56 protein-coding genes, 1 tRNA gene, 1 other RNA gene and 3 pseudogenes (2 of these 61 running past the window's edge) are annotated in these 54,754 nt (G+C 59.0%); 27 read left to right on the forward strand and 34 right to left on the reverse strand.

Features of this window, described 5'->3' with window-relative positions:
• The 3 genes from CGZ77_RS06940 to CGZ77_RS06950 all read right to left on the reverse strand — a co-directional run.
• Positions 1–850: the 5' portion of a Slam-dependent surface lipoprotein gene (locus CGZ77_RS06940; protein ID WP_094031063.1), read on the reverse strand. 32 nt of this gene lie to the left of the window's left edge; the window shows 850 of its 882 coding nt (coding positions 1–850); its start codon is at positions 848–850; its stop codon lies off the left edge, out of view.
• A gap of 198 nt (positions 851–1,048) precedes the next feature.
• On the reverse strand, positions 1,049–3,859 hold the full coding sequence (locus CGZ77_RS06945) for a TonB-dependent receptor domain-containing protein (protein ID WP_232504828.1): 2,811 nt from the start codon (positions 3,857–3,859) through the stop codon (positions 1,049–1,051).
• The gene (locus CGZ77_RS06950; RefSeq protein WP_157697523.1) at positions 3,856–4,083 is read right to left on the reverse strand and encodes a hypothetical protein; all 228 of its coding nucleotides are present in this window, start codon (positions 4,081–4,083) and stop codon (positions 3,856–3,858) included. Before CGZ77_RS06950 ends, CGZ77_RS06945 begins: the two co-directional genes overlap by 4 nt.
• Positions 4,084–4,162: 79 nt before the next feature.
• Between CGZ77_RS06950 and CGZ77_RS12790 the strand changes: the two are divergent.
• Positions 4,163–4,715 (forward strand): annotated as a pseudogene (locus CGZ77_RS12790) (transposase).
• 297 nt (positions 4,716–5,012) lie between these two features.
• Here the strand turns inward: CGZ77_RS12790 and mutS are convergent.
• Positions 5,013–7,691 (reverse strand): DNA mismatch repair protein MutS, encoded by a 2,679-nt coding sequence (gene mutS / locus CGZ77_RS06965; protein ID WP_009425204.1) that lies wholly within the window; start codon positions 7,689–7,691, stop codon positions 5,013–5,015.
• Positions 7,692–7,862: 171 nt separating this feature from the next.
• Between mutS and CGZ77_RS06970 the strand changes: the two are divergent.
• Positions 7,863–8,069: pseudogene (locus tag CGZ77_RS06970) on the forward strand (transposase); the annotation flags it as partial.
• 210 nt (positions 8,070–8,279) lie between these two features.
• Here the strand turns inward: CGZ77_RS06970 and CGZ77_RS06975 are convergent.
• The 4 genes from CGZ77_RS06975 to CGZ77_RS06990 form a co-directional block, all read right to left on the reverse strand.
• Positions 8,280–9,533, reverse strand: coding sequence for a hypothetical protein (locus CGZ77_RS06975; protein WP_009426241.1), 1,254 nt, complete (start codon positions 9,531–9,533; stop codon positions 8,280–8,282).
• A 282-nt stretch (positions 9,534–9,815) separates the two neighbouring features.
• A complete protein-coding gene (locus CGZ77_RS06980; protein ID WP_009426239.1) occupies positions 9,816–10,166 on the reverse strand; it encodes a DUF1801 domain-containing protein in 351 nt (116 codons plus the stop codon).
• A gap of 335 nt (positions 10,167–10,501) precedes the next feature.
• The gene (locus CGZ77_RS06985) at positions 10,502–10,846 is read right to left on the reverse strand and encodes a helix-turn-helix domain-containing protein (protein WP_009426237.1); all 345 of its coding nucleotides are present in this window, start codon (positions 10,844–10,846) and stop codon (positions 10,502–10,504) included.
• Between the two features lie 53 nt (positions 10,847–10,899).
• Positions 10,900–11,643, reverse strand: a complete 744-nt coding sequence (locus CGZ77_RS06990; protein ID WP_009426236.1) for an alpha/beta fold hydrolase — start codon at positions 11,641–11,643, stop codon at positions 10,900–10,902.
• Between the two features lie 246 nt (positions 11,644–11,889).
• On the opposite strand from CGZ77_RS06990, the gene CGZ77_RS06995 reads away from it, so the two are divergent.
• A complete protein-coding gene (locus CGZ77_RS06995) occupies positions 11,890–12,903 on the forward strand; it encodes a zinc-binding alcohol dehydrogenase family protein (RefSeq protein WP_094031065.1) in 1,014 nt (337 codons plus the stop codon).
• A gap of 205 nt (positions 12,904–13,108) precedes the next feature.
• On the opposite strand, the gene CGZ77_RS07000 is transcribed toward CGZ77_RS06995, so the two are convergent.
• The 3 genes from CGZ77_RS07000 to CGZ77_RS07010 all read right to left on the reverse strand — a co-directional run bounded on the left by CGZ77_RS07000 (position 13,109) and on the right by CGZ77_RS07010 (position 16,666).
• Positions 13,109–14,323, reverse strand: coding sequence for an esterase-like activity of phytase family protein (locus CGZ77_RS07000; protein WP_094031066.1), 1,215 nt, complete (start codon positions 14,321–14,323; stop codon positions 13,109–13,111).
• 294 nt (positions 14,324–14,617) lie between these two features.
• The gene (gene hchA, locus CGZ77_RS07005; protein ID WP_094031067.1) at positions 14,618–15,499 is read right to left on the reverse strand and encodes a glyoxalase III HchA; all 882 of its coding nucleotides are present in this window, start codon (positions 15,497–15,499) and stop codon (positions 14,618–14,620) included.
• A gap of 186 nt (positions 15,500–15,685) precedes the next feature.
• Complete coding sequence (locus CGZ77_RS07010) at positions 15,686–16,666, reverse strand: SIS domain-containing protein (protein WP_036496146.1); 981 nt, start codon at positions 16,664–16,666, stop codon at positions 15,686–15,688.
• 78 nt (positions 16,667–16,744) lie between these two features.
• Here CGZ77_RS07010 and tal point away from each other — a divergent pair, with 78 nt between their 5' ends.
• The gene (tal, locus tag CGZ77_RS07015) at positions 16,745–17,800 is read left to right on the forward strand and encodes a transaldolase (RefSeq protein ID WP_094031068.1); all 1,056 of its coding nucleotides are present in this window, start codon (positions 16,745–16,747) and stop codon (positions 17,798–17,800) included.
• A gap of 192 nt (positions 17,801–17,992) precedes the next feature.
• Here tal and rpsI read toward each other — a convergent pair whose 3' ends face one another.
• The 11 genes from rpsI to CGZ77_RS07070 form a co-directional block, all read right to left on the reverse strand.
• Complete coding sequence (gene rpsI / locus CGZ77_RS07020) at positions 17,993–18,385, reverse strand: 30S ribosomal protein S9 (RefSeq protein ID WP_009426226.1); 393 nt, start codon at positions 18,383–18,385, stop codon at positions 17,993–17,995.
• A 9-nt stretch (positions 18,386–18,394) separates the two neighbouring features.
• Positions 18,395–18,826 (reverse strand): 50S ribosomal protein L13, encoded by a 432-nt coding sequence (gene rplM / locus CGZ77_RS07025; RefSeq protein WP_009426225.1) that lies wholly within the window; start codon positions 18,824–18,826, stop codon positions 18,395–18,397.
• 143 nt (positions 18,827–18,969) lie between these two features.
• Positions 18,970–19,151, reverse strand: a non-coding RNA gene (gene ssrS, locus CGZ77_RS07030) — 6S RNA.
• Between the two features lie 15 nt (positions 19,152–19,166).
• A complete protein-coding gene (locus CGZ77_RS07035) occupies positions 19,167–19,466 on the reverse strand; it encodes a cell division protein ZapA (protein ID WP_009426224.1) in 300 nt (99 codons plus the stop codon).
• Complete coding sequence (locus CGZ77_RS07040) at positions 19,463–19,819, reverse strand: hypothetical protein (RefSeq protein ID WP_009426223.1); 357 nt, start codon at positions 19,817–19,819, stop codon at positions 19,463–19,465. The genes CGZ77_RS07035 and CGZ77_RS07040 overlap by 4 nt, the downstream gene beginning before the upstream one ends.
• Before the next feature lie 47 nt (positions 19,820–19,866).
• On the reverse strand, positions 19,867–20,856 hold the full coding sequence (locus CGZ77_RS07045) for an NAD(P)H-dependent glycerol-3-phosphate dehydrogenase (protein WP_009426222.1): 990 nt from the start codon (positions 20,854–20,856) through the stop codon (positions 19,867–19,869).
• 243 nt (positions 20,857–21,099) lie between these two features.
• On the reverse strand, positions 21,100–21,459 hold the full coding sequence (locus CGZ77_RS07050) for a hypothetical protein (RefSeq protein WP_009426221.1): 360 nt from the start codon (positions 21,457–21,459) through the stop codon (positions 21,100–21,102).
• A gap of 125 nt (positions 21,460–21,584) precedes the next feature.
• Positions 21,585–23,423: a glutamine--fructose-6-phosphate transaminase (isomerizing) gene (gene glmS / locus CGZ77_RS07055; RefSeq protein WP_009426220.1), complete on the reverse strand. Its 1,839-nt coding sequence runs from the start codon at positions 23,421–23,423 to the stop codon at positions 21,585–21,587.
• A gap of 171 nt (positions 23,424–23,594) precedes the next feature.
• A complete protein-coding gene (gene glmU, locus CGZ77_RS07060) occupies positions 23,595–24,965 on the reverse strand; it encodes a bifunctional UDP-N-acetylglucosamine diphosphorylase/glucosamine-1-phosphate N-acetyltransferase GlmU (RefSeq protein ID WP_094031069.1) in 1,371 nt (456 codons plus the stop codon).
• A 135-nt stretch (positions 24,966–25,100) separates the two neighbouring features.
• Positions 25,101–25,358: a hypothetical protein gene (locus tag CGZ77_RS07065; protein WP_036496143.1), complete on the reverse strand. Its 258-nt coding sequence runs from the start codon at positions 25,356–25,358 to the stop codon at positions 25,101–25,103.
• A 131-nt stretch (positions 25,359–25,489) separates the two neighbouring features.
• Positions 25,490–26,287 carry a peptidoglycan DD-metalloendopeptidase family protein gene (locus CGZ77_RS07070; RefSeq protein WP_094031070.1) on the reverse strand — a complete coding sequence of 266 codons (798 nt, stop codon included), beginning with the start codon at positions 26,285–26,287 and terminating at the stop codon, positions 25,490–25,492.
• Here CGZ77_RS07070 and CGZ77_RS07075 point away from each other — a divergent pair.
• From CGZ77_RS07075 to CGZ77_RS07120, 10 genes are all read left to right on the forward strand, one after another.
• Positions 26,286–26,474: a hypothetical protein gene (locus CGZ77_RS07075; protein WP_009426216.1), complete on the forward strand. Its 189-nt coding sequence runs from the start codon at positions 26,286–26,288 to the stop codon at positions 26,472–26,474. The genes CGZ77_RS07070 and CGZ77_RS07075 overlap by 2 nt on opposite strands.
• Positions 26,475–26,533: 59 nt before the next feature.
• The gene (locus CGZ77_RS07080) at positions 26,534–27,013 is read left to right on the forward strand and encodes an FxsA family protein (RefSeq protein ID WP_009426215.1); all 480 of its coding nucleotides are present in this window, start codon (positions 26,534–26,536) and stop codon (positions 27,011–27,013) included.
• Between the two features lie 140 nt (positions 27,014–27,153).
• A complete protein-coding gene (gene dnaJ / locus CGZ77_RS07085) occupies positions 27,154–28,272 on the forward strand; it encodes a molecular chaperone DnaJ (RefSeq protein WP_036496142.1) in 1,119 nt (372 codons plus the stop codon).
• A 171-nt stretch (positions 28,273–28,443) separates the two neighbouring features.
• Positions 28,444–29,187 carry a UDP-2,3-diacylglucosamine diphosphatase gene (locus tag CGZ77_RS07090; protein WP_009426213.1) on the forward strand — a complete coding sequence of 248 codons (744 nt, stop codon included), beginning with the start codon at positions 28,444–28,446 and terminating at the stop codon, positions 29,185–29,187.
• A gap of 163 nt (positions 29,188–29,350) precedes the next feature.
• A complete protein-coding gene (gene rpmB / locus CGZ77_RS07095) occupies positions 29,351–29,584 on the forward strand; it encodes a 50S ribosomal protein L28 (protein ID WP_036496141.1) in 234 nt (77 codons plus the stop codon).
• Positions 29,585–29,616: 32 nt separating this feature from the next.
• Entirely contained in the window at positions 29,617–29,772 is a 156-nt protein-coding gene (gene rpmG / locus CGZ77_RS07100; RefSeq protein ID WP_009117634.1) for a 50S ribosomal protein L33, read from the forward strand.
• Between the two features lie 241 nt (positions 29,773–30,013).
• Positions 30,014–31,381, forward strand: a complete 1,368-nt coding sequence (locus CGZ77_RS07105; protein ID WP_009426210.1) for a Na+/H+ antiporter family protein — start codon at positions 30,014–30,016, stop codon at positions 31,379–31,381.
• On the forward strand, positions 31,382–31,606 hold the full coding sequence (locus tag CGZ77_RS07110; RefSeq protein ID WP_009426209.1) for a SlyX family protein: 225 nt from the start codon (positions 31,382–31,384) through the stop codon (positions 31,604–31,606).
• 206 nt (positions 31,607–31,812) lie between these two features.
• Entirely contained in the window at positions 31,813–32,031 is a 219-nt protein-coding gene (gene rpmE / locus CGZ77_RS07115; RefSeq protein WP_036496140.1) for a 50S ribosomal protein L31, read from the forward strand.
• A 99-nt stretch (positions 32,032–32,130) separates the two neighbouring features.
• Positions 32,131–32,934 (forward strand): molybdopterin-binding protein, encoded by an 804-nt coding sequence (locus CGZ77_RS07120; RefSeq protein WP_009426206.1) that lies wholly within the window; start codon positions 32,131–32,133, stop codon positions 32,932–32,934.
• A 121-nt stretch (positions 32,935–33,055) separates the two neighbouring features.
• Here CGZ77_RS07120 and CGZ77_RS07125 read toward each other — a convergent pair whose 3' ends face one another.
• Complete coding sequence (locus tag CGZ77_RS07125; RefSeq protein WP_009426205.1) at positions 33,056–33,529, reverse strand: peptidylprolyl isomerase; 474 nt, start codon at positions 33,527–33,529, stop codon at positions 33,056–33,058.
• 495 nt (positions 33,530–34,024) lie between these two features.
• Between CGZ77_RS07125 and CGZ77_RS07130 the strand changes: the two genes are divergently transcribed.
• From CGZ77_RS07130 to CGZ77_RS07160, 7 genes are all read left to right on the forward strand, one after another.
• Entirely contained in the window at positions 34,025–34,291 is a 267-nt protein-coding gene (locus CGZ77_RS07130; protein WP_036496153.1) for a hypothetical protein, read from the forward strand.
• 193 nt (positions 34,292–34,484) lie between these two features.
• Entirely contained in the window at positions 34,485–35,855 is a 1,371-nt protein-coding gene (locus tag CGZ77_RS07135; RefSeq protein WP_094031071.1) for an FAD-binding oxidoreductase, read from the forward strand.
• A 75-nt stretch (positions 35,856–35,930) separates the two neighbouring features.
• A complete protein-coding gene (gene rnhA, locus CGZ77_RS07140; protein ID WP_009426201.1) occupies positions 35,931–36,398 on the forward strand; it encodes a ribonuclease HI in 468 nt (155 codons plus the stop codon).
• A gap of 2 nt (positions 36,399–36,400) precedes the next feature.
• Complete coding sequence (locus tag CGZ77_RS07145) at positions 36,401–36,841, forward strand: DciA family protein (protein ID WP_009426200.1); 441 nt, start codon at positions 36,401–36,403, stop codon at positions 36,839–36,841.
• A 132-nt stretch (positions 36,842–36,973) separates the two neighbouring features.
• Entirely contained in the window at positions 36,974–37,570 is a 597-nt protein-coding gene (gene azu, locus CGZ77_RS07150; protein WP_009426198.1) for an azurin, read from the forward strand.
• Positions 37,571–37,747: 177 nt separating this feature from the next.
• On the forward strand, positions 37,748–38,266 hold the full coding sequence (locus CGZ77_RS07155) for a hemerythrin domain-containing protein (RefSeq protein ID WP_009426197.1): 519 nt from the start codon (positions 37,748–37,750) through the stop codon (positions 38,264–38,266).
• 9 nt (positions 38,267–38,275) lie between these two features.
• A complete protein-coding gene (locus CGZ77_RS07160) occupies positions 38,276–39,199 on the forward strand; it encodes an SMI1/KNR4 family protein (protein WP_009426196.1) in 924 nt (307 codons plus the stop codon).
• A gap of 140 nt (positions 39,200–39,339) precedes the next feature.
• On the opposite strand, the gene CGZ77_RS07165 is transcribed toward CGZ77_RS07160, so the two are convergent.
• The 4 genes from CGZ77_RS07165 to yjgA form a co-directional block, all read right to left on the reverse strand.
• Positions 39,340–39,876 carry a MarR family transcriptional regulator gene (locus CGZ77_RS07165; RefSeq protein ID WP_009426195.1) on the reverse strand — a complete coding sequence of 179 codons (537 nt, stop codon included), beginning with the start codon at positions 39,874–39,876 and terminating at the stop codon, positions 39,340–39,342.
• Between the two features lie 186 nt (positions 39,877–40,062).
• Positions 40,063–41,310 carry a YihY family inner membrane protein gene (locus CGZ77_RS07170; protein ID WP_009426193.1) on the reverse strand — a complete coding sequence of 416 codons (1,248 nt, stop codon included), beginning with the start codon at positions 41,308–41,310 and terminating at the stop codon, positions 40,063–40,065.
• A gap of 283 nt (positions 41,311–41,593) precedes the next feature.
• The gene (locus CGZ77_RS07175) at positions 41,594–42,064 is read right to left on the reverse strand and encodes a DUF2750 domain-containing protein (protein WP_009426192.1); all 471 of its coding nucleotides are present in this window, start codon (positions 42,062–42,064) and stop codon (positions 41,594–41,596) included.
• A 38-nt stretch (positions 42,065–42,102) separates the two neighbouring features.
• Positions 42,103–42,624 (reverse strand): ribosome biogenesis factor YjgA, encoded by a 522-nt coding sequence (gene yjgA / locus CGZ77_RS07180; protein ID WP_036496150.1) that lies wholly within the window; start codon positions 42,622–42,624, stop codon positions 42,103–42,105.
• Positions 42,625–42,738: 114 nt separating this feature from the next.
• On the opposite strand from yjgA, the gene pmbA reads away from it, so the two are divergent.
• Positions 42,739–44,070, forward strand: a complete 1,332-nt coding sequence (gene pmbA, locus CGZ77_RS07185) for a metalloprotease PmbA (protein ID WP_036496138.1) — start codon at positions 42,739–42,741, stop codon at positions 44,068–44,070.
• A gap of 259 nt (positions 44,071–44,329) precedes the next feature.
• Here pmbA and CGZ77_RS07190 read toward each other — a convergent pair whose 3' ends face one another.
• The 3 genes from CGZ77_RS07190 to CGZ77_RS07200 all read right to left on the reverse strand — a co-directional run bounded on the left by CGZ77_RS07190 (position 44,330) and on the right by CGZ77_RS07200 (position 45,538).
• Complete coding sequence (locus tag CGZ77_RS07190) at positions 44,330–44,572, reverse strand: hypothetical protein (protein WP_009426189.1); 243 nt, start codon at positions 44,570–44,572, stop codon at positions 44,330–44,332.
• 129 nt (positions 44,573–44,701) lie between these two features.
• Positions 44,702–45,043, reverse strand: coding sequence for an SDR family oxidoreductase (locus CGZ77_RS07195; protein WP_009426188.1), 342 nt, complete (start codon positions 45,041–45,043; stop codon positions 44,702–44,704).
• A gap of 120 nt (positions 45,044–45,163) precedes the next feature.
• Positions 45,164–45,538, reverse strand: coding sequence for a glycine zipper domain-containing protein (locus CGZ77_RS07200; protein WP_009426187.1), 375 nt, complete (start codon positions 45,536–45,538; stop codon positions 45,164–45,166).
• A gap of 246 nt (positions 45,539–45,784) precedes the next feature.
• Here CGZ77_RS07200 and CGZ77_RS07205 point away from each other — a divergent pair.
• From CGZ77_RS07205 to CGZ77_RS07225, 5 genes and pseudogenes are all read left to right on the forward strand, one after another.
• Positions 45,785–46,024, forward strand: a pseudogene (locus CGZ77_RS07205) (IS1595 family transposase); the annotation flags it as partial.
• 58 nt (positions 46,025–46,082) lie between these two features.
• Positions 46,083–46,159 (forward strand) — tRNA-Asp (locus tag CGZ77_RS07210).
• 208 nt (positions 46,160–46,367) lie between these two features.
• Entirely contained in the window at positions 46,368–49,079 is a 2,712-nt protein-coding gene (locus tag CGZ77_RS07215) for an FG-GAP-like repeat-containing protein (protein ID WP_009426592.1), read from the forward strand.
• A 318-nt stretch (positions 49,080–49,397) separates the two neighbouring features.
• On the forward strand, positions 49,398–50,453 hold the full coding sequence (locus tag CGZ77_RS07220) for a hypothetical protein (RefSeq protein WP_051040446.1): 1,056 nt from the start codon (positions 49,398–49,400) through the stop codon (positions 50,451–50,453).
• Positions 50,454–50,595: 142 nt separating this feature from the next.
• Positions 50,596–51,351, forward strand: coding sequence for a hypothetical protein (locus tag CGZ77_RS07225; protein ID WP_009426588.1), 756 nt, complete (start codon positions 50,596–50,598; stop codon positions 51,349–51,351).
• Between the two features lie 441 nt (positions 51,352–51,792).
• On the opposite strand, the gene CGZ77_RS07230 is transcribed toward CGZ77_RS07225, so the two are convergent.
• The 4 genes from CGZ77_RS07230 to CGZ77_RS07245 form a co-directional block, all read right to left on the reverse strand.
• On the reverse strand, positions 51,793–52,221 hold the full coding sequence (locus CGZ77_RS07230; protein ID WP_094031072.1) for a type II toxin-antitoxin system VapC family toxin: 429 nt from the start codon (positions 52,219–52,221) through the stop codon (positions 51,793–51,795).
• The gene (locus CGZ77_RS07235; RefSeq protein WP_036496308.1) at positions 52,221–52,475 is read right to left on the reverse strand and encodes a type II toxin-antitoxin system prevent-host-death family antitoxin; all 255 of its coding nucleotides are present in this window, start codon (positions 52,473–52,475) and stop codon (positions 52,221–52,223) included. The genes CGZ77_RS07230 and CGZ77_RS07235 overlap by 1 nt, the downstream gene beginning before the upstream one ends.
• A gap of 164 nt (positions 52,476–52,639) precedes the next feature.
• Positions 52,640–54,205, reverse strand: coding sequence for a glutamine-hydrolyzing GMP synthase (gene guaA, locus CGZ77_RS07240; RefSeq protein ID WP_009426584.1), 1,566 nt, complete (start codon positions 54,203–54,205; stop codon positions 52,640–52,642).
• Between the two features lie 116 nt (positions 54,206–54,321).
• A protein-coding gene (locus CGZ77_RS07245; RefSeq protein ID WP_009426583.1) for an acetyl-CoA hydrolase/transferase family protein crosses the window boundary here: on the reverse strand, positions 54,322–54,754 show its 3' portion. It continues 1,091 nt past the right edge of the window; the window shows 433 of its 1,524 coding nt (coding positions 1,092–1,524); its start codon lies beyond the right edge, outside the window — the gene reads right to left on this strand; the stop codon is at positions 54,322–54,324.

Here is a 54,754-nt window from a genome sequence, read left to right on the forward strand (position 1 = left end):
TCGGATTGTTTTTACCAAAATCGGCGATACCGGCCAAGCCTGCGGCGTTGTTGCCGAAGAAGTTGCCTTTGGTTGCACCGTTTACCGAACCGTTGGCAACGGCTTTGCCGGAGAACGAAGCATCGTTAGTTACGATTTTCGCATCAATTCCCAAGGTTTTTAGATCACCGGTTGTTCTGCTCAAAGTGCCCGCCAGCGTTTTCTTGCCGAAGTCGGCTTTCAAATCACCTTTCAATACGGCAGTGCCCTGCTCGTAATGACCATTGATGCCTTTAACCGCATAAGTGGCCGTACCGCTGGTGGGCATATTGGTGGTTTTGCCCGTGCCGCTGTAGAACACGGTGTAGTTGTTGGTTTTGGTGTCTTTATTGACGTTGGCCGCACCTGACGGGGTGTTGTCCCAGTCGCCAAAATAAACATCCATATTGCCGACCTTGGCATAAGACATGCGGCCTAAGTGGGAGTGATCGGGCATTCTCGGGATCACATTCCACGGAAAGCCTTTCATCTTGAACAGATGGGCAACGGTTACACCGGTATTTTTGTCTTTGCCCAAAACGCTTTTAGCAAAGGTTTTGACAAAGAAATTGCTTGCGGTGCTATCCACTTTGGCAAAGGAAACGTCTTTGTCGTTTGCCAAGCCGTTGGAATTATCGGTTGTGGCATTAATATCATAGATATGGATTGCGGCTTGTCCGGCATAAGTACCCGTTCCCTGCAATACTTCGAGGCGTTTCACGCCTTTTGTTTGGTCAGAGACAGAAGCACCGCCGGCAAAATCGGAAGCGGCGAAAGCGGAGGAGGCGGCCAATACGGCCACGGCGGCAACAGCCAGTTTTACATTTTTCATAGGAGGACTCCTTAAAAAAATCAGGTTGGTAAAATACCGTATTACGGCCGCTTACTAAATTATTAGTAAGCATTCGCGTTACAGGCAGGTGCATTATACATATTTTGAAAAAGAATAATAGCCAAAATCAAAAAAATTTCGTACTGAATACGATTTGTTATAAATCTATTTATGCCGTTATCGTTTGATATGGCAGGGTTAAAATTTTGCCGTCAGCCCGAAACGTATTGTTCTACCCGGGGCTGGCATATAAGACGGGCTGAGAGGGTCGAGGTAGTAACGGTCAGTCAGGTTTGTTCCCACCAACTCGGCGGTGATGTTTTTGCCGATTTTGTAACGCAGATACATATCCCATGTGGCGACAGGTTGCCATTCTTGGCCTCTGATACGTCGTGATGTTGTCCGATTGTAAAACTCTCGATAGCGGTTTCGGTAGTCATTCCAAGCCTCGTCACGGCTTTTTTTGATGCGGCTGTGATAGTGGAAGCGGATGCCTGTTTCCAGTTTTTCACCGAAGAAGCGTGCGCCGAGATCGGCATCTATCGACCAGCGCGGCTGCAAAGCGGAGGCAAGGTAACCCGTGTCGCTAAGGCCGCCGTGATTGCAAGAAGGAGGAAGAAGAATGCCTTTGCCGACTTCGACCCAAGCAATCTTATGCGTATAAGGAAAAGTCGAATCGCACATTTCGTTTTTAATATTACGCAATACGCCGAGACCGCCGAAGAAGCGGCCGCTGTCGAAGCGGGCGGAGAGTTCCACGCCGGTGCGTATCTGTTTGTCGAACTGCTCGAACTCCAAGTTTTCGTCGCGGTCGATGATGTTTTTGGTTTTGTTGTGGAAGTAGTTGATACGGAAATCGGCGCGGCGCATTTTCGGCAGCAGTCCAGTCAGATCGTGGATATAGCCGACTTCCCAGTTTTTGGCGTGTTCGGGCTTCCAGCCATAGCCTGCGCGGCCGAATCCGCCCATGCTGGAAAAGCCGTAGGTGCCTTCAAAAATGCTGGGGTAGCGCAGGGTTTCGGTGTAGCGCAGGTAGGCGCGGGCGTGGTCGGTGAAGTTGACGGTGGCGGAGAAGGCGGGCGCCCAGCCGCCGCCGCTTTGGTGTTGGGCGCGGCGGCGTTCGGCGGCGGTCATATCGGCCATGTACACGCCGTTATGTACGCCCCGCCCGTTTTTCAAATCGTGGGTTGTATCCGTAGAAATGTATTTGTAAACTGTTTTCGGGCTGTTCGGGTCGTTGGGGTCGTAGGCGGGGTTTTCCACTTTTTCATACAGGATATTGCTGTTCAGCAGCGGATGGTCGGCAAGGTTCAGACGGCCGTGTTCGTCTTTCAGCCAGTAGAAGATGGGTGGGTTTTGATAAGGTGCTTTATATCGGCTTGATTGTTCACGAGCAGCTTGCTGGCTGATATGAGGGATTTTTCCATTACTGTGCCCAAAGGTAATGCTTTGCGTCTGCTGAGATAAGAGAATATATTCTTCGTCATTGGCATAGTCATTGTTTGCAAGCCTTTCTTTGGCTCGTTGGTAAATCGCATATTCTTCAGGTGTGGCAACGCGGGTAAAGGTGTAGACCTGTCCACGGTTGACCTGCAAGGGATTGCCGAGCCAGTTTACGCCTTCTTTCAGTACCCTGCCGTCGTCGTTGATGCTGAAATGCGTGTAGCGCGCGCCTGCGGTAAGACTCAGCCATTCGGCCGGCCTGAAATGGAAATTAAAGCCCAAGTTGGCTTCGTGTCTTCTGCCGCTGCGCGGATAACCGAACCTGCTGAGTTCGTAGTTGGCGCGGATGTTGTTTTTATCGATTTCCTCCTTGTATTTGTCTGTACCGTGCCAAAACAGTTCGTCGGAATAGTTGTCGCGCGAGCGCAGCTTTTCATACTGGTAGTCGCCCGTTACGGTTAGATCCAGTTTGGGATGCAGCTTCATGCGGTTGGCGAAGGTGAAGCCGTTGCGCTCGTTTTTGGCGTAATAGGCTTGGCCTTGTACGGTATTGAAGCGGCCGTTGGTGTTGGGAGTGGAAGGCTCGACTTTGGGTTTTTTGTCGGGGCTGTAACCCATATCCGCCCATTCCTTACGCTCCTCCGGAGTCATATGCGGCCATTGCTGTATCAATCCCTGCCAGATACCCATCTCTGTGTCGTATCTGCGCTGAAACTCGCGGTCTTCGTAAAGTGTGTCACCAGGCGAACCGCCTGCGGTATTGGTTTTGGATTTGGTGCGCGTTGTCCATAAGGTTGCGTCGAAGTTTATCCAGCGGCTGTTTTCGGGTTTGAAGGCGTAGTCGATATTGACGGAATTCTGTTTTACCCACGAGCGCGGCCATTCGGCGATTTTGTTGAGGTTGCTGTTGTTGGAGATGGGGCCGATGATGCGCGAGGGCATGACGTCGCCGAAGGTGGTATGGGTGCGGCGCAGGCCGAGTTTGAGGGTTTGGCGGTGCGGCAGGCGGAAGGTGGTTTTGCCTATCCATGATTTGGTTTCCAGCGAGGTGTTGGACACTTCGCCGCCGGGATGGAAGAAGAGGCCGACTCGGGCAACATTGGGAGAGCCAAGCATATTGCTGCTGCCCCAAAAATCTTCACCACGCTTGCGGGCTTCTTCTTCCAATCTTTTGATTTCTTCCAGCTTCTCCGGGGTGAGCGGGCCGATATAGCCGTAGCGTTCCGCCCCTTTTTTGCCGGAGAAATAGTTGCCCTTGCTGCGGTAGGCGTAGGCAATCATGGCATCGAAGTTGTCTTGTTTGGTGGCGGCGGCGATGCGGAAGGCTTTGTCTTTGAAGAATTTGTTACGCCCTTCAAAGCGTTGGTCGACGCGGTCGGTATCGTCGAGCAAGGCGCGCCAGATGCCGCCGGTGGCGACGGATGGTTCGGGCAGGGTGCGGTAGTCGACGGAGTCTTCGTAGACGTTTTTGCGCTGTTTGATGGAGTTGTTTGAGGTTTCGACTTTGACTTCGAGGCCGTATTTTTGGCCTTCGGGGACAATATCGTCGGCGTCGATGGTTTTCATGGCCACCGAGCCGCCGATGCCGCTTTTGATGCCCCGGTTAAACGACGGGCCTTTTTCGACATAGACGTTGTCGGGTCAATCGCGGTATGGCCGTCGTCGTATTGCTTGGCCAGGTAGCCGGCTGCGCGTTCGGCAGTAACAGCAGCGCTGCCGCCGGCAAGCGGGTCGGCGCCGTTGGCGTAGGCTAAGGCGGCGCCGAGCATAAAGTAGGCGATGGTTTGCAAGGGTCTCGCGTGGAGAATCGAGACGGTTCTAAAATATAAAGGGGCTGTACTAGATAAGCAGTCATGTTAGACTGCAAAAATGAAGATAACCCGTTGTAAACTAAAAAAGAGTATTCAAAAGAAACTGCTTCAGTTTTTTGTACTCGAAGTTACTGCCCGTTCAGCAGCTGATTTATTGGGCATCCACCCTAATTCGGCAGTGCTGTTTTACCGCAAGATTCGCGAAGTCATCAGCCATCATCTTTCACTGGAAGCCGATACGGTTTTTGACGGCTCAATTGAGTTGGACGAGAGTTATTTTGGCGGACACCGCAAAGGCAAACGCGGGCGCGGTGCGGCAGGAAAGGTGGCAGTACAGTATTGTCTATACGGATTGTTTGAGCAGCTATGATGTGTTGGATGTAAGCGGATTTACCCACCACCGTATCAACCACAGCAAGCTGTTTGCCGACAGACAAAACCACATCAACGGCATTGAAAACTTTTGGAATCAGGCAAAACGCGTACTGCGCAAATACAATGGAATCGACCGTAAATCTTTCCCGCTTTTCTTGAAAGAATGCGAGTTCCGTTTTAACTTTGGCACACCCTCCGAGCAGCTTAAAGTGCTGCGCCGGTGGTGTGAAATTTAGGGCTTATCTAGTACAGCCCCTAAAATTATACTGCACGCTGCACGCTGCACGCTGCACGCAAATTTTTGCAAAGATTGAAATTATCATGCCCCGCCCCGCATCCGGCGGGCTTTTTTGTCGCCGTGTAGGGTGTGTCGCCCCGCGACGCACGCGGTTTTGGGTTGTTGCGGGAAGTTGTGCGGAAAAATAAAAGGCCGTTTGAAACCATATCTTACTGAGCTTTCAGACGGCCTTTGGCAGGTGACGGGTGTTGTATGGAACGTGTGTGTCGCCTTGGGGCGGTACCTTACGCGGTTTTCAGACGGCCTTTTCGCTGCTGAGGGCTTTGAGGCGGTAGATAAGGTCGAGGGCTTGGCGGGGGGTGAGTTCGTCGGGGCGGATGTCGGCGAGGGTGCGGATGAGGGTTTCGCTGTTTGGGTTTGGCGGTGTGTTTTCAGACGGCCTTTTTGTGCCATCAGGGTTTTCGGTTGCGGGGCTATGGAGGCCGTCTGAAAGGCTGTTTGCCCCGTCGGACAAATCGGTTTGGCCGTGTTCTTTTTCAGACGGCCTCTCTTCGGGCAGGAGGGAGAAGATATCGAGTTGGGGGCGGGCGGCGGCGGCTTGGGTTTCGAGGTGTTCGAGGTGTTTTTGCGCGGCTTTGAGGGCGGCGGCGGGCAGGCCGGCGAGTTTGGCGACGGCGATGCCGTAGCTTTTGCCGGTGGGGCCGGGTTCGACGTGGTGGAGGAAGACGATGTCGCGTCCTTCTTCGAGGGCGGCCAGGTGCATGTTGATGGCGGCGGGATGGGCTTCGGGCAGGGCGGTGAGTTCGAAGTAGTGGGTGGCGAAGAGGCTGAAGGATTTGTTTTTGCGCAGGAGGTGTTCGGCAACGGCGTGGGCGATGGCGAGGCCGTCGAAGGTGGAGGTGCCGCGGCCGACTTCGTCCATGAGGACGAGGGATTGGGGGGTGGCGTGGTGGAGGATGTAGGCGGTTTCGCTCATTTCGACCATGAAGGTGGAGCGGTTGGAGGCGAGGTCGTCGGAGGCGCCGATGCGGGTGAAGATGCGGTCGATGGGGCCGATTTTGGCGGCGGCGGCGGGGACGTAGCTGCCGGTGTGCGCCAGGAGGACAATGAGGGCGGTTTGCCGCATGTAGGTGGATTTGCCGCCCATGTTGGGGCCGGTAAGGAGCATGAGGCGGTGTTTGTCGTCGAGGCGGGTGTGGTTGGCGGTGAAGTGGCGCACTTGTTGTTCGATAACGGGGTGGCGGCCGTCTGAAATGTCGATGGCGGGGTAGTCGGTGAATTCGGGGCGGCTGTAGTTGTGTTCGGCGGCAAGTCCGGCAAAGGCGGTGAGGACGTCGAGGGCGGCGGCGGCTTTGGCGGTTTTTTGCAGCAGGGGGAGTTGGTTTTGCAGGTCTTTGATGAGTTGGTCGTAGAGTTTTTTTTCTAGGGCGAGGGCTTGTTCTTGGGCGGTGAGGACTTTGTCTTCGAAGGTTTTGAGTTCGGGGGTGATGAAGCGTTCGGCGTTTTTAAGGGTTTGGCGGCGTTGGTAGTCGGCGGGGGCTTGTTCGGCTTGGATTTTGGACAGTTCTATATAGAAGCCGTGGACGCGGTTGTATTCGACTTTGAGGGTGGTCAGGCCGGTGCGTTCGCGCTCGCGGGCTTCGAGGGCGAGGAGGAATTCGTCGCCGTGGTTTTGGATGTGGCGCAGTTCGTCGAGTTCGGCGTTGTAGCCGTGGTTGATGACGCCGCCGTCGCGCAGCCAGACGGCGGGTTCGGGCAGGATGGCGGCGCGCAGGGCGGCGGCAATCTGTGTGCCTTCGGGGAAGATGTTTTTCAGGGTGTCCAACAGGGGGGAGGCGGGCAGTTGGGTTTGCGCGAGGGTGTCGAGGCTGTCGCGCAGTCCGGCCAGGTCGCGCGGGCGGGCGGAGCCGACGGCGATGCGGGCGGCGATGCGTTCGATGTCGGACAGGGTTTTCAGACGGCCTTTGAGGGCTTCGGTACCGTTTTCCATCAGGGCGGCGACGGCTTCCTGGCGGGCGAGGATGTGGGCGCGGTTGCGCAGGGGGTGGTGCAGCCAGAGGGCGAGCAGGCGGCTGCCCATGTGGGTGGCGCAGGTGTCGAGGACGGAAAAGAGGGTGGGGGATTTTTTGTTGCCGAGGGGGGCGGTGATTTCGAGGTTGCGCCGGGTGGCGGCGTCCATGTCTATATATTGGCTTTCGCTTTCGAGGGAGAGGCCGTCGAGGTGGCGCGGCAGGCCGGATTGGGTGAGTTTGATGTAGTTGAGCAGGGCGCCGGCCGCGCCGATGGCGGGGGCGTGTTCGTCGGGGTCGAGGCCGAAGCCGCGCAAATCCTGCGCGCCGAAGTAGCGGGTGATGAGGTCGAAACCGCTGTCGGCGGCAAACTGCCAGGCGTTGAGGCGGGTGATGTTGGCGTCTTTCAGGGTGATTTCGGGCGCGGATTTGCCGTCGGGCAGCAGGATTTCCGCCGCCTGCAGGCGGGCGAGTTCGTCGGAAAGGCGGTCGGGTGTGGTGATTTTTGTTTTGAATTCGCCGCTTTGCAGCGACGCCCAGGCCAGCCCCAGCCGTTTTTTGTCGGCGCAGACGGCAACGATGCGGTTGGTTTCTTTGTCTTCCAATAAGGCTGAGTCGGTCAGCGTGCCGGGCGTAACGATGCGCACGACTTTGCGCTCCACCGGCCCTTTGCCCGCGCCGACTTCGCCCACCTGCTCGCACACCGCCACGCTTTTGCCCATCTTCACCAGCCGCGCCAAATACTGCTCCGCCGCGTGAAACGGCACGCCCGCCATCTTAATCGGCACGCCGTCCATCTGCCCGCGCGTGGTCAGCGTGATATCGAGCAGTTTGGCCGCTTCCACCGCGTCGTCGAAAAACAGCTCGTAAAAATCGCCCATGCGGTAAAACACCAATTTGTCTTGGTGGTCGGCTTTAATGCCCAAATACTGCTGCATCATCGGGGAAACGGCGGGTTTGCTCATTTTCAGATGGCCTTTCAAAATCAAAAATCACAAAGCCGCGTATTGTAGCAGCCCTGAAAAGCCCGCGCTTTTTCAGACGGCCTGCAGATTTTGTTTCCCGTGGCTGAACAAAATTCCCTTTCCGCACATTGACATGACAAATTTGCTTTATTTTTTCTGTTTTCCCTGCTTATTAATCACAGCAAGCTGTTTGCCGACAGACAGAACCATATCAACGGCATTGAAAATTTCTGGAATCAGGCAAAGCGCGTACTGCGCAAATACAATGGAATCGACCGTAAATCTTTCCCGCTTTTCTTGAAAGAATGCGAGTTCCGTTTTAACTTTGGCACACCCTCCGAGCAGCTTAAAGTGCTGCGTCGGTGGTGTGAAATTTAGGGCTTATCTAGTACAGCCCCAAATCAAAAGGACTGTCTTCTGTGGGAAAGACATGGAACAGTCCTTTTATTGAGACAATTTTTTGATTGAGCGTAATCATCGTGAAAAAACAGAATGGTTCAAAAACGAAGCGGGATAATTGTCGTTCGGATTCTTGAATCCGACGTTTCTCTGCAAGGAAAACCGTTTTCAGGCTGCCTTTGCTGCCGTCTAAAACTCTGCTTCCAGTTCTTTAATCTGGCGCAACAGCTTGCGGCGTTCGTCCGCGTCCAGCCCGCTGATATTGCGCAGCTCGGCATCAATGGGAACGGGCGCGCCGCCGCCTTGCGGGGCGAAGGCGAGATATTGTCCGTGGCGGCGCACGGGTTGGAAGTTGTGGTCGCTAAATGTGATTTCGCGGATTTTGCCGTTGATGGGCACGGGGTAGAAATAATACGTCCGCCTGAGTTTGCGATTGGTGCCGGCGATGTAAATCGGGATGGCGACGAGTTTCCACGGCTGCGCTTCGGGGCGGTTGATGGCGGCAAGCACGGCGCGACGGCGGCGGTAGCGGGACAGCTGCCACCCACACGCGGCGGCGGTGATGACGGCAAAGGGCAGCAGCGGCAGAAAGCCGCGTATGTCAGTAGGATTGGGGACGTTGCGCACGATGAGAGCGACAATGGCAAGGCTGCCGATAAGCATTAGGGCACACAAAATGTTTGCCAGCGGATAGCCGCCGCCAATGCTGCGGATGCTGACTTGGGCGGGCAGGCAGACGGGGAACTCGCGTGGTTCGGGCGGCGCGACGGGGCGCGAACCAAGGGCTTTGGGGAAAAAGGTTTGGCAAAAACCGTCGAGCATGGCTTGGCGGCGGCTTTTGTCGGACTCGGCCGCCAGCGTGCGGATTAAATCGGGCAGGTGTTTGCCGTGCAGCAGGTACATCACGGGCAGGGTGATGGAGAAGTCGCGCTGGCGGGTCATGCTTTCCGACAGGCGCAGATATTTGGCGACGCGCGCTTCCATTTGCTCGAGCGTGGCGTTATCGGGCAGCGGCTGCTCGGCTTCCAGTTCTTCCAGTTCGGCTTTGAATTTGCGTGCAGGCTCGCTGTTCAGGTACAGGGTGGCGGGAAACGGATACACGAAAACCACGCTGTTAACCAGTTCCCACGGATAAAAAACGTTTTCGCGCTTGGTTTTGCTGCCGCTTTTCGCGCCGACCCCGTCGAGTTCTTTTTCGGCAAATGCTTGGACGATGCGGATACCGTCGGCGTTTAACACCAGTTTGGTGCGGCTGTCAGCGGCACGGTAGAGCAAAAGGACGGCAAACACCAAGCAGAACAAAACAATAAAAGCTCCGCTTAGGACAGATTTTAGGCTGCCAACAAACAGCAGCGGCGATGCGGCAGCGGCGATGGCGAACGAGATGAGCGACATCAGCAGCGATTTTAGACGGGCATTGGTGATGCGGATTTCGGCGGGCATGGGGGCTTTCTGATGTGGATTAGAGTGTGGCACGGATGGGTTGGGTTTTTCAGACGGCATCACATTATAGGCAATAGGCAAGGCAGCCTGAAAAAACCTTGCTTGAATGATTGAACAAAGGCAGCCTGAAAGCGGGAAACTGGTTTTCAGGCTGCCTTTTCAGACGGCATTAGGGCAGCCTGAAAAGTCGCGTAGGTCGTGCATTGATGCCCGACGTTTTAACATTTATCCGTGTTTGTCGGGCATAAATGCACCGACCTACGGCTCTTTCAGACCGGCATTTTATTCTGCTGCTTGTTGCGCCAACCGTAAGTAATCCGTCAAATGCTTATTTTCTACATCTTCAAGCGTATGTAATTTCAAATGGCGGCGGCCTTTACCTTTGCCTTCCAATAAACCGTGCGGGTCTGCCATCTCGGCACCGTGAGCAAATTCCACAGTTACATGCTGCTTGTAAACAAAAATGCCGCAAAACGGTTCGGGTGCGGCAAACAAAATACCGCCATATTTCACTTCTTCGCTCGCCATGTCTGCCAGTTGCCCTATTTTCGTGCGCACGCTATTGGCGATTTCATACAAGGCAGGATTACTCTTTTGCCAATCATCCAGCAGATTTTTTACTTTTTGATCCATGGTCTTCTCCTAATTTGGGCTTGCAGGTTGGGCATTGATGCCCGACGTTTTTTCGTTTCTTATTTTGTCGGACATGAATGCCCGACCTACGGCGCTTGGTTGCGGCTTTCAGGCTGCCTTTGGAAGCAGATTGGAAAAAGAGTAATCATAACAAAAAGAAAAGGCAGCCTGAAACGCATCGGCTGCCGTGTTTACTCTGCTGTTTGCAGGGATAAATGTGGGTTTCAGACGGCATTCCGCATTTTCAGGCTGCCCCAATGTCTCCCAAAGGCAGCCTGAAAACAAAATGGATGCCATCGCAAACAAAGGCAGCCTGAAAGCTGGAAAACAGTTTTTCAGGCTGCCCTTTCCTTGTGCGCATCGCCCCAATCTTTCAACGCCGTCAGCACCGGTGCAAGCGTTTGTCCGTAGGCGCTCAAGCGGTATTCGACGCGCGGTGGCACTTCGGCGTAAACAGTGCGTTCGATGATGCCGTCGGCTTCCAGCGCGCGCAGTTGCGCGGTCAGCGTGCGCTGCGATACCGAGGGCAGGATGCGGCGGATTTCGTTGAAGCGCAGCACGCCGTCGCGGTGCAGGCGGTAGAGAATCGTGCCTTTCCACTTGCCGCCGATAACGGCAAGCGCGGCTTCCACCGAGCAGCCTTCGGCGCAGTCGAATGCGCGGTGTGCGGTTTTGCCCATGATTGTTCCTTGTGTGATGGTTGGATGCCGTCTGAAACGGTTTTCAGGCTGCCTTACAGCTTGTAAAACACTTTCATCGCCGCCCACAGGATTTCAGGCTGCTCTTTGATGACTTCATGCGCGGCAAACGGCACGTTCATCAGGTGCGCTTCAGGTAGGACTTGGCGCAAGCTGTTCAGGGCTTCGGCGGAGAGCAGGAAATCGTCTTCGCCGCGCACCGCCAGCACGGGGGCTTTGATGTTGGTGGTGTTTTCATTCGGGAATCCTGCCGCCGTGTCGTCCGTCCACAGGCGGCGCAGGTCGGCGACCAGCGCGTCCAAATCGGGGCGGGGGTTGTGTTTTTGGTAGGCGGCGACCTGCTCGGACATCTGCCCGCGCACGTCGGCAACGGTGAGGCTTGCCATCATTTCGCGCGGGGTGTCGCGGCTGTGCCATTGCGCGCCGACGGTCAGCACGGACTGCACGCGGGTATCATCGGCGGCAATGCGGTAGGCGGTAACACCGCCGTCGCTGAATCCGAACAGGTGAAACTGGCGCAGCCCGACGGCTTCGATAATCTGCCGCGCGTCGTCGGCGGTTTGGGCGTAAGTCAGCGGCACGTCGCCGCGCGTGGAGCGTCCGTGTCCGCGCGTGTCAATGGCGAGAGTGCGGAAATGCGCTTGCAGGCGGGGCAGCAGCGGGGCGAAATCCTCCGCCGAACCGAGTCCACCATGCAGCAGGACGATGGCGGGCGCGTCGGCTTTGCCGCCGAGTTGGTAGGACAGTTCGGCGTTTTGGTAATGCAGGGTTGCGGTCATGGGTTTGCTCCTGTTTGGATTGAAATGGGATGTTGTGCCGCTGCGTTTCGGTGCGGCAAGGATGGGGGGACACCAATGCGGATAAAGTGGCAGCGGCGGTAATTTTGAGCAGGGTGCGGCGGGTGGGCATGATTGTTCCTTTGCCAGTATCCAATAAGTAACCTACTGAAAAATAAGTGCGTTCTTAACAAGCACGCGCCCGCATTTTAAGATGCACGTCCCTTTTACACAACGGAGAAGCATCAAATGAAAGCCATCGGATTCAACCGCCCGCTGCCCGTCAGCGATGAAAATTGCCTGCTCGACATCGAACTACCCGCGCCGGAATTGCGCGAACGCGATTTATTGGTCGAAGTGCGTGCCGTGTCGGTTAATCCCGCCGACGTCAAAGTCCGCGCCGCGCATACGCCTGCAGCAGGGCAGTACCGTATTTTGGGCTGGGATGCAGCGGGTGTGGTCAGAGCCGTCGGTGGCGGTGTGCAGCATTTTCAGGTCGGCGACGAAGTCTATTACGCCGGCGTGATTAACCGCCCCGGCTCGTATGCGCAGTTGCAGGCGGTGGACGAGCGCATCGTCGCCCGCAAACCGCGCACGCTCGATTTTGCCGAAGCAGCCGCATTGCCGCTGACCGCGCTCACCGCGTGGGAAACGTTGTTTGACCGTCTCGACGTGAACAAACCCGTCGCCGGTGGCAGTCGCGCCCTGCTCCTGGTGGGCGGTGCGGGCGGCGTCGGCTCGATTACCGTGCAGTTGTTGAAAACGCTCACCGACATCCAAACCATCGCCACCGCCTCGCGTCCAGAAAGCGAAGCATGGCTGCGCCGCCTCGGCGCGGATTACGTCATCAACCACCGCCACAGCCTGCCCGAACAAGTGGCCGCGCTCGGCATCGGTGCGCCGTCGTGGGCATTTTCCACCAACCACAGCGCACACTACCTGCCGCAACTGGCAGAGCTGCTCGCGCCGCAAGGCCGCATCGCACTGATTGACGACCCCGACGTCCTCGACGCCAACCCGTTGAAAGGCAAAAGCCTCTCGCTGCATTGGGAATTCATGTTTACCCGCCCCATGCGCGAAACCGCCGACATCGCGCGCCAGGGCGAAATCCTCGCCAAAGTGGCGCAACTGGTGGACGAAGGCCGTCTGAAAACCACCGCTACGCGTATCATCAACGGCATCAACGCCGCCAACCTGCGCCAAGCGCATCAGCTGGTGGAGCGTGGCGACATGATTGGCAAGGTGGTGCTGGCGGGGTGGTAAGGCAGCCTGAAAGCATGGTTTGACTGCCAAGCAGCCTGAAAACCGAAAACGGGGGGTTCAGGCTGCTTTTGATAACAATCAGGCCGTCTGAAAGCCCGAAAACCCGCTTTCAGACGGCCTTTTCCCCATCCGCCGCATGACAGCGGTGATAAAAAGCAGCCTGAAACTCGCTTCGCTTGTTTTCAGGCTGCCTTTGCTTTCGTGCTTACTTGATGTTCAGCGGAATGCGGTACAAGCGCGTGGCATCGGTTTCGCCGTTGGGCAGGCGTTTGGGCACGATGGTGTGGTCGTCTTTGGAATCGATGCCGAAATCGTCATCGTTGATAATCCACAGCGTTTTGCCGCCGTCGGCGACCCACATGCCTTCAAATTTGGACGATTGGAAGTCCACGTCTTTTTTCACGTCGCTCACCAAAACTTTGCTCACAGGCTTGATGCCCGCAGCAGCGAGTTCTTCCCAAGTGTTTTCTTCAATCGCTTTGCCGTTCACTTTGAAGCCGTTTTCGCTGTCGGCGGGGTCGGAAACGTCGGTGGCGCCGCGCAGGTCAATCAGGTAAACGTGTTTCACGTTTTTGCCGTTGTGTTCGTCCACCAAAAAGCGGTGTTCGTCGATGGCGCGGATTTCGGAGTTTTTCCAATAGTTGCCGCCTTGGCGGTACAGGTATTGCTTGGTTTTGCCTGTTGCCAAATCAAACGACAAGATGCGCGTTACCGATTCGTTTTTCACCGCATCTTTGCTCGGGTTGTGCAACGTCGATTGCATGATGCCGACCAATACGCGGTTGCTCGGCGTGGTGGTCAAGCCTTCCATGCCGCGGTTGGGGCGCAGATGGCCGAGTACGGCGGGCAGGCGGCGGCCGTTGGTTTGCACGCCGCGCGGACTCATGCGCTCGAGCTCGAAGCCGTTGCGGTCAAAGTGCACGATGTGCGGGCCGTATTCGTCGGACACCCAGAAAGTGCCGTCTTTCATCACTGCCAGCCCTTCGCTGTCGATGCCGGTGATGTCGCGCTGCAAGAGGTGTTTGTCGGTATCGACCACGGTTTCTTTGGAGGTGCCGTAGCCTTTGGGGTTGGGCAGGCCGGTGAGCGGTTTGCCGTTGGCGTCTTTGAGTGGGATGTCGCGCAGTTTTTTAATTGTGCCGTTGGTTTGGATTTCAAAATGGCCGATGCTCGGCGTGAAGTCCGGCTGCAGGAAGATTTTGATGTTTTCGCCGCCGTCGGCATTGGGGCCGCGGTCGGTTAAGCCGTAGAAGCGGTTGGGGTTTTGCGGGTCGGCGTCGATGGACGAGCCGTAGCCTTTGTAAAACGGCACGCCCTGCACTTCGCCCAGTTTTTCCACGGGCATGGGGAGGGTTTCGGCAAGGGCGGGATGGGCGGCGAACAGGCCGATCAGGGCGGCAAGAAGGGTTGTTTGTTTCATAATTTTCCTTTGTTAACTTAACTCAAAGTTTGTAAAAAGCGAGACATTCTAATTTATTTTGCGTTAAGAGATAAAGCAAAAATTGCGCCCGCATACTGTTGTTTTACTCCAAAGGCAGTGCGGTGTTCCAAGTTTCGCCGCGTGGATGCTTCAATCCGGCAGATGCTTGCACGGTCGGCGGGGAGTGTCGGATACGGGTATCCGGCCTTTCGCCTGTTCGCGGTATGGCAACGGCGATAAAAAGGCAGCCTGAAAGCCTATTTCAGCTTTCAGGCTGCCTTTATCGTGTGCGGATTACTCTGCTACGCCAACGGCTTTGAGCAGCTCGTCTGCCGCCAGAATGCCCAGCGCGTTGCCTGCCAAGGGGCTGTCGCCGGTGAGCAGGCGGCGGTCTTTGTGCACGCTGCCGTCGATGGAAGTTTTGCTGTTTTTCACCACCATGCCCAGCTCTTCAAGGCGTTTGGCAAGCAGCCAGGGCAGTTTGCCGGGCATATAGCCGATGTCCAGATTCGCGCCTTCGTCCAAAGCGTCGGGGAACACGCACAGTTCGTAGCCTTTGAACGGGAACTCACTATCGGCGCGACCTACGGATGCGGCAGCCAGCGCGGCGGGGCCGTGGCACAGGGTGATGATGAATTTGTCGTTCTCCAACGCCCAATCGAGCAGGCGCTGCATGTCGCGGCTTTCAGGCAGCTTGTTGAACGCGCCGTGGCCGCCGGGAATCAGCACGGCGATGTAGGGTGAATCGGGTGCGGTTACTTCGTCCAAAATGTCGGCAAAGCGCGCGGGTTTGTCGAGTTTGGGCAGGTATTCGGCGTAGATTTCGGCGATGGCTTGGTCTTCGCCCGGCATCGCCCACATTTCAAATTTGGCGTGGTTGCCCGACAGGGTGGAGACGTCGATTTCAAAGCCGGCTTTGTGGATGTGCAGCATCGGCAGCAGGGTTTCGACAGGGTGGTTGCCGGTGGAGAAGAATTTGCCGTTTTGCATTTGCAGATAACGCTCGTCGGTGGCGACCATCAGCACTTTGAATTTGCCGCCGGTGTAGGGCTTGGCAAATTTGGTGCCGGCATAGTTGGTTTTGGACGCGGTGTATTGGCTCAACGAGTATTCGGAGGGGAAAAAAGCGTTGTGCTCGGCGCGGTCGGCGACGGGCTGTTTGGACAATTCTGTCATGAGGTTTCCTTTATGTCGTTCAGGTTGAAAGCGGCGGATTATAGTGTTTGTTTATCTGAAACGATAACTTGTTTGCTTGTTTTAAAAGTGTTTGTTAAGCTGTTATTCAGAAAGAAAAAAACAGGCCGTCTGAAAAGCGTTTTAGGGATGGGTTTGACGCTTTCAGACGGCCTTTTGCAGCGATAATCAGACGATGCGTGCCTGTAGGAGATCGTGCATATTGAGTGCGCCGGCAAGCAGGCCGTCGCTGCCGACGGCAAACAGGCCGCTGATGTTGTGCTGCTGCATTTCTTTCAGGGCTTCGGTGGCAAGTTTGTCGGGCGGGATGGTTTTCGGGTTGCGGTGCATCACGTCGTCGACGGTGAGTCCGGAGAAGGATTCGCTTTTTTGGAACAGACGGCGCAGGTCGCCGTCGGTGAGTACGCCTTTCAGACGGCCTTCACGGTCGGTGACGGCGAGCATGCCCAGCCCTTTTTCGCTCATGATGACCACGGCGTCTTTCAGCAGCGTGCCTTCGGTGACGGCGGGGGAATGTGCGCCGCTGTGCATCAGGTCGGCCACACGCAGCAGCAGGCGTTTGCCCAGGCGGCCGGCGGGGTGGCTGAGGGCGAAGTCTTCGCGGGTGAAGGAGCGGGCGCGCAGCAGGGTAACGGCCAGCGCGTCGCCCAAGGCCATGACGGCAGTGGTGCTGGATGTGGGGGCAAGGCCGAGCGGGCAGGCTTCCTGCGACACGGCGGCGGTGAGGTGGATGTCGGCGTGGCGCGCCATGGTCGATTCGGGATGGGCGGTGATGCAGATAAGGCTGATGTTTTTGCGTTTGAGCGCGGGCAGGATGGTGGCGATTTCGTCGCTCTCGCCCGAGTTGGAGATGGCCAGCACCACATCGCCGTCGACTATCATGCCCAAGTCGCCGTGCGCCGCTTCGGCGGGGTGGACGAAGAAGGCAGGCGTACCGGTGGAGGCGAGGGTGGCGGCGATTTTGTGGCCGACGTGGCCTGATTTGCCGATGCCGGTCACGACCAGGCGGCCGGTGCAGTTGAGGATGGTGTCGGCGGCGGCGGCGAAACTGCCGTCGAGGCCGTCTGAAATCTCGCGCAGGGCGGCGGCTTCGGTTTGTAAGACTTCCTGTGCCCAGCGGATGTATTGGGCAGCGTTTTCGGTTTGCATGATTTTGTCCTGTTTTAAAGCAAAGGCGGCGCGTGTTACGATGCGCCCCTTATTTAATGGCAATGGAGAACGAAAAAAATGAGCATTTTAACGGACGTGAAAAACTTAGGCCAACAAATCTGGCTCGACAATCTGTCGCGCTCGCTGGTGCAAAGCGGGGATCTGGCGCGGATGCTGGAAGAGGGCGTGTGCGGCGTCACCTCCAACCCCGCCATTTTCCAAAAGGCTTTTGCCGCCGATTCGTTATACGCAGAAGACGTGGCGGCGCTGAAAACGCAGAATCTCACCGCCAAACAGCGTTATGAAACGCTGGCCGTGGCCGACGTGCGTGCTGCCTGCGATGTCTGCCTGAAAGAATACGAAGCAGACAGCGGGCGCGGCGGATTTGTCAGCCTCGAAGTGTCGCCCGAGCTGGCACACGATGCGGCGGGTACGGTGGTCGAAGCGCGCCGCCTGTTCCGCAAAATCGGCCGCCCGAACTCGATGATCAAAATCCCCGCCACTGACGCAGGGCTGGCGGCCTTGGAAACGCTGGTTTCAGACGGCCTTAACATCAATCTGACCCTGCTGTTTTCCCGCCGCCAAACCGTCAGAGCTTATGAAGCCTATGTGCGCGGCATTCGCGCGCGGCTTGCGCGCGGCGAAGCGGTTGGCGGCATCCGCGTGGTAGCCAGCTTCTTTATCTCGCGTATCGACAACGCGCTGGACGGCAATCTGCCCGCACACCTGCGCGGCAAAACCGCGGTTGCGCTGGCCAAAGCGGCCTATGCTGACTGGCAGGACTTTTTCGGCAGCACGGAATTTGCTGACCTGGCAAGGCAGGGCGCCAACCGCGTGCGGCTGCTGTGGGCGTCCACCGGCGTGAAAAACCCCGCCTATCCGCCGACGCTGTATGTCGACAGCCTGATCGGCGAAGACACCGTCAACACTGTGCCCGATGCCACTTTGCAGGCATTTATTGCAGGCGGCACCGCCCGTGCCGAATTGGCAGAGAATACAGACGGAGCATTGGCTGCGCTGGAAGAGGTTGCCGGTTTGGGTATAGATGTGGAAGCGTTGGCCGAACGTTTGCAGCAAGACGGTTTGGCGCAGTTTGATGATGCGTTTGCCAAACTGTTGGCATTGTTGTCCTGACCGGCTGTTTTGCCGCAAATGCGGACAGGCCGTCTGAAAACATTTATCTGTACGGCGTTTCAGACGGCCTGCTGTCCGCGGCCGGTTGCGACCGTTCAAACTTATCAAACCCGAACGTTCAGACGGCTTTCCTTCCGTTCACGAACAATAAAAAAACCCTGCCGGAAAAGCAGGGTTTTTGCTGAAAACGGATTAACGTTTCGAGAACTGTTTGGCGCGGCGTGCTTTGCGCAGACCCGGTTTTTTACGTTCCACTTCGCGGGCGTCGCGGGTAACGAAACCGGCTTGAGACAGCGCGGATTTCAATGCGGCGTCGTAATCGATCAGGGCGCGGGTAATGCCGTGGCGGATGGCGCCGGACTGGCCGGTTTCGCCGCCGCCGGTGACGTTGACTTTGATGTCGAAGGATTCGGCATTTTCAGTCAGAACCAAGGGCTGGCGCACGACCATGCGGCTGGTTTCGCGGGCGAAGAATTCGTCGACGGGACGGCCGTTTACGATAATCTGGCCGCTGCCTTTTTGCAGGAATACGCGGGCAACCGAACTTTTGCGGCGGCCTGTGCCGTAGTAGTATTTACCGTTCATGTTGCGTCCTTATTTCAATTCCAAAACTTTGGGCTGTTGTGCGGCGTGTGCGTGTTCGGCACCGGCATACACTTTCAGTTTTTTAATCATGGCGTAACCCAGAGGGCCTTTGGGCAGCATGCCTTTGACGGCTTTTTCCAAAGCGCGGCCGGGGAACTGTTCCTGCATTTCGCGGAAAGTGCGCTCGTAGATGCCGCCGGGGAAGCCGGAATGGCGGTAGTATTTTTTGCCTTCGAATTTGGCGCCGGTTACACGCAGTTTGTCGGCATTGATGACGATGATGTAGTCGCCTGTGTCGACGTGCGGAGTGTATTCGGGCTTGTGTTTGCCGCGCAGGCGGCTGGCAACTTCGGCTGCTAAGCGACCCAGAACTTTGTCTTCCGCGTCGATCACAAACCATTCGCGCTTCACCTCGTGCGGTTTGGCTGAAAAGGTTTTCATAAGGATTGATCCAAAGAGATATAGAAAGCCGCGGATTTTAGTGTCTTATCGGATGCCTGTCAATCTGAAGTGACGGGGAGTCGGGCGGATCGGGGTAAAGTGTGGGAAAAGGAAAAGCACCGCTTGAATCGGTGCTTTTTTGGGGATTCCCCGCAGGCGGCGTTTCGGCTCAATCCGCTTGAACCTTGTCAAACAAGGCGGCTGTCTCGGGCAGCTTCGGGTGCGTTTCCCGTAGGAACGCTCGCGCCTGCTGCATCTCCCGACAACCTGAAGCGAACTTATTGGTTCAAAGGAATGTATGCCTTGGCGCTCGCCGCAGGGAAAAGGGGGTGGAGGTTGGTTAGGGCACTTTCGCCAGTGCTTTGTCGCACACCTCTGTCATGTGGGCTATTCTACGCTCAAACTCGCCGATTGCCAAACCGTCTTTCATCGACATTTTAAGCAGGTCGTGGACGACGTTGAGGGCGGCGATGATGATGATTTTGTCGCTTTCGACGATGCGTCCGCCGCTTTCTACGGCTTCGATTTTTTTGTTGAGCATGTCGAGCGCCTGCAAGAGGGTATCTTTTTCGGAGGCGGGGGTGCCGATGCTGAATGTGCGCCCCATGACGGAGACGGGGATTTGTTCGATGCTGCTCATGGTTCTGCTCCCGGGTTGTGTGCGGCGGTTTCAGACGGCCTCTCCTGCGGCAGGCGGCCGGACAGGCGGCGCAGTTCGGAGGCGGTGTCGGCCAGGAGGGCGCGGTAGGTTTGGTTTTCGGCGCTCAGGGCGTCGATTTTGCTTTGCAGGTCTTCTTTCAGTTTGCCGACCTGCACCAACAGGGCTTCGCTCAATTCGTCGACGGCGGCCTGATGCTGGTCGTCTTTGCGTTTTTGTTCGGCTTTGAGGCGGACGTTTTCAAGCTGCTGTTTGCGGCTTTCGCTGAGCAGGGTTTCGAATTTCTGTGACAGCTGGTAGACGCGGGCTTCGAGTTTGTCCAATGGTTTGTTCATGTTCGGCTCCTGAGGCCGTCTGAAAGTTTCAGACGGCCTTTTTCGGTTTACTCGGGTTTGGTTTCGCGCAGCATCAGGCATTCGGCCGCGTCGTGTGCCGTGGTTTCGCCGCGCACGAGTCTGTGCAGGGCTTGGGTGACGGGCATGTCGATGTCGTGGCGGCGGGCGGCGCGCAGGACTTCGTCGATGGCGGGCACGCCTTCGGCGACGTGGCCGATTTCGGCGAGGACTTGGGGCAGGGGTTTGCCCGCGGCAAGGCCGAGTCCGACTTTGCGGTTGCGCGAGAGTGCGCCGGTGCAGGTCAGGATGAGGTCGCCCATGCCGGCCAGCCCCATCATGGTTTTCTGCTGCGCACCCATGGCGACGGCGAGGCGGGTAATTTCTGCCAAGCCGCGCGTGATGAGGGCGGCGCGGGCGTTGAGGCCGTATTCGAGGCCGTCTGAAAGGCCGGTGGCGATGGCCATGACGTTTTTCACTGCGCCGCCGACTGCCACGCCGACGGTGTCGGTGTTGGCGTAGAGGCGCAGGACGGTGGTGTTGAGTTCGCGGGCTAGGCTGCTTATCCAGGCTTCGTTTTCGGCGGCGAGGACGACGGCGCAGGGCAGCTGCTGCGCCAGTTCCTGCGCGAAACTGGGACCGGAGAGCAGGCCGGTTGTGTCGTTTTCGGGCAGCACTTCGCGCAGCACTTGGTGCGGGAGCAGGCCGGTATCGAGTTCGAAACCTTTGCAGGCGGCGAGAACGGGCAGGCTGCCGAATCCTGCCGTTTTGATTTGTTCCGCCGCGCCGCGCAGTCCGGCAACGGGGGTGACGATCAGTACAAGGCCGCTGCCGTTTAGGGCGGCGGCGGGGTCGGCGTGCACGGTCAGTGCGTCGGGGAAGGGGAAACCGGGGAAATAGCGTTTGTTTTCGCGTTCGGCCTGCATGGCGGCGGTTTGTTCGCGGCTGCGCGTCCACAGGGAAACGCGGTTGCCGTGCCGGGCGAAGTGTAAGGCCAGTGCGCTGCCCCACGCGCCTGCGCCGATAACGGTGATGTTCATGGCTGTTGTCCGTCGGCGGACGGTCTGTTGCAAACGGGCGGCATTATGGCATTTTGAGGGGGTTTTCTCAAATAAGGCGGCGCGGTGGGAGGCTGTTTGCGAAAAATCTTTTTTGGCGTCGGAAGGTCGTTTGAAAACGGAGCTTCGGCGAAGTTCAAACTATGTTTAAAGGGTTTTCAGACGGCCTTTGCTTGAAACGGTGAAACTGAGTGTGCCGCAGGGTGACGACCTGACTGCTGCTTTTCAGACGGCCTTTGTGCTGCCGGAAGCCGTTCCCGCCTGTGCGGGAATGCCGTTTCTGAAAACGGTTTGTTCGAGCACGTCGGCGAATGCAGCCAAATCGCGCCGCCATTGCATGGGATTGTTTTTGGAAAAATACAGTGAAAGATGCGGGGCGTTTTCGACGTGGCAGCCGTAGCTTTGTTTTATCGGCAGAACAGACAGCTCGCCCATGCCTTCGAATATCAGGCAGACGGCGGCGGGTTCGGCGGGATGGCGCAGCGTCCAAACGGCAGAAACGTCCAAACCGTTGCCCGCGGATTCGTCTATTCGCAGGTTGCGGGCGGCGAGTGTGCGGTATAAGTCGTCGAGGTGTCGCTGCATGGTGCGGCCTTTCTATAAAGATAAAGGCCGTCTGAAAAGCGGTTTTCTTTTTTCAGACGGCCTTGCGCTTGTGTCGGAGGCCGTCTGAAACCATGTCTCAAAAGCTTTCAGACGGCCTTTCCGCCTTATTCCACCGTTACCGATTTGGCCAGGTTGCGCGGTTTGTCCACGTCGGTGCCGCGTGCGAGGGCGGCGTGGTAGGCGAGAAGCTGCACGGGAATGGTGTGCACGATGGGCGAGAGTGTGCCTGCGTGGCGCGGGGTGCGGATAACGTGTACGCCGTCGGACTCGGTGAAACGGCTGTCGAGGTCGGCAAAGACAAACAGTTCGCCGCCGCGCGCGCCCACTTCCTGCATATTGGCTTTGACTTTGTCCAAAAGTGCGTCGTTGGGCGCGATGACGACCACGGGCATATTCTCGTCAACCAGCGCAAGCGGGCCGTGTTTGAGCTCGCCTGCGGGATAGGCTTCGGCGTGGATATAGGTGATTTCTTTGAGTTTCAACGCGCCTTCGAGGGCAATCGGGTAGTGGATGCCGCGACCCAAGAAAAGTGCGCTGTCTTTTTTGGCGAACTTTTGCGCCCAAGCGGCGATTTGCGGCTCGAGGTTGAGCGCGTGCTGGATGCTGCTGGGGAGCTGGCGCAATTCGTCGAGATAGCCGCGCGCCTGTGCGTCGGACACGAAGCCGCGCAGTTTGCCCAGGGTTACGGCCAGGCCGAACAAGACGACAAGCTGGGTGGTGAAGGCTTTGGTGGAGGCGACGCCGATTTCCGCGCCGGCGCGGGTGTACAGCACCAATTCGCTTTCGCGCGGCAGGGCGGATTCCATCACGTTGCACACCGACAGGCTGTGGCTTTGGCCGAGCGATTGGGCGTATTTCAGGGCTTCCATCGTGTCGAGGGTTTCGCCCGATTGCGAGATAGTTACGACAAGCTGCTCGGGGTCGGCAATCACGTCGCGGTAGCGGTATTCGCTGGCGATTTCGACATCGGTGGGGATTTTGGCGATAGATTCGAGCCAGTAGCGGGCGGTGAGCGCGGCGTAATAGGATGTGCCGCAGGCGAGGATTTTGATGCTGCGGATTTTGCCGAACACATCGCGTGCGGCCGCGCCGAAGTTTTCCGGCTCGAAGCCGCCGTCGATGAACACTTCGGCGGTGTCGGCGATGGCGCGGGGCTGCTCGTGGATTTCTTTTTGCATGAAATGGCTGTAGGGGCCAAGCTCCAGCGAGGCCAACGATAATTCGGACACTTTGACTTTGCGATCGGCCTCGTTGCCGGTTTTGTCAATCAGGCGGCGGATGCCGTCTGAACCGATTTGGGCGATGTCGCCGTCTTCGAGATAAACGATGCGTCGGGTAAACGCAATCACGGCCGATACATCGGAGGCGATAAAGGTTTCATCGTCGCCCAATGCCACCAAAAGCGGGCAGCCCATGCGGGCGACAACCATTTCAGACGGCCTATCCTGCGCCATCACGGCAATGGCGTATGCGCCGTGAAAACGCGCGGCGGCGGTTTGCACGGCGGCGAAAAGGTCGCCGCCGTTTTGCGTGTATTCGTGGTTGATGCTGTGGGCAATGACTTCGGTATCGGTTTGCGATTCAAAGGTGTAGCCCAAGCCTTGCAGGCGTTCGCGCTCGGCTTCGAAGTTTTCGATGATGCCGTTGTGCACCACGGCGATGTTGCCGCCGGAGATGTGGGGGTGGGCATTAGGCTCGGTTACGCCGCCGTGGGTTGCCCAGCGCGTGTGGCCGATGCCGGTGTGGCCGAACAGCCCTTTTTCACGCGCCGCGTCTTCCATCAGCTGCACGCGGCCGACGCGGCGCACGCGCTTGATTTTGCCTTCGGCGTAAACGGCGATGCCGGAGGAGTCGTAACCCCGGTATTCGAGGCGTTTGAGGCCGTCTGTTAAAAAATCGACGACATTATGATTGGCGCGCACTGCGCCGACGATACCGCACATAATCGTTCCTTAGTATCAGATTGGAGCGGCTGCTCCGTTGGTAAAACCCGCGCCGCTGACTTTCAGACGGCCGCGGGGCGAAAGGGGGAAACGGGTTTTTCACTTCGTTGAAGCTGCGCTTTCAGACGGCCTTTTGCTGCGTTGCACCCGCATCGGAGGCCGTCTGAAACCCTATTTGCGTTCTTTTTCGGGGCGCACCCAGCCTTCGATTATGGTTTGGCGGGCGCGTGCCAAAGCCAGTTTGCCTTCGGGGCAGTTTTGGGTAATCGCGCTGCCTGCGCCGGTGGTGGCGCGGCTGGCTACGGTTACGGGGGCGACGAGTACGGTGTTGGAGCCGATGCGGACTTCGTCGCCGATGACGGTGTGATGTTTGTTGACGCCGTCGTAGTTGGCGACAATCGTGCCTGCGCCGATGTTGGTTTTGCGGCCGACGGTGGCGTCGCCGATGTAGGCCAGGTGGTTGGCTTTGCTGCCTTCGCCGAGGGTGGCGTTTTTGACTTCGACGAAGTTGCCGATGTGTACGCCGTCTGAAAGGCGGGCGTTGGGGCGCAGGCGGGCGTAGGGGCCGATGTGGGCGGATGCGCCGATTTCGCAGTCTTCGAGGTGGGAGAAGGCGGCGATTTTTGTGCCTGCGCCGATTTTGGCGTTTTTGATGACGCAGTTTGCGCCGATTTCCACGCCGTCGGCGAGTTCGACTTCGCCTTCGAGTACGACGTTTACGTCTATCACGACATCTTGGCCGTGTTTCAGACGGCCCCGTAAGTCGAAGCGGGCGGGGTCGCGCAGGGTGAGGCCGGCTTTGAGCAATTCGGCGGCCTGCTCGGCTTGGAAGATGCGTTCGAGTTCGGCAAGCTGGACTTTGTTGTTGACGCCTGCAGCCAGATGGGAGGCGCGCACTTGTACGGGGTATACGGCGATGCCGTCTGCTACGGCCATGGCGATGAGGTCGGTGAGGTAATACTCGCCTTGGGCGTTGTTGCTGGAGAGGCGGTTGAGCCAGCCTGCCAGATATTTGTTGGGCAAGACGAGAATGCCGGTGTTGGTTTCTTTGATGATTTTTTGTGCGGGGTCGGCGTCTTTTTCTTCGACGATGGCGGTAACTTTGCCTGCTTCGTTGCGCACGATGCGGCCGTAGCCGGTGGGGTCGTCGGGCAGGTCGGTCAGGAGGGCGACTTCGTCGCCTGGGGCATCAACCAAAGCGGCCAGTGTGGCGGCATCGATGAGGGGTACGTCGCCTGCGAGTACGAGGGTGCGGCCGGTGTCGGCGAGGTGCGGCAGGGCGGTTTTGACGGCGTGGCCGGTGCCCAGCTGCTCGGTTTGTTCGACCCAGACGACATCGCGTTTGACGGTGTCGAGCACCTGATCTTTGCCGTGGCCGATAACGGCGCAAATGGTGCGGGGCTTGAGCGCGGCGGCGGTGTCGATGATGCGTTCGAGCATGGGGCGGCCGCCGATTCGGTGCAGCACTTTGGGCATTTTGGAATACATGCGCGTGCCTTTGCCGGCGGCGAGGATAACGATGTCGAGGTCGGGACGGTTCATGGTATCTCTTTGCAGACTGTGCGGATTAAGGGAGGCTGTTTCCGCCTTCGCGGGAAGGCTGTCTGAAACGGCGGGAAACGGGAAAAGGCCGTCTGAAAAAAGCGGTTTCAGACGGCCTTTGTGCCGCGCGGCGGCTTATTGCGGGCGGATTTTTTCCCAGTGCGTGCCGCGTACTTCCTGTTCCTGACCGCTGCGGGCGGGCAGGACGGCGTGTTGTTCGGGACGGTATTGGTTGTTGCGCATATTGCGCGAGTAGGTACCGTCCTGATAGGTGACGCCTGTTCCGGCGGGGTATTTCTGGCGCAGCGCGGTGCGGCCTTCGCTGTTTTGGTAGGTTTCCCAAGAGCAGGCGGACAGGGCGGCGAGGAGGGCGAGGGGGAGCAGGTAACGCATGGTTTTTCCTTTTTGAAAAACCGCATTCTAGCGGATTTGGCGGGGGAAAGACAGCCGCAAAAAGGCCGTCTGAAAGCGGGTGCGGCGGGCGGGACGTGCTTTCAGACGGCCTCTTGAGCTCTTGCGGAAACTCACTCTGCCGCGGGCGTTTCCGCAGCGGGTGCGGGCGGCTGGTCTGCCGTTTCGGCGGAGACGGCGGTTTCTGCGGCAGCGGCGGTTTGCGCCGGTGCGGCGGGAACGGGGAAGGGGACGGGCGTCGGCGCGGCGGACGCAGGCAGCGGCGGCAGATAGTTTTCGGGATTGACGGCCTTGCCCGCGGCGCGCACTTCGAAATGCAGTTTCACGCGTTCGGCATCACTGCTGCCCATCAGCGCCACGGTGTCGCCCGCGCGCACGGTTTGGCCTTTTTGTACCAAGAGTTTGTCGTTGTGGGCGTAGGCGGTGAGCACGCCGCCGCCGTGGCTGATGAGGACGAGGTTGCCGTAGCCGCGCACGCCGTTGCCCGCATAGAGCACCTTGCCCGCGGCGGCGGCTTTCACAGGGTCGCCCGCGCTGCCTGCGAAATCGACGCCTTTGTTCGCGCCGCCGAAACGTGCGAGGACGGGATTGGTGCTGGGCAGGCGCATGGAAAGTTTGTTGGTCTGCGGCACGGCGCGGCTTTTGCCTGCGGCGGTGTCGGACGTGCGCGGGGCGTTTTTGCCGACGCGCAGCATCTGGCCGACGGTGATTTTCGACGGATCGCTGAGTTTGTTCCATTTGGCCAGCGTGGCGGGCGGCTGGCCGACGCGGGCGGCGATGCGGTGCAGCGTATCGCCCGGGCGGACGCGGTAGTAGCCGTCGGAAGGGGATTGGGAGGCGCAGGCCGCGAGCAGGAGCAGCAGCGCGGCGGCGGAGAAGGTTTTGAGCGGGGTGTGAAGCAGTGTTTTCATGGCGCAAAGCATAGCAAAAGCCGCCGAGCCCGTGAACAGGGCATGCGGGCAGGCACGGAGCGAGTACGCCGCCGCGCCGCGCTGCCTGATGCCGTTTGCGCCGCGCTTTCAGACGGCCTACCGCGCCGCGTTTGCCGCCGCCCTGCTTTACTTTTTTTTACTACCCATCGTCGCGCTTCTGCGTTGAAATCGCCGCTTTTGTCTGTATGTTCCGCTCTCGCAACCACTCATTACAAAGGACAAACTATGCGGAACGCCGGTATCGGTTTTCTTGTTTTCATCGTGCTGGAAATTCTGTCGATCGCCCAAGTGGCGGGCAGAATCGGCGCGGCGCCCGCCATCTTGCTGATGGCGCTCAGCGCGATGGCGGGCGTGTTCATGCTGCGGCGCATGGGGCTGTCGGGCGTATTGCTGGCGGCGGCTGCCGTGCGCGGCGGCGGCAAAGTGTCGGTCTACCAGCTTTTGTGGCCGGTGCGCTATGCCGTAGCCGGGATGCTGCTCATCAGCCCGGGTTTTGTGTCCACCGTGCTGGCCATGCTGCTGATGCTGCCCTTCAAAGGCGGCGCGCCCGTCGAGCAGGCGCAGGGTGCGGCGCCGTTCGGCGGCTTCGGCCAAACGCGGCGCGGCGGTGCGGACGACGACATTATCGAAGGCGATTTCCACACGGTGGACGGCAGGCCGTCTGAAAACGGTGCAAACCGCCGCATCGAAGACCACAGCCGTTAAAACACACGTCAAACCCGCAGAGGCCGTCTGAAAACGCAATGCCGCCGCGAGCAGCGACAATTTTCAGACGGCCTGCTTTAATTTTCAGACGGCCGCCCATACCTACCGCGCCGTTCCAAACTACCCGCAAAAACACAACCATGAGCAACCGCGATTTTTACGAAACACTCGGCGTCGCCCGCAGCGCCACCGACGACGAAATCAAAAAAGCCTACCGCAAGCTGGCGATGAAATACCATCCCGACCGCAACCCCGGCGACAAAGCGGCCGAAGAAAAATTCAAAGAAGTGCAAAAAGCCTACGACACCTTGTCCGACAAAGAAAAACGCGCCATGTACGACCAATACGGCCACGCCGCTTTCGAGCAGGGCGCGGGCGGCTTCGGCGGCGCACAGGGCTTCGATTTCAGCGACATTTTCAGCCAGATGTTCGGCGGCGGAGGCGGAGCCTCGCGCCAGCAGAGCTACCAGGGTGCGGATTTGCAGTACGACGTACAAATCAGCCTCGAAGAAGCGGCGCAGGGCGTGAAAAAACGCTTCACCATACCGACCTACGAAGACTGCGACGTCTGCCACGGCAGCGGCGCCAAACCCGGCACGTCGGCCACCACCTGCTCCACCTGCCGCGGCACGGGCACCGTCCACATCCGTCAGGCCATCTTCCAAATGCAGCAAACCTGCCCCGCCTGCCACGGCAGCGGCAAAGAAATCAAAGACCCCTGCGTCAAATGCCGCGGCGAAGGCCGTGTGAAAGCGAGCAAAACCGTCGAAGTCAACATCCCCGCCGGTATCGACGACGGCCAGCGCATCCGCCTCTCCGGCGAAGGCGAACCCGGCCGCAACGGCGCACCCGCAGGCGATCTCTACGTTGCCGTCCATGTGAAACAGCACAAAATCTTCGAGCGCGACGGCGTCGACCTGCATTGCGAACTGCCCGTCAGCTTCACCGTTGCCGCACTCGGCGGCGAAGTGGAAGTGCCCACCCTTGAAGGCAAAGTCAAACTCACCATCCCCAAAGAAACGCAAACCGGCCGCCGTATGCGCGTCAAAGGCAAAGGCATCAAATCCCTGCGTTCGGGCGCTGTCGGCGACCTCTACTGCCACGTTGTCGTCGAAACCCCGGTCAATCTCACCGACCGCCAAAAAGAGCTGCTGGAAGAATTTGAAAAAATCTCCACCGGCCTCGACCGCAGCCAGACCCCGCGCAAAAAATCGTTTTGGGACAAGGTGGAAGACAAAGTGAACGACTTGTTCAACTAATCTTGCTGCCGCAGCAACCGAAAAGGCCGTCTGAAACATTCAGACGGCCTTTCCGCATCCGTTGCCTCTGTTTGAATTTTGTTGGGGCTGCGCTTTCAGACGGCCTCCGCCGCAGGCGCGCCAAGCCGTTCCGCTATATAATCGCCGCCGTTTTGTCCGACAAACCACCTCATGCGCCGCACCGTTTTCATCGCCGACCTCCACCTATCCGACGACACGCCCGACCTCAACCGCCTGTTCGCGCAGGCGCTGCGCGGCTGGGAAAACGATACCGACGCGCTCTATATATTGGGCGACCTGTTTGAAGCCTGGCTGGGCGACGATATGCCGGACAAGGCGGCGCAGGACGCGGCGGCGGCGCTGAAAGCCTTTTCCGCCCATACGCCCGTTTATTTCATCTGCGGCAACCGCGATTTCCTGCTCGGCAAAAAATACGCCGCCTCCGCAGGCATGACTCTGCTGCCCGAGACGGAAGAATTGGTGCTTTACGGCAAAACCTGCCTGATTTCCCACGGCGACGAAATGTGTACCGACGACACGTCCTACCAACGTTTCCGCCGCATCATGCGTAATCAAGCCGTGCAGAAAATTCTTCTGTCCCTGCCGCAGAAATGGCGCAGGAAAATCGCTGCCGATATGCGTGCCGCCAGCAAAAAGCGCAAACGAGAAATCGGCATGGGCAGCATCTCAGACGTGACGCAAAAAGGCGTCTGCCAAGCCCTGTCGCGGCATCCGCAGGCCGAAATCCTGATCCACGGCCACACCCACCGCCCCGCCGTCCACCGCCACACCTGCGGCGGCCGCACCGTTACGCGCTACGTTTTGCCCGACTGGCACGACGGGCGCGGCGGTTTTTTGTCCGTATCGGAGAAGGGGTGCGAAATCCTGCCGCTGGTTTTGCATGAGGCCGTCTGAAAAATGTGTACCGAGGGAGCGGAAGGGGATGATTGGATAAAAAACCACATTTTCATCGGTTTGCCCGACGCAAACGGCGCGCGGAAAAAATGTGTGCTTGCTGCGGATTGCGGGTTTGTGGTATAAACCGCGTTTTACTTTTTCAGAAGTTTGGAGTTAAACCATGGCACGAGTTTGTAAAGTGACCGGAAAACGCCCGATGAGTGGCAACAACGTGTCGCACGCCAATAATAAGACCAAACGCCGTTTTTTGCCTAACTTGCAAACACGCCGTTTTTGGGTTGAGAGTGAAAACCGCTGGGTGCGCCTGCGCGTATCCAATGCAGCATTGCGCACCATCGACAAGCTCGGCATCGATGCCGTTCTGGCCGATCTGCGCGCGCGCGGCGAAGCTTGATTTTGAAGATTTTCGATTAAGGAATTACTGCTATGCGCGATAAAATCAAACTGGAATCAAGTGCCGGCACCGGTCACTTCTACACCACAACCAAAAACAAACGTACCATGCCCGGCAAACTGGAAATCAAAAAATTTGATCCCGTTGCCCGCAAACACGTTATGTACAAAGAAACCAAGCTGAAATAATCCGGTTTCGCCAAAACCGCATAAAGCCGATGGCTTTATGCGGTTTTTTACGGTTTTCAGGCGGCCGCTGCCTGCCGAATCCCACATTCGGACGGCTTCATGTTGTTGCCGCCAATATTGTTATGTTAATATTTGCAAAATGTTGACAATTCAGGCCGTCTGCAAACAAGTTCTGCCGCACTGCCGAAGCGGTGGCAGGAATTGCTGTTTTTTCAGACGGCCGTCTGAGAAGGAGAAAACCATGAATGCTGTTGTGATTGCCGTAATTGTGATGCTCGCGCTGTCGCTTTTGCGCGTACACGTTGTGTTGAGCCTCACCATCGGTGCGTTTGTCGGCGGCCTGCTGGCCGGTATGCCGCTTTCCGACGTGGCGGCAGACGGCAAAGTGGTGCACGAAGGCATCATCACCGTGTTCCAAACCGGTTTGGCCGGCGGCGCGAAAATCGCGCTTTCATACGCCATGCTCGGCGCGTTTGCGATGGCGATTACCCACTCCGGCCTGCCGCAGCAGCTGGCGGGCGCGGTGGTACGCAAACTCAACCGCAGCGGCTCGCAAACGGGTACGGGCGCGGTGAAATGGACGCTGTTGCTGCTGATTTTGGCGATGGGTGTGATGAGCCAAAACGTCGTGCCCATCCACATCGCTTTTATTCCGATGATTATCCCGCCGCTTTTGCTGGTGTTTAACCGTTTGCAGGTCGACCGCCGCCTGATTGCCTGTGTGATTACGTTCGGCTTGGTAACAACCTATATGTTTCTGCCCTATGGTTTCGGCGCGATTTTCTTAAACGAAATCCTGCTGGGCAACATCGAAAAAGCAGGGCTGAATGTCAAACATATCAACGTGATGCAGGCGATGGCCATCCCCGCGCTGGGCATGGTGGCCGGGCTGTTGCTCGCCTTTGTCCGTTTCCGCAAACCGCGCGTGTACCAAAGCAGCGAAATCGATTTGGCCGACAACCAAAGCGCCGCCGACACGCCCGTGCCCTCGTCTTACCGCAGTCTTGTTGCCGCCGTGGCGATTGCCGTGTGCTTTGCCATCCAGTTGGTTTATAAAGACGCGCTCCTGCTCGGCGCGATGGTGGGCTTTGCCGTATTCATGACGCTGGGCGTGGTAAAACGCCACGATGCCAACGATGTGTTTGGCGAAGGCATCAAAATGATGGCGATGGTGGGGTTTATCATGATTGCCGCACAGGGCTTCGCCGCCGTGATGCAGGCCACCGGCCACATTCAGCCGCTGGTTGACGGCAGTATGCAGATGTTCGGCGGCAGCAAAGGCATGGCCGCGCTGGCGATGCTCTTGGTCGGCCTGCTGGTTACAATGGGCATCGGTTCGTCGTTTTCCACCCTGCCGATTATCACCGCGATTTATGTGCCGCTGTGCATCAGCCTCGGCTTCTCACCGCTGGCAACCGTAGCGATTGTCGGCACCGCAGGCGCGCTGGGCGATGCCGGTTCGCCCGCCTCCGACTCGACGCTCGGCCCCACCATGGGCTTGAACGCCGACGGCCAGCACGACCACATCCGTGACTCGGTTATCCCCACTTTTATCCACTACAACATCCCGCTGACCGTCGCCGGCTGGATTGCCGCCATGGTGCTGTAAATGAACGAAAACGACTTGGAACACCGCATCACCGAGCTGGAAATTCAGACGGCCTTGCAGGACGATTTGATTACCCGCTTAAGCGACACCATCGCCCAAATGCGCCAAACGCTCGATTTGCAACAGGCGCAACTGCAACTGCTCTACAGCCGCCTGCAAGACAAAAACGGCAGCAGCGAAGCCGAGTCCTACAGCCTGCGCGACGAAATCCCGCCGCATTATTAGGTTTGCTGCGCCGATAGGCAGAGGCCGTCTGAAAGCGGCAGCAGGGCGCACAGCAAACGCAACATTCTGTTTTGCCTCAACGCCTTTTTCAGACGGCCTGCTTGCCGAAAACACATGCTTCGGCTACAATCCGCCGCTTTCCCGCAAGGGACGACATGAAGCATAGGCACAACCCCTATGCCCGCCAACCAAAAAGGACATTTCAAATGAAACAAGGCATTCACCCCAATTACCACGAAGTAAACATTACCTGCTCCTGCGGTAACAAATTCGTGACCAAGTCGACCATGGAAAAAGAAAACTTCAACATCGAGGTTTGCTCCAACTGCCACCCCTTCTACACCGGCACCCAGAAAATCGTCGACACCACCGGCCGTGTGGACAAATTCAACAGCAAATTCGGCAACCTGTTCAAACGCAGCTAAACCGCCGAAACCTGAAAAAGACTGCTTATCGGCAGTCTTTTTTGTTTCAGACGGCCTGCCACTATATCAATCATTACCGCTTTTTCAGACGGCCTCAATATGAACCGCTTCAACCTCATCATCATCGGCGACGAAATTCTGCACGGCAGCCGCCAAGACAAACATTTCCCCTTTTTCAAAAATCTGCTCGAAACGCGCGGCCTTAAGCTCAATCAGGTGCAATACCTGCCCGACGAACGCGTCCTGCTGGTAAGGCAGCTCTCCCGCAGCTTTTCAGACGGCCTGCCCGCCTTTGTCACCGGCGGCATCGGTTCGACGCCCGACGACCACACCCGCCAGGCTGCCGCCGAAGCCCTCGGCCTGCTGCTGGTGTGCCATCCCGAAGCCGCCGCATTGATTGCAGGCGTGACCGCCAAACGCGGCGAAAGCCTCGATTCGCCCGAACACCGCCAACGTCTGAAAATGGCCGACTTCCCGCAGGGCGCGGACATCATCCCCAACAGTTTCAACAATATCGCCGGATTTTCCATCCGCGAACATTATTTCCTGCCCGGTTTCCCCGTGATGGCGCACCCGATGGCCGAATGGGTGCTGGAAAACCGCTACGCCGACCGTTTCCACCGCCTCCGCAGCGACGGGCGCGGTATTTGGATATTCGGCCTGCCCGAATCGCGCATCACGCCGCTGATGGAGCGCATCGAACGCGATTACGCGGGCATTCGTACATACAGCCTGCCCAGCGTCGGCCGCACCGAAGCCGACGGCAGCCGCATTGCGCCACATATCGAGTTCGGCCTCAAAGCCGAAGGTGAGGCCTGCGGGCTGATTGACCGGGCTTGGGAAGAGGTGTTGCGGGAATTGGACGCGTTGGGCGGCGAAATGCGTGAAATCACTCAGGCATAAAGCTGCTGCAAAGGCTGATGCCGCCTGAGGCCGTCTGAAAAAGACGCGGCGTAGCGGGCGGCATATATTAAAGAAGAGGCCGTCTGAAATTTTTCAGACGGCCTCTCTGTTGGGTCGGTACTCAGTGATGGTGGCCGTGCGGGCCGTGGACGTGGCCGTGCTCGGTTTCTTCTTTTGTGGCTTCGCGGATGCTGTCCACTTTCGCTTTGAAGCGGATTTTCATGCCGGCCAGCGGATGGTTGCCGTCCACCACTACTTTGCCCTCGGCCACGTCGGTCACGCGGAAGATAACCACGTCGCCGTCGGGCATGTCGGCTTCAAACATCATGCCGGGCTTTACTTCGGCGGGGAAGGCGTCGGCCGGTTCGATGCGGATCAGCTCGGGATCCTGCTCGCCGAACGCGTCGTCGGGCTGGAGCACAACGTCTACCTCGTCGCCGATGTTTTTCTCGTGCAGGGCTTCTTCCACCAGCGGGAAAATGCCGTCGTAGCCGCCGTGCAGATAAACGATAGGCTGCTGCGTTTCGTCGATGAGCTGGTCGTTGGCGTCGAACATTTGGTAATGCAGGCCGACAACGGTGTCTTTTTTAATCATGGCTGTCTTTCGGAACAGGTTGTAAAGGCGTGCATTGTATCATCAAGCCGCAGGCGCAGACGGTTTATTTCGGCGCGCTTTTGCGGTATGCCCCGATGTGTTCCGAGGGCGGAAGTGCGGATATTGTTGCGTTTTTGCTACCGGAAAACGCAAAGACGGGGCGGAGGAGGGCGGCGGACGGGATAGGAAGCGGTATGGGAAACCAAACAGACTGTTTATAAACGGTTTTATGGAAACGAAACGGAAAATGCCGTTTCGCCTGTACGGCCGCCGCGATACTCTGCCGCGCCGACGGAAAACGGCAGATACTATCCCGCCTGCATGGCGCCGAATGTGACGCAAATCAAAGTATGATTGATTTTGCACGGTCTGATAGGCATAATGGCGACCGTTCAGCATAAATCCGCAAAAGCCCGCAACGGCAGCGCTGTTGCAGGGCGTTATTATTTGCTGATGTTTTTGGTTAATTTATCTTTTGCAATAGGTGTTTTAAAAATGAAAAAATCTCTTTTGGCCGCTACCCTGATGTCCCTGTTCTTGGCCGCCTGCGGCGATAACGCTGCAAACAACGCCGCTTCTGCCGTTAACGCTGCCGCTTCTGCTGCTTCCGAAGCCGCCGCTTCTGCCGCTTCCATGGCTGAAACTGCTGCTGCTTCCGCTACTGAAGCCGCTGCATCTGCTACCGAAGCTGCCGCTTCCGCAACCGAAGCTGCCGCATCTGCTGTTGAAGCTGCCGCTTCCGAAGCTGCTGCCAGCAAATAATCGGGATTTCCCCTTTGCGACAGAGCGCTTCGGCGCTCTTTTTTGCATGGCACAAAGGCCGTCTGAAACGTTCAGACGGCCTTTGTGCCTTTGTTCTGAAAACAGCGGCACGAATCGGAACGGCGTGCGGTAGGCGTGCCATTGCGTCCCGCTATATAATCCGCCGCTTTGCCCGACAGCCTTGGAAACGATTATGCCCGCCGACCTCAGCGAACTGGCCGCCCTCTTGCACGAAGACGAAATCCTGCGCGACGCCGACGCCCTGCTCACCGACCAGCGCCGCCGCTACACGGGGAAAGCCGCATTGGTACTGCGGCCGCGAAACACAGAATCCGTACAGAACATCATGCGCTACTGTTTTGCAAGCCGCATTCCCGTCACCCCGCAGGGCGGCAACACCGGCCTGTGCGGCGCGGCCGTGCCGCAGGGCGGCGTTCTGCTCAACTTAGGCCGTCTGAACCGCATCCGCAGCATCAGCGCCGCCGACAACGCCGTCACCGTCGAAGCGGGCTGCATCCTACAAAACGTCCAACAGGCCTCCGCCGCTGCGGGGCGGCTGTTTCCCCTCAGCCTCGCCAGCGAAGGCTCGTGCCAGATCGGCGGCAACATCGCCTGCAACGCCGGCGGCCTCAACGTCTTGCGCTACGGTACCATGCGCGACCTCGTCCTCGGCATCGAAGCCGTCCTGCCCGACGGCGGACTCGTCTCCCAACTCGTCCCTCTGCACAAAAACACCACCGGCTACGACCTGCGCCAGCTCCTTATCGGCAGCGAAGGCACGCTTGCCGTCATCACCGCTGCCACCCTCAAACTCTTCCCCCTGCCGCAAACTTACGAAACCGCCTGGGTCGGCGCCGACAGCATCGATCGTGCCGTCGGACTCCTCGCCCTCGTGCAACAACGCTTCGGCGAGCGGCTCACCAGTTTCGAACTCGTCGGCAGCCGCGCCCTCGAACTCTCCGCAGCCTACAGCCGCAGCGCCGCCCCCGTTTCCGCCCCCTGGCACGTCCTGCTCGAACTGGCCGACGCCGAACCGCGCGACGACCTCGGCGGCCTGCTTGCCGAATACCTGCTGCAACACGGCTTTGACAACAGCATCCTTGCCCAATCCGCAAGCGAAAGGCAAACCCTGTGGACGCTGCGCGAAAACATCTCCGCCGCCCAACGCAGCCTCGGCGTCAGCATCAAACACGACATCGCCCTGCCCATAGAGCGCGTTTCCGAATTTGTCGGCAGCTGCGGTGCCGCGCTGCGCCAAACGTTCGCGGGCATCGACATCGTTCTCTTCGGCCACCTCGGCGACGGCAGCCTGCACTACAACACCTTCCTGCCCGCCGCGACAAACAACGATGCCTATGCCTATGAAGACGCCGTCAACACCGTCGTTTACGAACACGTCATCGCCTGCGGCGGCACGATAGCCGCCGAACACGGCGTCGGCATCGTCAAACGCCACTGGCTGCCCCGCGTGCGCAGCGCGGCCGAACTGCGGCTGATGGGCGCCGTCAAAGCCGCCTTCGACCCGCACAACATCATGAACCCCGGCAAACTGCTGCCCGATTGAACCCCGGAGGCCGTCTGAAAACCGCTTTTCAGACGGCCTGCTATAATCCGCCGCTGCAAAACAGGGTATACCGACATGGAACAAACCGTTTACCTCTACACCGACGGCGCCTGCAAAGGCAATCCCGGCACGGGCGGCTGGGGCGCACTACTGCGCTACGGCCGCCATGAAAAAGAACTCAGCGGCGGTGCGCGCGACACCACCAACAACCGCATGGAGCTCACCGCCGTCATCGAAGGGCTCAAAGCCCTCAAACGCAAAAGCCGCGTCGAAATCTGCACCGACTCGCAATATGTCAAAAACGGCATGGAAAGCTGGATACGCGGCTGGAAGAAAAACGGCTGGAAAACGTCGGCCAAGCAGCCGGTGAAAAACGAAGACCTGTGGCGCGAACTCGACCGCCTCGTCGCCGAACACGACGTCGTCTGGACATGGGTCAAAGGCCATGCCGGACATCCTGAAAACGAACGTGCCGACGCCTTGGCCAACCAAGGCGCGGCGGCAGCAAAACAAAGCGGCGAGAGGCCGCAGGAGGCCGTCTGAAAATGGATTTGGAACAAATCGGCAAACGCAGCGGCCGCCGCTCCGACGCCGACCCGCAGCTGCAATTTCTCCTGCAAAGCGCCAAAGCGTGGCGGCAGCTCGATAACATCGTGAAACAGGAGCTGCCCGCCAACCTGCATCCGCACGTTCAGACGGCCTGCATCGAAGAGGGCGCGCTGGTGCTGCTGGCCGCCAACAACATGGCCGCCTCGCGCCTGAAAATGATCGCCCCCGCCCTGCTGCCGCGCTTGCAGCAGTACAGCGATCTGATACAAAGCGTGCGCGTCAAAACCGTGCCCAAGCCCGCCGCGCCGCCGAAAGAAAACAGCCTGCGCCTGAGCGCCGCCGCCGCCGAAAGTTTCCGCCGCAGCGCCGAGCAGCTGCAACACCATCCGCAACTGGCCGCCGCTCTTCGCCGATTGGCCGGCAAATATCAAAAATAATTATCTTTCGTCGGGGTTTTGTGGTAGATTCCGCCTCTGACGCCCGCGCCGCAGAGGCCGCAGGCGGAACGGGAGCAAGAGTCAGACCTTTGTTTCCCCGACTTATTTTTTAACATCATCAGGAGATGAAACATGAAGGCATACTTAGCACTGATTTCCGCAGCCGCACTGGCGCTGAGCGCGTGTGGCGACAACAAACCGGCCGAAACCCCCGCCGCGCCGCCTGCCGCTTCTGCCGAAGCCGCGCCCGCGTCTGCCGCCTCCGAAGCCGAACCCGCCGCGCCTGCCGCTTCCGAAGCCGCGCCCGCAGCATCCGCCGAAGCTCCTGCCGCCGCAGCCGGCGCGTGCGAAACCGTGGTGGAATCAGACGACATGATGAACTTCAACACCAAAGAGCTGGTTATCGACAAAACCAACTGCAAAGAGTTCAAAGTCACCCTGAAACACACCGGCAAAATGCCGAAAACCGCAATGGGTCACAACATTGTGATTTCCAAAGCCGAAGACACCCAGGCCGTGATTAAAGACGGCGCGGGCGCAGGTGCCGACGGCGATTACGTCAAAGCAGGCGATACGCGCGTGATTGCGCACACCAAACTGATCGGCGGCGGCGAAGAAACCAGCGTCACTGTCGACACAAGCAAATTCGCCGACGGCGGCAAATACGAGTTCTACTGCTCTTTCCCCGCCCACTCCGCGCAAATGCTCGGCCACATCACTTTGAAATAAACCCGCGCATTTTCAGACGGCCTGCACGCAAGCAGGCCGTTTTTGTTTTTGCGGCACACGGAAGGGCGTATACTCCGCGCCTTTCGCAAACCAAAGATTCAGGCCGTCTGAAAACGCCGCCGCCAGCATAAGATTGGCAGCCAAAGACTGTCCGGACGGCCGCAACGGACGACAGACATGAACCTTTTCAACACCCGCAGCGTCACTTTCGACGAACCGATAGAAATGCTCTACGCCTGCCACGGCAAAGTCCGCCGCTTCTGCGAACAGGTCGGCATGCTCGACGGCTATATCGCCGAAAACGGCCGCAACGACATCGTCTTGCGTACCATCCGCCAGATTGCGCAGTATTTCGACGTTGCCGCGCCGCTGCACCACGAAGACGAAGAACTCGACTATTTCCCGCTGCTGCTGCGTTACGCGCCGCAGGCGCAGGCCGACGTGGACGAGCTGCTGCGCCAGCACGTTGTCCTGCACGCCAACTGGGCGGCGGTGGCCGACGAGTTTGCCAAGCTGGAAGCCGACGAACACTACCGCCCCGATGCCGCCGCCTTCCAAGCCTTCGTCGACGGCTACGCCGTGCATCTGGTTTTGGAAGAAGGCTTGTTCGAGCTGGGCAAAACGCACATTCCCGCCGACGAGCTGACGCGCATCGGCAAGAATATGGCGCAGCGGCGAAAGCCCAAGGCCGTCTGAAAGCCCCTGATGCGGCTGTTCCATACCCTGCAAGACCTTGCCGCCGCGCTGCCCGAGATGCCGCGCAACGGCCTGATCCTGATTCCGGAAACGGTTGCCGTCCTTATCCATCCCGTCCCGCACGGGGCGTTTTCCGCCCTGTTTTCTCCCCAAGCCCGTTTTATCGTCCAAGCTGCCGACGAGCGCGCGCGCTTTGCTTACCGCGCATGGCTGTCCGTGCCCGTATTCGCCCGTATCGCGCAAGCCCTGCCCGCCGCTGCCGGCGACAGGCAATGGCAGGCCGCGCTGTCTGCCTATTTTGTGCCGCCGCCTGAAATGCCGACGGCGCAAACGCAGCACCATCCCGCGCCCCTGACTCTGCCGCCGCTGCCCGACGAGGCGGCGCGTTTGGCCTGGTGGGCGCAGTGCGTTCGCGCCTACTTGGATTTGTGGGGAGGCGATCGTCCGTTTTTCCCCGTTTCCCGCGCCGATTTGGCTGACTGCGAACGGCGTATCGGCTGCCCGCTGCCGCCCGTGCTGCGTGCCTATTACGAACATATCGGCGTGCAGTATCCGGCTTGGACAATTTATACGCCCGAGCTTATCGAGCCGTTGGCCGATGCTTGTTTTTGGTTGGACGGTATTTGGGCGGAACTGCCCGCCGCCGAAGCCGACGCAATCCGCATGCAGGCCGACGGGCTGCTTGCCTTCGGCGAAAGCCCGGACGACGGCGGCCTGTGGTGTTTCCACCGGAACACCGGCCGCATCTGGCGTTGCGGCTGCGACGACGGATGTCTGACACAGCTTCCCGTCGATGCGGGCGGCTGGCTCGACGCGGTGATGATTCTGTCGGCGGCACGGGCGAACGGACACGCGGACGGGGCGGCCGTAGCGCTGCTGCGGCAAAGATTGGGCAGCGCGGCGGCGGATAAGTTGATGGAAAAGGCCGTCTGAAAGGAAAGGCCGTCTGAAACGGGAGGTGCGTTTCAGACGGCCTTTCTGCGTCCGCGCGGCGCCTGCCTGTGTGGGTGTGCAAAACGGCGGAGGCCGTCTGAATCGGGTTTCAGACGGCCTCTGTGTTGCTGCGGTGGGGTTTAGTTTTCCGCTTCTTCCTGTCCTTCCTGCGTTTCGGCGCTTTCGCTTTCCAGGTTGTCGAGCAGTTTGCCGAGCAGGCGTTGCAGTTTGCGGTGGTCGGCTTCGTCGAAGCCTGCCCAGATCGGGTTGCGTTTTTCGGTGATTTGCGGCTGCATGCGGTGGATGAACGCTTCGCCTTCTTCGGTGAGTTTCAGGACGGTTTGGCGGCGGTCTTGGGCGTTGCCGCCGCGTTCGACCCAGCCGCGTGCGACCATGTCGTCGGACAGGCGGGTGGCGCTGGTGCGGGTGAGGCAGAGCAGGTCGCTCAGGCGCGAGGGCAGGGTTTCGCGGTTGGGCGCGGCGTAGAGCGAGAGCAGGGCGAACCAGAGGTTTTCGGTGATGCCTTCGGCTTTGAGGCATTGGTTGAGGTTGGTGCCGAGGTGTTCGGCGGCGAGGCGCACCATGCGGAAGGTGAGGGTGCGGTCGAGGGGGAAATCGGGCAGGTTTTCTGCGAGGACGGTGAGTTGTTTGGCGGTTTCGGTGTGGGAAAAGGTCATACTGCTTCCATACTTTCATTAATGCGGCCTTCCGATGCTATTTGCTTAAAATCATCGGTTTGGCGGGGCGCCATCATAAAACGGTAACAGGTAAACAAGTGTTTTGCCCGATATTCGGTTGCGGAATTTTTTTAAGCGGTAGGAAGCGGGAGGCCGTCTGAAAGCGTGCGGGCGGCTTGGTGTGTTTCAGACGGCCTCCTGCGGCGGCCGGGTGCGGCGGTCGAATGCTTCGAGCGAGAGGTTCATGCTTTCGAGGCCGGGGGTCATGATTTGCGAGACGGCCTGGCCGACGGAGTCGCCGGGGTCGGCGGCGGGGCGGTAGACGAAGAGTTGGAAGAGTTCTTCGAGGCGGATGTTGGAGGCTGTGGTTTTGAGTACCCAGCCGAGGTTGCCGTTGTAGATGTAGCCGTGCCGTGCGAGTTTGTCGAGCAGGTCGCCCAATTCGTCGTAGCCCATGTCGATGTGGCGGCGGAAGTCTTGGATGCGCAGGGTTTGTCCGCTGTTTTGGGCGCGGTTGAGCAGCAGGAGGATTTTTAATACGTCGTCGAAGCGGCCGCGCGCGCCGAAGCGGCCGCGCGCGCCGAAGCTGCGGCGGAAGGCGTCGCCCTGCCAGTAGGACAGGGAGGAGGTGAAGACGGCGCCGCCCAGCAGGAGCATCCACAGCAGGTTGAGCCACATGAGGAAGACGGGCACGGCGGCGAAGGCGCCGTAGATGAGGGTGTAGCTGTTGAAGGTGCCGATGTACCAGGCGAAGCCGCGCCGCAGCAGATCGAGGAGGACGGCGGTGAGGGCGGCGCCGATGAGGGCGTGGCGGGCGGGGACGTAGCGGTTGGGCACGAGACGGTAGAGCAGCCAGAGGGCAGCGGTGTCGAGGGCGAGGGAGCCGGCGGTTTTGAGACCGTCTGAAAGCCAGGCGGGCAGGGCGGCGAGGCTGCTGTGCGAGAGCAGAAGTTCCCAAACGGAGAAGGCCGCGCCGACGGTGAGCGGGGCGAAGGTGAGCAGCATCCAGTAGACGAGAAACTGCATCCACAGCGGGCGCAGGTTTTTGACCTGCCAGATGCGGTTGAAGGTTTGGTCGATGGTGCGGATGAGGAGGACGGAGGTGACGACGAGGAAGGCGATGCCGATGGCGGTGAGTTTGGCGGCGTTGCTTTGGAAGCGCGCGAGGTATTCGCGCACGACGTCCGCGCCCTGCGGCACGAGGTTGCCGTCGATAAAGCCGAGCACGGAGGCGGACAGGCGGTCGTACATCGGGAAGGCCGAGAGTACGGACAGGACGACGGTCAGCACGGGCACGAGGGCGAGCAGGGTGGTGAAGGTGAGGCTGGCCGACACTTGCGGCACGTCCACTTCGTCGAAGCGGCGGTAGAGGAAGGAGGCGAAACCGAAGGCGCGGGATTCGCGCACGGTGTGCCATGAGAAGATTTTCCGCATGAGGGTTCTCCGTGGTGTCTGTTTGCCTGTGCGGTTGGCGGCCGTCTGAAAAGGCGGCGCGGGCGGTATGGGAAGCGTCAGGCCGTCTGAAAACGGGGAAACGGGTTTTGACTTCGTTGCAACTTCACTTTCAGACGGCCTTTCGGGTTTCAGACTGTCTTTTGAGGCCGTCTGAAACGGCGGAAGCTGCGCTCCTTCTCCCGTGCGGTCGCAGAGGAGGGGGTGAAAAGGCCGTCTGAAAACGGAAAAGCGGGTTTTCAGACGGCCTGATGCGGGGCAGCGTTCAGTTGAGGCGTTTTTGCCCCGCCATTTCGCGTTCCCATTCGAGGCGGTAGTTCATCAGTTCGCCGTAGCCGTCGATCATTTCGGTGCACTGCATCTGTTCGGCGGCATCGAGGATGTCGGCCAGCACTTCGACGGGTTCGATTTCCAGGCCGTAGAGCTGCGGGTCGAAGTCGATGCCCAAGAGCACGGCGTCCTGATCCATGCCCACCAGCCATTCGTGCAGGAAAAAGTCCAGCGGCAGCTCGTCGACTTCGTGATCCGCCCATTCTTCGGCGATGCAGGCTTCGGCTTGGGCGCGGTCGTGCCAGACGCAGAAGACGGGCACGGGTTCGCCGTCGTCTTCTTCGTATTCGGCCGACGGGCATTCGGCAACGTCGTCTTCGGGGGAGACCAGGGTGTAGAGGGTGCGGCTGCCGAGGGCGGCACGGATGAAGCGGTTGTATTCTTCGTCGTCTGGGTGGGGGAACATGGGTTTCCTTTCAGGGGGTGAGGCCGTCTGAAAACGGTTTATTCGTCTGCCGCGCCGCCCGATTCGGCGGCTTCCATTTCGGCTTTCACGGCCTGGTAGAGGGCGCGGAAGTTTTTCGGCGGCTTGTTCTGCTCTTTTTCTTTGCGCGCGTTGCGGATGAGGGTGCGCAGCGCGGAGAGGTCGGCCTGCGGGTGGGCGGCGGCAAATTCGGTAAACGCTTCGTCGTTGTCGAGCAGGCGTTCGCGCATGTTTTCCACGCGCTGCAAAAAGGCGTTGTGCGCGCGGTTTTCTCCTTTGAGGCGGGCGAGGAATTCGCGGATGGGTTCGGGGTCGGTGTCGCGCATCAGGCGGCCGATAAACTGCGTCTGCCGTTTGAGCGCGCCGTTGGAGGTGATTTTTTTGTAGTCGCGCACGGCCTGCGCGAGTTCTTCCGACAGGGGCAGTTTTTTCAGCGTTTCGGCCGACAGGCGGGTAAGCTCCATGCCTAAATCCTGCAAGTCGTTCATGCGCTTTTTCATTTGGGTTTTGCTTACCCATTCTTCGTTGTCGCTGGCGCTCATTTTCTGTTTCGCTATCTGGTTGCCGTCAAGAGGCGGCATTTTAGCAGCAATGCGGCTTGCCTTCGCACAAAAACGGGTAAAATGCCGTCTGAAAACCCTACCACGGAGCATTTTATGTTCAACCACACGCCGCAGGAACTGACGGATTTGTGCGCCTTCGCCCTCGATGCCGCCAAACGCAGGGGCGCAAGCGCCGCCGAAGCCGATTTGAGCGAATCGCTCGGCCAGAGCGTCCAGGTGCGTTTGCAGGAAATCGAGCAGATCGAGCACCAGCAGGACAAATCCCTCGACATCACCGTCTATCTCGGGCAAAGCAAAGGCCGCGCCAGCACCGCCGACTTCTCCCGCCGCGCCATAGAAGAAACCGTTCAGGCTGCCCTCGACATCGCCCGCTACACCGCGCAGGACGATTGCGCCGGCCTCGCCGACGCCGGTCTGATGGCCACCCGCTTCGGCGATCTCGACAAATTCCATCCGTGGGACTTGTCCGCCGAAGAAGCCGCCGAACTCGCCCGCCGCTGCGAAGCCGCCGCCCTCGACGCCGACCCGCGCATCAACAATTCCGAAGGCGCGGGCATCCAGACCTCGCACTACCAGTTTGCCTACGGCAACAGCCACGGCTTTCTGCAACACGAACGCGGCACGCGCCACAGCGTTTCGTGCAGCGTCGTTGCCGCCGACGCCGACGGCGCCATGCAGCGCGACTACTGGTACGACCTCGCCCGCAGCAAAGAAGAACTCGACAGCATGGAAAACATCGGCCGCACCGCCGCCGAACGCACCGTACGCCGTCTGAACGCCGGCAGCCTGCCCACCGGCAGCGTCCCCGTCCTCTTCGACGCCACCGTCTCCGCCGGCCTCATCGGCCACATCGTCGGCGGCCTCTCCGGCGGCGCGCTCTACCGCCAGAGCAGCTTTCTCGTCGACAGCATCGGCAAAAAAATCCTGCCCGAATTCCTCAGCCTGCGCGAAGAGCCGCATATTCCCCGCGCCTGGGGCAGCAGCTGGTTCGACAGCGAAGGCGTCGCCACGCACCCGCGTTTCGTTATCGAAAACGGCGTCGTGCAGGGCTATTTTTTATCGTCGTACAGTGCGCGCAAACTCGGTATGCAGACCACGGGCAACGCGGGCGGCGCGCACAACCTGATTCTGAACGCCACCTGCCCGACACAGGCCGACCTGCTGCGCCAGATGGGCAGCGGCCTGCTCGTCACCGAATTGATGGGGCAGGGCGTCAATATGCTCACCGGCGACTATTCGCGCGGCGCGGCAGGCTTCTGGGTGGAAAACGGCGTTATCCAATATCCCGTCGAAGAAATCACCGTCGCCGGACGCTTGCAGGATATGCTGCTTGGTATTGCGGGCGTGGCCGACGACGCCCTGCGCCGCTCCTCGCACAAAGTCGGCTCGATACTGATAGACAAAATGACCGTGGCCGGGCAGTAAACCGCGTCCGAACGGCAAAGAGGCCGTCTGAAAACCCGATTTGGGATTTTCAGACGGCCTCTTCGTGTTGTGATTCCGTTGATATAGTGAATCAAAATAAAAAAGATACAAGGCAGCAAGCCGCAGACAGTACAGGTAGTACGGGGCAGGTTTTCTTGGCATTTCCAATGCCGTAGAAAACCGCCCTCTGTGAGCTAAGGCGCAGCAACGCCGTAGATTTTTTATTTTGGCTCACTATACCTTTGCTTTTCAGACGGCCTTATCTCGCATGCCGTTCGCGGTAGGTTTCGAAATCGAGCACGCAGATGGGAAAAGACACGCCCGCGTCGGGATGGTTTGCACCGCCGCCCAAGTCCAGGCACAGATCGTCGTAGAGCCATGCCTGCACCGCCATGCCCAGCCGAAAAGCGGCCAGCAGCAGAATTAGAAACAGAATCCGGCGGATGTAAATTCGTTTTTTAACAGTGTTTATAGTCGGCTTTTGGGTTGGGAAGCGGGGCATTGCTTCTATAAGGCCGTCTGAAAGGGTTTCAGACGGCCTTCGGGCTTTCAGGCTGCCGTCACATGATGCGGGCAGGCAGCCTGAAAACCACCCAAGCGGTAGGTCGGGCATTTATGCCCGACATCTTGCTTACCACGGCTGCGTAGTCGGGCCGATGGTGAACTCGCTCACGTTGGTGTCATCGGGTTGCGACAGGGCAAAGGCTACGACATTGGCCACGCGCTCGGCGGGGATTTCGTAGTTGTCGTACAGCTCGCGGTAGCCTTTGGACGTGCCCTCGTCGGTGATGTGGCTCACCAGCTCGGACTGAACGGCGGCGGGGCAGATTGTGGCGGTGCGGATGTGCGTGCCCGCTTGCGCCGATTCCATGCGCAGGGCTTCCATAATCGCGCGTACCGCCCATTTGGTGCCGCAATACACCGCCGCGCCGGGGTAAACCTTCAAGCCCGCCACGGACGAGGTGGTAATCACATGGCCGCTTTATCGCGCGGCGTGATGGGGCCGTCTGAAACGCCGCCCGGACAGGCTGAAGGCCGTCTGAAAACGGGTTTCAGACGGCCTTTGGCGATAGCGGCGGGAATGTCCGTCCGCTCAGTCCCAACCGTGGCGGAAATCGTGATGGCGGTGGCGGTGCGGACGGAAGCCCGCACGGTCGTCATACCGGTCGCGGCGGCGGCTTTCGCGCCATTCTCGGTAGCGGCGTCCGCGTTCGATCTCTTCGTCTTTGCGGTTCATTTCTTTGTTGTGGTAGGCATAGGCATTGCCCGCCAGTCCGCCGGCGGCCGCACCCAGCAGAATGCTCTGGCTGTCGCCGCCGATTGCGCCGCCCAGTGCCGCTCCTGCGGCCGCACCGGCCAGCGTGGCTTTGGTGCGGTTGGCCGTGCCGCGTGCCTGCGCGGGCGTGGCAGCAAAGGCCAGCAGGGCGGCAGCGGTCAGCGCGGCGGCAAACGTTTTCTTGGCTGTCATATCATTTCCTTTTCATACAACACCGGCACTTGCCGGATGCGCGGCATTATAAGGAGGCACAGTCGGGAAAAATGTACGGAATCGGCAAAACAGCGTAAACCGTTGCGATGGAGTTTGGCGGCGGCGGCAATCGGTTTTCAGGCTCCTCATTCCGCCTCAAACTGCGCCCCGCCCTTATTCATCAGCAGCGCGGGGCGGATTTCGCTAGGGGCTGTACTAGATAAGCAGTCATGTTAGACTGCAAAAATGAAGATAACCCGTTGTAAACTAAAAAAGAGTATTCAAAAGAAACTGCTTCAGTTTTTTGTACTCGAAGTTACTGCCCGTTCAGCAGCTGATTTATTGGGCATCCACCCTAATTCGGCAGTGCTGTTTTACCGCAAGATTCGCGAAGTCATCAGCCATCATCTTTCATTGGAAGCCGATACGGTTTTTGACGGCTCAATTGAGTTGGACGAGAGTTATTTTGGCGGACACCGCAAAGGCTTCGACTCCGTCATCACCCACCACAAGTTTCCTTTCATTGTCTTATTGACGGTGATGCGCGGTGGTAGCTCAGTTGGTTAGAGTACCGGCCTGTCACGCCGGGGGTCGCGGGTTCGAGCCCCGTCCGCCGCGCCAAACATTCGTTTTTCCTTTCTTCATTTTATATTTCCTTTCTTGATTTATTTTGCGGCCGGGTTTCCCGGCCGTTTTTCTGTCTGCCGTCTGCGCGGCTGCCGAGGTCGGGGGCGGCAAGGCCGTCTGAAACCCCGTTTTCAGACGGCCTTAATCTTGCGCCCCATGCGTTTGGGCTATAATCCGCCCCTTTTTCAGACGGCCTCTTCCCATGATTCCCTTAGACCGCGTTCCCGCGAAAAACGACCCCCGCCTGCCCGTTTTGCTGCTGCAATTCACCTTTGTCTTCTGCGGCATCACCTTTTGGGGCTTCAACCGCAGCCCCGCGCAGGTCGGCCTGATTTTGGCCGTGTGCGTCGTGCTCGACTGCACGCTGCACTATCTGTTGCGCAAGAAAACGCTGCTTGTGCCCATCAGCGGCCTGATTACCGGCCTCGGCCTCTCCGTGCTCACCAATTTTTCGCACGGCCTGTGGCTCGCCCTCGTGCCGCCGTTTTTCGCCACCGCCTCGAAATACGTGTTCACCGTAAACGGGCGGCATGTTTACAACCCCGGCCTGTTCGGCGTGATTGCCGCGCTGGTGCTCAGCGACGGCATGATTACCCCCGCGCCCGCCTACCAGTGGGGCGGCGCGGGCATCACCGCCTTTTTCATCGCCACCGCCGCGCTGATGCTGTTTGCCCTCAACATCCGCCGCAGCGTTCTGATCGTGTCCTTCCTCGTGTTTTACGCCATGCAGCTCGGCCTGCGCGCCTGGCTGCTGCGCCACCACATCCCGCCGCAAACCCTGTTTATGGGCGCGTTTTCCTCGCCCGCCTTCTACCTCTTCACCTTCTTTATGATTACCGACCCGCCCACCTCCGCCGAATCGCGCAAAGGGCAGGTGTTCATGGCCTTTTTCATCGTTTTCGTCGATCTGCTTCTGCACAAATTCCAAAGTTTCTCGACGCTGTTTTACTCCGCCTTCCTGTATATGACTCTGCGCGGCCTGTGGCTGGCGTGGCAAAACCGCGCCCGCTACCGCCATCCCGCCCCCGTTCTCAAACAACAGGCCAAAGCCCTGTTGCTTACCGCCCTGATCGGCCTTACCGGCTGGGGCGCCTACCGCGCCAACCACGCCTTTGCCGCCGACGACATCCGCTTCCGTTTCGCCGAAATTCCCGCCGCGCAAAGCGGCATAGGCGGCAAACAGGGCGACATCTGGCAGCGCACCGACCCGCGCATGCAGCACGTTGCCAAATGGCTGCTCTCCGTCGGCGATGCCGCCGCCGTGGCCGATGTCGACAACGACGGCCTGCCCGACATCTTCCTCACCCAGCCGCTCAAATCCGAGCAGGACCGCGCCCAACTGTTTTTAAACAAAGGCGGTTTCCGTTTCGAGCGTTTCGACATCCCCGCTCTTGCGCCCCACCGAACCCACCCCGAGCAACACGGCCTGATCGCCGCCGCCACCTGGTTCGACATGGACAACGACGGCGACCAAGACCTGCTCTTGGGCACGGGCTTCGGCAAAGGCCGCCTACTGCGTAACGAACTCAAAGAAACAGGCCGTCTGAATTTCAGCGAAATCGGCCATGAAAGCGGCCTCGACCACTACCAAATCAGCGTCGCCACCAACGTTCTCGACCTCGACAACGACGGCAGACTCGACATCTTCGTCGGCAACGTCATGCAAACCCACCTGCCCGGCTACGGCCGCAGCGTCCCCTACAACATCTTCAAACTCCCCGAGCCTGAATACCCGGGCGACCGGCGCATGTTCAACGTCATGCACCGAAGCTGGCATAACGCCAATAATGCCGACGAAAACCTCCTTTTCCGCAACCTCGGCGGCGGCCGCTTCGCGCGCATCCCGCAAGACCAAACCGGCTTTGCGGGCAAACGCTGGACCATGGCCGCTGCCACGGGTGATCTCAACGGCGACGGCTACGCCGACCTCTATATCGCCAACGACTTCGGCCCCGACGAACTCTATCTCAACAAACAGGGACAAGGCTTCCAAGCCATTAAAGGCAGCTTCGCCGGCTCCGTCGGCCGCGACACCTACAAAGGCATGAACGCCAGCTTCGCCGACCTCGACGACAACGGCCGCCCCGACATCCACGTCTCCAACGTCCACGAAAAACTGCAGGCCGAAGGCAGCCTGTTGTGGATGAATTACAGCCAAAGCGGCCAAACCGACGCCGCCGCCTTCCGCGACGAAGCCGCCCGCCGCAACGCCCTGAACGAGCGCCGCTTCGGCTGGGGCGCGGCCTTCGGCGACCTCGACCGCGACGGCCGCCTCGACTTCATCCAGGCCAACGGCATGGCCGACGACGCCTACGACAAAAAAGAAGCCGTCTGCCCCGACTACTGGTATTGGAACGCGCAAATCGCCCTCACCAACCCCGACGTGCACGGCTACGCCGACCGCTGGGCCGACGTGCGCGGCCGCTGCGTCTTCGGCTTCGAGGCCAACCGCGTCTATATGAATAAAGGCGCCTACTTCGTCGACATGGCCGAACAGGCGGGCTGGACGAAAAAAGGCACCTCGCGCGGCATGATCCTCGCCGACTTCGACAACGACGGCGACCTCGACAGCCTCGTCACACACATGACCGCCGCCCCGAGCCTCTACCGCAACGACAGCCAACCCGCCAACTGGATAGGGCTGCAACTCGTTGGCAACGGCACAAGCTGCAACCGCGACGCCCAAGGCAGCACCCTCGTCCTCGCCGCCGAAAACAGCCCCACCGGCGCGGCGCAACACCGTGAGGTCTACGCCAACAACGGACTCGCCGCGCAAAACGACCGCCGCATCCTCTTCGGCCTCGGCAGCCGCCCCGACAAAGAAGCCCGCATCACCGTCCGCTGGTGCGGCTACGGCAAAGAGCAGACCTACACCCTGAAAACCGGGCAGTACCACCGCATCGAACAGCAGTAAACCCCTTTCAGACGGCCTTTGCGGTTACGCAGAGGCCGTCTGAAAGCAACAAGCCGCGTAAGTCGGGCATTGATGCCGTCTGAAACCGCCGATACCCCGCACACGCCGTTCCCTCTCCCGCTTGTGGGGGAGGGCTAGGGTGGGGGCTTATGCCGCTGCGGCAATTTTTGCAGGACATCAGCGAAAAGCGGTTCTGCCAACCGCCACCCCCTCCCCAACCCTCCTCTGCGCAAGCGCAGGGGAGGGAGCAGATTGCAGTTTCCCCGAAGGCAGCCTGAAACCCAGCCCCCCAACCGCCCCCAACAGGAAACCCCAACCATGAACAGCAAAACATTCCTCCGCCACCTCGCCGCCTATCTCAAAACCCACAGCCCCCACCCCGATGCCGTCTGGCAAAAAAACACCCTCCTGTTCCAACAAAACGGCGCAACCTACGGCGAAATCGCCTTCACCGACATGGGTTGGGAAAACAGCCTCAGCCTGTTCTGCTACGCCTACAACACCGAAATCGGCGGGCACATCGTCCAAACCCTGTCCCCCTATATGCGCCCCAACGAGCCCGACGAATTCAACCTTATCTTTCGGCAAGACGCCGTCAACTTCATCGCCCAACTGCCCGAAACGAAAGAGCAAGCCGAGCCGTATTGCGCCGACATCGCACGATACATAAAAGAGCAATGCCTGCCCGTTATCCTCGCCGTGCACCAAGCCCCCGCCGACCTGCTCCGATGCCTCGTCGAGCATCCCGGGCAATTCCGCTTCAAAGCGCTCGTCGCCGACTTTATCGTCCGCCGCCACCAACTCGCCGCCGACCATCCCCTCGTGCAAAACCTGTTTGCCCGCCCGTTTCCCGAACACACCGCGCCCAACGCCCCGTTTTCCACCCTCGACTGCATCTTCAAAGAACGCCTCACGCAGCCTGAAAACCAACGCACCGCCCACCCCGTTTACGACCCCATGCCCGATTTTGCCGACAGCACATACGGCAGCTACATGGACGACATCGCCGACCTCTCTGCCGTGTTCGACTGCCGCTGGATGTTCGTGCGCCTGAACTACGTTCCCGACGGATGCGAAGCACAGCGCGAATACTATCTGGAAGCGGGACAACGCGCCTTGCGCCAATACGAAGCCCTCTACCGCTTCTACGACGCGCACGGACTCTCCGCCAAACGCCTGAGCGGCGGCGACGGCAAAATCATCAAAGACCCCGTCTATCCCGCCGACCTCACCGCCGAAGGTCTGCGCTTCGCCCGCACCGCCCACCACTGGCAGGACACCAAAGGCGCGGCGAAAAACCCGCCCGATGTGAAATATTTGGAAAGAAAGTTGAAAGAGATGCGGGCGCAGGAAGGGGGCGGAGAGGCCGTCTGAAAAGCCCGCAGGCCGTCTGAAAGTTCTGTTTGGGATGTTCAGACGGCCTCAAAGCAGACGCATTTTTCATCGCACGCAAAACCGAAGTTTTCAAAACCAAGCACATCCGCCACAACGGCAAAGGCCGTCTGAAAGCCCGAAAATGTCCCTCACTCCCGAACAACTCCATCTCCCCTACCGCCAAACTGCCCTGCGTGCCCGACTCGACCGCGCGGGCGTTGTTTTCCAATTCGGCGTCTGGCAAGCCGAACCGCACGGCGACCCCGAAACCGTCCACGCCGCCGCGCTTCATGCCCTGTTCGCGCACACCCTGCAAGAGTGGCACGATGCGCAGGCGGCGCGTGCCGGTGCGTTTGTGCGCGAACGTCTTGTCGCTGCCAAAAACGAAAACGCGCGCGAAAAAATCCGTCGCGCCGTCGGACAAAACCCGTTTCCGCCGCTCACCTTCCATCCCGAAACCGCCCGCAGCGTGCCGCTCGATATCCGTTTCCTGCAAAGCACCGACAGCCTGCGCCCGCACCGCGACTATGCGCAAACCGTCCGTCCGCACAGCCGCGCCGCCGCCCAAAGCGAATTTGACCCGCAAAACTGGTTTGTCCGCCTTTACCGCGATTTCAACGAACCGCCCTACGGTTTGGGCGATTTGTCCGATACCGGCCGCCGCGCCCTGTGGACGGACTTCTGCACGCAAACGGGGCTGCTGCCCGATCGGGGCGTAAGCGTGCGCGACTGGGTGCGGCACAACGGTTTCGACAGTAAAGGCAGGGCACAATCGGCCCGCCATCCGCTGAGCAGTTATTTCGACGACAGTTTGGAATGGTGGGGCATCTGGTGTCTTACCGTGCACAATCCCCGCCGCGGGAAAGTCGCCGCCGTTGTCGCCAGCGTAACGGATTAAAACCGCTCCGCCCGCGCCGAAGCCGTGTTTTCAGACGGCCTTTGAGGCCGTCTGAAAACACTTATAGAGCGCGTAGGATGCCGCCCCGCGACGCACGCGGTTTATGCGGTATCGGCCGTTCACATTAAGGCCGTCTGAAATCCGTAGCAGGTGCTTTCAGACGGCCTTTGAGGCTGTCTGCGCAGCGTAAGGAAATGGCGAAGCGGAAAAACAAAGCAGCCTGAAAAGCCGGTTTGTCCGCTTTCAGGCTGCCTTGTTGTCTGCCAAACCCTAGGGCGTATTGACAATCAACATTTTGGCGGCTTTTCCGTCCTAAAACGGCATCTGCCGCGTTGAAAATACTCGCCTATGGGCGGCATAGGCTCGCATTTTCGCCTTCATCTGCCGTTTTATGCCGCAAAATCTGCTTCAAAAGTTGAATGTCAACACGCCCCAAGCCGCTTAAAGTCCGTCTGAAAACGAGTTCAGCAGCGGCACGTTCAGTTCGGCGAAATCGCGCGTGTTGCGCGTTACCAGTGTCAAATCGTTGCGGATGGCAGTGGCGGCAATCAGCGCGTCGTTGTAGGGGCGTTGGTCGGAAACGTGCAGGCGGGCGCAGATGCGGGCGGTGTGGCGGTCGATGGGCAGGATGCGGCTGTCGAAGGTGGGGACGACGGTGTCGTTCAGCCAGCGTTGCAGCCGCGCAAACTGCGCTTCGCCGCCGCGGTGGCGCACGCGCAAAATGCCCTGTTCGATTTCCAGCAGGGTGATAACGCTCAGGTAGCAGTCGTCCAAACGGATTGAGTCAAACCACGCCAAAAACTGCGGCGGCGTGTGGCTGCTTCGGATTTTGCGGATTTCGGACAACACGTTGGTATCCAGCAGATACATCAGAACAGTTCCTCACGGTCGGCAATCGGGCAGCGCGGAAACTCCACTTCGCCCACAAATTCCAAATCTTCCACGCTCATGCCGAGCCGCTCGGCATTGCTTTTCGGGTGTTTGTTCAAAGCACGGTACGCCGCATAGTTCATCAGTACATAGGCGGGCTCGCCGCGGTCGGTGATGCACACGGGGGCGGTGTCGCTCATGTTTTTGGCTTTGGCGACGTTTTGGTTGAATTCGCGGCTGCTGATGGTCTGCATAATGGTCTCCGTTTCAAATGTAGCAACGTGCGGATATTGTAGCAGGGCAAGGGGAAAACAGACAAAAAGGCCGTCTGAAAAAGTGCGAAGCACGTTTCAGACGGCCTTCTATCTTTTCAGACGGCCTCAGAGGCCGTCTGAAAAAGCAAAAGCGGGGCGCGGGTTTATTCCCACTCGATCGTGGCGGGCGGTTTGCCGCTCACGTCGTACACCACGCGGTTGATGCCTTTGACTTCGTTGATGATGCGGTTGGACACGCGGCCGAGCAGGGAGTAGGGCAGCTCGGCCCAGTGGGCGGTCATAAAGTCGCTGGTAATCACGGCGCGCAGGGCGACGACGTAATCGTAGGTGCGGCCGTCGCCCATCACGCCGACGGATTTTACCGGCAGGAATACGGCAAAGGCCTGGCTGGTGAGGTCGTACCATGAAGTGCCGTTTTCGTCGGTGGTGTTGCGCAGCTCTTGGATGAAGATGTCGTCGGCCTGGCGCAGGAGGTCGGCGTATTCTTTTTTCACTTCGCCGAGGATGCGCACGCCGAGGCCGGGGCCGGGGAAGGGGTGGCGGTACACCATTTCGCGCGGCAGGCCGAGGGCGACGCCCAACTCGCGCACTTCGTCTTTAAACAGGTCGCGCAGCGGCTCGAGCAGTTTGAGTTTCATGTTTTCGGGCAGGCCGCCGACGTTGTGGTGCGACTTGATGGCGTGGGCCTTGTTGGTTTTCGCGCCCGCGCTTTCGATAACGTCGGGGTAAATTGTGCCTTGCGCCAGCCATTTGGCGTTGGTGAGTTTTTTCTCTTCTGCGTCAAATACTTCAATGAATTCTGCGCCGATGATTTTGCGTTTTTGTTCGGGGTCGGTCACGCCGGCGAGTTTCGCCATAAACTGTTCGCTGGCGTCCACGTGAATCACGCGCACGCCCAAGTTGTCGGCAAACATTTTCATCACGTTTTCGGCTTCGTTCAGGCGCAGCAGGCCGTGATCGACAAACACGCAGGTGAGCTGGTCGCCGATGGCGCGGTGAATCAGCGCGGCGGCCACGGAAGAATCGACGCCGCCGGACAAGCCCAAAATCACTTCGTCGCTGCCGACCTGCTCGCGGATTTTGGCCACGGCTTCGTCGATGTAGTTGGGCATCGTCCAGCTTGGTTTGGCTTCGCAAATGTCCAAAACAAAGCGGTTGATGAGGGCGCGGCCTTGTTTGGTGTGGGTAACTTCGGGGTGGAACTGGATGCCGTAAAACTGCTTGGCGGCGTGTTCCATCATGGCGATGGGGCAGGAGGGGGTGTCGCCGATGATGCTGAAGCCTTCGGGCAGCTTGGAGACTTTGTCGCCGTGGCTCATCCATACGTCGAGGGTGTTGGGCTGGCCGTCTGAAATGCCGCGTGTGAGTTCGCTGTCGATGGTTTTGACTTGGGCGTAGCCGAATTCGCGCTGGTTGCCCGGCTCGACGTCGCCGCCAAGGTGGTAGGCCATAAACTGCATGCCGTAGCAGATGCCGAGCACGGGGATACCCAAATCGAAAATGCCGGTGTCGGCCTGATAGTCGGAGTTGTAAACCGAATTGGGACCACCGGAGAGGATAATGCCTTTCGGATTGAAGGCTTTGATGGCGTCAAGCGGCATATCGTAGGGGTGCAGCTCGCAGTAAACATGGGCTTCGCGCACGCGGCGGGCGATAAGCTGGGTGACTTGCGAACCGAAGTCGAGAATAAGGATTTTGTCTTGGGTCATGGCGGTTTCGAGTGGATTTTGGGTCAAAAAAACGGGGCGGATTTTAACATAAAAGGCCGTCTGAAAGCCTGACGCAGGTTTTCAGACGGCCTCCGATGCCCGATGGGGCAGGGCGCTTATTTCACGCGCATATCGCCGGTTTCGACGAAACGCTGGTGCCACGACAGGGCTTCGTTCAGCAGGTGCGGCGTGTGCAGGCCGCCGCCGGATTTCTCGGCGCGGTCGAAGTAGTCGCGCAGCTGGTCGCGGTAGTCGGGGTGGGCGCAGTTTTCAATGATGAGGCGGGCGCGCTCGCGCGGGGCTTTGCCGCGCAAATCGGCCAGACCCTGCTCGGTAACCAGCACCATCACGTCGTGTTCGGTGTGGTCGTGGTGGGAAACCATCGGCACGATGCAGGAAATCGCCCCGCCTTTGGCTACCGACGGCGATACGAAGAAGGACAGGAAGGAATTGCGGGCAAAGTCGCCGGAACCGCCGATGCCGTTCATCATTTTGGTGCCCATGATGTGGGTGGAATTGACATTGCCGTAGATGTCGGCTTCGATCATC

Source organism: Neisseria sp. KEM232, from assembly GCF_002237445.1.
Lineage (GTDB): Bacteria > Pseudomonadota > Gammaproteobacteria > Burkholderiales > Neisseriaceae > Neisseria.

Coding starts and splice junctions, on each gene's coding strand:
- pmbA (WP_036496138.1), top strand. CDS start 42,739: ATGTTCAACCACACGCCGCAGGAACTGACGGATTTGTGCGCCTTCGCC.
- rplM (WP_009426225.1), bottom strand. CDS start 18,826: ATGAAAACCTTTTCAGCCAAACCGCACGAGGTGAAGCGCGAATGGTTT.
- CGZ77_RS07220 (WP_051040446.1), top strand. CDS start 49,398: ATGAACAGCAAAACATTCCTCCGCCACCTCGCCGCCTATCTCAAAACC.
- yjgA (WP_036496150.1), bottom strand. CDS start 42,624: ATGAGCGCCAGCGACAACGAAGAATGGGTAAGCAAAACCCAAATGAAA.
- CGZ77_RS07110 (WP_009426209.1), top strand. CDS start 31,382: ATGAACGAAAACGACTTGGAACACCGCATCACCGAGCTGGAAATTCAG.
- CGZ77_RS07075 (WP_009426216.1), top strand. CDS start 26,286: ATGGCGCAAAGCATAGCAAAAGCCGCCGAGCCCGTGAACAGGGCATGC.
- CGZ77_RS07235 (WP_036496308.1), bottom strand. CDS start 52,475: ATGCAGACCATCAGCAGCCGCGAATTCAACCAAAACGTCGCCAAAGCC.
- rpsI (WP_009426226.1), bottom strand. CDS start 18,385: ATGAACGGTAAATACTACTACGGCACAGGCCGCCGCAAAAGTTCGGTT.
- CGZ77_RS07175 (WP_009426192.1), bottom strand. CDS start 42,064: ATGTTCCCCCACCCAGACGACGAAGAATACAACCGCTTCATCCGTGCC.
- rpmG (WP_009117634.1), top strand. CDS start 29,617: ATGCGCGATAAAATCAAACTGGAATCAAGTGCCGGCACCGGTCACTTC.
- CGZ77_RS07065 (WP_036496143.1), bottom strand. CDS start 25,358: ATGCGTTACCTGCTCCCCCTCGCCCTCCTCGCCGCCCTGTCCGCCTGC.
- CGZ77_RS07045 (WP_009426222.1), bottom strand. CDS start 20,856: ATGAACATCACCGTTATCGGCGCAGGCGCGTGGGGCAGCGCACTGGCC.
- CGZ77_RS07190 (WP_009426189.1), bottom strand. CDS start 44,572: ATGCCCCGCTTCCCAACCCAAAAGCCGACTATAAACACTGTTAAAAAA.
- mutS (WP_009425204.1), bottom strand. CDS start 7,691: ATGAGCAAACCCGCCGTTTCCCCGATGATGCAGCAGTATTTGGGCATT.
- CGZ77_RS07010 (WP_036496146.1), bottom strand. CDS start 16,666: ATGCAAACCGAAAACGCTGCCCAATACATCCGCTGGGCACAGGAAGTC.
- CGZ77_RS07200 (WP_009426187.1), bottom strand. CDS start 45,538: ATGACAGCCAAGAAAACGTTTGCCGCCGCGCTGACCGCTGCCGCCCTG.
- glmS (WP_009426220.1), bottom strand. CDS start 23,423: ATGTGCGGTATCGTCGGCGCAGTGCGCGCCAATCATAATGTCGTCGAT.
- CGZ77_RS06995 (WP_094031065.1), top strand. CDS start 11,890: ATGAAAGCCATCGGATTCAACCGCCCGCTGCCCGTCAGCGATGAAAAT.
- CGZ77_RS07035 (WP_009426224.1), bottom strand. CDS start 19,466: ATGAGCAGCATCGAACAAATCCCCGTCTCCGTCATGGGGCGCACATTC.
- CGZ77_RS07080 (WP_009426215.1), top strand. CDS start 26,534: ATGCGGAACGCCGGTATCGGTTTTCTTGTTTTCATCGTGCTGGAAATT.
- CGZ77_RS07070 (WP_094031070.1), bottom strand. CDS start 26,287: ATGAAAACACTGCTTCACACCCCGCTCAAAACCTTCTCCGCCGCCGCG.
- CGZ77_RS07135 (WP_094031071.1), top strand. CDS start 34,485: ATGCCCGCCGACCTCAGCGAACTGGCCGCCCTCTTGCACGAAGACGAA.
- CGZ77_RS07215 (WP_009426592.1), top strand. CDS start 46,368: ATGATTCCCTTAGACCGCGTTCCCGCGAAAAACGACCCCCGCCTGCCC.
- CGZ77_RS07165 (WP_009426195.1), bottom strand. CDS start 39,876: ATGACCTTTTCCCACACCGAAACCGCCAAACAACTCACCGTCCTCGCA.
- CGZ77_RS07155 (WP_009426197.1), top strand. CDS start 37,748: ATGAACCTTTTCAACACCCGCAGCGTCACTTTCGACGAACCGATAGAA.
- guaA (WP_009426584.1), bottom strand. CDS start 54,205: ATGACCCAAGACAAAATCCTTATTCTCGACTTCGGTTCGCAAGTCACC.
- hchA (WP_094031067.1), bottom strand. CDS start 15,499: ATGACAGAATTGTCCAAACAGCCCGTCGCCGACCGCGCCGAGCACAAC.
- CGZ77_RS07050 (WP_009426221.1), bottom strand. CDS start 21,459: ATGCAGCGACACCTCGACGACTTATACCGCACACTCGCCGCCCGCAAC.
- azu (WP_009426198.1), top strand. CDS start 36,974: ATGAAGGCATACTTAGCACTGATTTCCGCAGCCGCACTGGCGCTGAGC.
- CGZ77_RS07225 (WP_009426588.1), top strand. CDS start 50,596: ATGTCCCTCACTCCCGAACAACTCCATCTCCCCTACCGCCAAACTGCC.
- CGZ77_RS07160 (WP_009426196.1), top strand. CDS start 38,276: ATGCGGCTGTTCCATACCCTGCAAGACCTTGCCGCCGCGCTGCCCGAG.
- rpmE (WP_036496140.1), top strand. CDS start 31,813: ATGAAACAAGGCATTCACCCCAATTACCACGAAGTAAACATTACCTGC.
- CGZ77_RS06975 (WP_009426241.1), bottom strand. CDS start 9,533: ATGCCCGCCGAAATCCGCATCACCAATGCCCGTCTAAAATCGCTGCTG.
- CGZ77_RS06985 (WP_009426237.1), bottom strand. CDS start 10,846: ATGGGCAAAACCGCACACCGCGCATTCGACTGCGCCGAAGGCTGCTCG.
- glmU (WP_094031069.1), bottom strand. CDS start 24,965: ATGAACCGTCCCGACCTCGACATCGTTATCCTCGCCGCCGGCAAAGGC.
- CGZ77_RS07120 (WP_009426206.1), top strand. CDS start 32,131: ATGAACCGCTTCAACCTCATCATCATCGGCGACGAAATTCTGCACGGC.
- CGZ77_RS07105 (WP_009426210.1), top strand. CDS start 30,014: ATGAATGCTGTTGTGATTGCCGTAATTGTGATGCTCGCGCTGTCGCTT.
- rnhA (WP_009426201.1), top strand. CDS start 35,931: ATGGAACAAACCGTTTACCTCTACACCGACGGCGCCTGCAAAGGCAAT.
- CGZ77_RS06945 (WP_232504828.1), bottom strand. CDS start 3,859: ATGAAAACCATCGACGCCGACGATATTGTCCCCGAAGGCCAAAAATAC.
- CGZ77_RS07170 (WP_009426193.1), bottom strand. CDS start 41,310: ATGCGGAAAATCTTCTCATGGCACACCGTGCGCGAATCCCGCGCCTTC.
- CGZ77_RS07130 (WP_036496153.1), top strand. CDS start 34,025: ATGAAAAAATCTCTTTTGGCCGCTACCCTGATGTCCCTGTTCTTGGCC.
- tal (WP_094031068.1), top strand. CDS start 16,745: ATGAGCATTTTAACGGACGTGAAAAACTTAGGCCAACAAATCTGGCTC.
- CGZ77_RS07090 (WP_009426213.1), top strand. CDS start 28,444: ATGCGCCGCACCGTTTTCATCGCCGACCTCCACCTATCCGACGACACG.
- CGZ77_RS07145 (WP_009426200.1), top strand. CDS start 36,401: ATGGATTTGGAACAAATCGGCAAACGCAGCGGCCGCCGCTCCGACGCC.
- rpmB (WP_036496141.1), top strand. CDS start 29,351: ATGGCACGAGTTTGTAAAGTGACCGGAAAACGCCCGATGAGTGGCAAC.
- CGZ77_RS06980 (WP_009426239.1), bottom strand. CDS start 10,166: ATGGATCAAAAAGTAAAAAATCTGCTGGATGATTGGCAAAAGAGTAAT.
- CGZ77_RS07000 (WP_094031066.1), bottom strand. CDS start 14,323: ATGAAACAAACAACCCTTCTTGCCGCCCTGATCGGCCTGTTCGCCGCC.
- CGZ77_RS07040 (WP_009426223.1), bottom strand. CDS start 19,819: ATGAACAAACCATTGGACAAACTCGAAGCCCGCGTCTACCAGCTGTCA.
- CGZ77_RS06990 (WP_009426236.1), bottom strand. CDS start 11,643: ATGACCGCAACCCTGCATTACCAAAACGCCGAACTGTCCTACCAACTC.
- dnaJ (WP_036496142.1), top strand. CDS start 27,154: ATGAGCAACCGCGATTTTTACGAAACACTCGGCGTCGCCCGCAGCGCC.
- CGZ77_RS07230 (WP_094031072.1), bottom strand. CDS start 52,221: ATGTATCTGCTGGATACCAACGTGTTGTCCGAAATCCGCAAAATCCGA.
- CGZ77_RS07125 (WP_009426205.1), bottom strand. CDS start 33,529: ATGATTAAAAAAGACACCGTTGTCGGCCTGCATTACCAAATGTTCGAC.